At 45.3% G+C, this 57671-nt stretch carries 59 protein-coding genes and 1 rRNA gene (1 of these 60 running past the window's edge); 18 read left to right on the plus strand and 42 right to left on the minus strand.

Annotation, left to right across the window (positions count from 1 at the left end; all coding sequences use genetic code 11):
* A 16S ribosomal RNA gene (locus KHQ79_RS15755) occupies window positions 1–107 on the minus strand; the annotation flags it as partial.
* 293 nt (window positions 108–400) lie between these two features.
* Window positions 401–1285: a nucleotidyltransferase-like protein gene (locus tag KHQ79_RS15760; protein ID WP_019257848.1), complete on the minus strand. Its 885-nt coding sequence runs from the start codon at window positions 1283–1285 to the stop codon at window positions 401–403.
* A 207-nt stretch (window positions 1286–1492) separates the two neighbouring features.
* Between KHQ79_RS15760 and KHQ79_RS15765 the strand changes: the two genes are divergently transcribed.
* Window positions 1493–1846: a YgzB family protein gene (locus KHQ79_RS15765; RefSeq protein ID WP_003239674.1), complete on the plus strand. Its 354-nt coding sequence runs from the start codon at window positions 1493–1495 to the stop codon at window positions 1844–1846.
* Between the two features lie 34 nt (window positions 1847–1880).
* Here KHQ79_RS15765 and perR read toward each other — a convergent pair whose 3' ends face one another.
* Both perR and bcp read right to left on the minus strand, forming a co-directional pair.
* Complete coding sequence (perR, locus tag KHQ79_RS15770) at window positions 1881–2318, minus strand: peroxide-responsive transcriptional repressor PerR (RefSeq protein ID WP_003223285.1); 438 nt, start codon at window positions 2316–2318, stop codon at window positions 1881–1883.
* A 132-nt stretch (window positions 2319–2450) separates the two neighbouring features.
* Window positions 2451–2924, minus strand: coding sequence for a thioredoxin-dependent thiol peroxidase (gene bcp, locus KHQ79_RS15775; protein WP_003239676.1), 474 nt, complete (start codon window positions 2922–2924; stop codon window positions 2451–2453).
* Window positions 2925–3076: 152 nt separating this feature from the next.
* Between bcp and KHQ79_RS15780 the strand changes: the two genes are divergently transcribed.
* Together KHQ79_RS15780 and KHQ79_RS15785 are read left to right on the plus strand one after the other, a co-directional pair.
* The gene (locus KHQ79_RS15780; RefSeq protein ID WP_003239678.1) at window positions 3077–4366 is read left to right on the plus strand and encodes a glutamate-1-semialdehyde 2,1-aminomutase; all 1290 of its coding nucleotides are present in this window, start codon (window positions 3077–3079) and stop codon (window positions 4364–4366) included.
* A 219-nt stretch (window positions 4367–4585) separates the two neighbouring features.
* Window positions 4586–5647, plus strand: coding sequence for an aromatic acid exporter family protein (locus tag KHQ79_RS15785; protein ID WP_003239680.1), 1062 nt, complete (start codon window positions 4586–4588; stop codon window positions 5645–5647).
* A 75-nt stretch (window positions 5648–5722) separates the two neighbouring features.
* On the opposite strand, the gene KHQ79_RS15790 is transcribed toward KHQ79_RS15785, so the two are convergent.
* The 5 genes from KHQ79_RS15790 to fabL all read right to left on the minus strand — a co-directional run bounded on the left by KHQ79_RS15790 (window position 5723) and on the right by fabL (window position 9736).
* A complete protein-coding gene (locus tag KHQ79_RS15790; RefSeq protein ID WP_060398222.1) occupies window positions 5723–7465 on the minus strand; it encodes an ABC transporter ATP-binding protein in 1743 nt (580 codons plus the stop codon).
* Window positions 7466–7551: 86 nt separating this feature from the next.
* Window positions 7552–8082, minus strand: coding sequence for a nucleoside tri-diphosphate phosphatase (gene ntdP / locus KHQ79_RS15795; protein WP_003239685.1), 531 nt, complete (start codon window positions 8080–8082; stop codon window positions 7552–7554).
* Window positions 8083–8225: 143 nt separating this feature from the next.
* A complete protein-coding gene (locus KHQ79_RS15800) occupies window positions 8226–8486 on the minus strand; it encodes a YgaB family protein (RefSeq protein WP_003239687.1) in 261 nt (86 codons plus the stop codon).
* 172 nt (window positions 8487–8658) lie between these two features.
* Entirely contained in the window at window positions 8659–8916 is a 258-nt protein-coding gene (gene sspE, locus KHQ79_RS15805; RefSeq protein WP_003239689.1) for a gamma type acid-soluble spore protein SspE, read from the minus strand.
* Between the two features lie 67 nt (window positions 8917–8983).
* A complete protein-coding gene (fabL, locus tag KHQ79_RS15810; RefSeq protein WP_003239690.1) occupies window positions 8984–9736 on the minus strand; it encodes an enoyl-[acyl-carrier-protein] reductase FabL in 753 nt (250 codons plus the stop codon).
* Between the two features lie 82 nt (window positions 9737–9818).
* On the opposite strand from fabL, the gene KHQ79_RS15815 reads away from it, so the two are divergent.
* Window positions 9819–10043, plus strand: coding sequence for a hypothetical protein (locus KHQ79_RS15815; protein WP_003223257.1), 225 nt, complete (start codon window positions 9819–9821; stop codon window positions 10041–10043).
* A 6-nt stretch (window positions 10044–10049) separates the two neighbouring features.
* On the opposite strand, the gene mutY is transcribed toward KHQ79_RS15815, so the two are convergent.
* On the minus strand, window positions 10050–11159 hold the full coding sequence (gene mutY / locus KHQ79_RS15820) for an A/G-specific adenine glycosylase (RefSeq protein ID WP_060398221.1): 1110 nt from the start codon (window positions 11157–11159) through the stop codon (window positions 10050–10052).
* Between the two features lie 216 nt (window positions 11160–11375).
* Between mutY and KHQ79_RS15825 the strand changes: the two genes are divergently transcribed.
* A complete protein-coding gene (locus KHQ79_RS15825) occupies window positions 11376–12359 on the plus strand; it encodes a metal-dependent hydrolase (RefSeq protein ID WP_225515988.1) in 984 nt (327 codons plus the stop codon).
* Here KHQ79_RS15825 and KHQ79_RS15830 read toward each other — a convergent pair.
* The 6 genes from KHQ79_RS15830 to KHQ79_RS15855 form a co-directional block, all read right to left on the minus strand.
* Window positions 12352–14937, minus strand: coding sequence for a YfhO family protein (locus KHQ79_RS15830; protein WP_225515990.1), 2586 nt, complete (start codon window positions 14935–14937; stop codon window positions 12352–12354). The two genes, KHQ79_RS15825 and KHQ79_RS15830, sit on opposite strands and share 8 nt — an antisense overlap.
* 72 nt (window positions 14938–15009) lie before the next feature.
* Window positions 15010–15999 (minus strand): glycosyltransferase family 2 protein, encoded by a 990-nt coding sequence (locus tag KHQ79_RS15835; protein ID WP_003239699.1) that lies wholly within the window; start codon window positions 15997–15999, stop codon window positions 15010–15012.
* A gap of 232 nt (window positions 16000–16231) precedes the next feature.
* Window positions 16232–17092 carry an alpha/beta fold hydrolase gene (locus KHQ79_RS15840; protein ID WP_060398219.1) on the minus strand — a complete coding sequence of 287 codons (861 nt, stop codon included), beginning with the start codon at window positions 17090–17092 and terminating at the stop codon, window positions 16232–16234.
* Window positions 17079–17411 (minus strand): SdpI family protein, encoded by a 333-nt coding sequence (locus tag KHQ79_RS15845; RefSeq protein WP_060398218.1) that lies wholly within the window; start codon window positions 17409–17411, stop codon window positions 17079–17081. The genes KHQ79_RS15840 and KHQ79_RS15845 overlap by 14 nt, the downstream gene beginning before the upstream one ends.
* An 87-nt stretch (window positions 17412–17498) precedes the next feature.
* Window positions 17499–18014, minus strand: a complete 516-nt coding sequence (locus tag KHQ79_RS15850; RefSeq protein WP_060398217.1) for an SH3 domain-containing protein — start codon at window positions 18012–18014, stop codon at window positions 17499–17501.
* Window positions 18015–18158: 144 nt separating this feature from the next.
* A complete protein-coding gene (locus tag KHQ79_RS15855) occupies window positions 18159–18428 on the minus strand; it encodes a YfhJ family protein (RefSeq protein WP_003239709.1) in 270 nt (89 codons plus the stop codon).
* A gap of 124 nt (window positions 18429–18552) precedes the next feature.
* Here KHQ79_RS15855 and KHQ79_RS15860 point away from each other — a divergent pair, with 124 nt between their 5' ends.
* Window positions 18553–18705: a small, acid-soluble spore protein K gene (locus tag KHQ79_RS15860; RefSeq protein ID WP_003223241.1), complete on the plus strand. Its 153-nt coding sequence runs from the start codon at window positions 18553–18555 to the stop codon at window positions 18703–18705.
* Window positions 18706–18858: 153 nt separating this feature from the next.
* On the opposite strand, the gene KHQ79_RS15865 is transcribed toward KHQ79_RS15860, so the two are convergent.
* The 3 genes from KHQ79_RS15865 to recX all read right to left on the minus strand — a co-directional run bounded on the left by KHQ79_RS15865 (window position 18859) and on the right by recX (window position 21310).
* On the minus strand, window positions 18859–20052 hold the full coding sequence (locus tag KHQ79_RS15865; RefSeq protein ID WP_003239711.1) for an MFS transporter: 1194 nt from the start codon (window positions 20050–20052) through the stop codon (window positions 18859–18861).
* A 137-nt stretch (window positions 20053–20189) separates the two neighbouring features.
* A complete protein-coding gene (locus KHQ79_RS15870; protein WP_019257834.1) occupies window positions 20190–20510 on the minus strand; it encodes a YfhH family protein in 321 nt (106 codons plus the stop codon).
* An 8-nt stretch (window positions 20511–20518) separates the two neighbouring features.
* Window positions 20519–21310, minus strand: coding sequence for a recombination regulator RecX (recX, locus tag KHQ79_RS15875; protein ID WP_060398216.1), 792 nt, complete (start codon window positions 21308–21310; stop codon window positions 20519–20521).
* 88 nt (window positions 21311–21398) lie between these two features.
* Between recX and KHQ79_RS15880 the strand changes: the two genes are divergently transcribed.
* From KHQ79_RS15880 to KHQ79_RS15890, 3 genes are all read left to right on the plus strand, one after another.
* Window positions 21399–22310: a TIGR01777 family oxidoreductase gene (locus KHQ79_RS15880; protein WP_225515992.1), complete on the plus strand. Its 912-nt coding sequence runs from the start codon at window positions 21399–21401 to the stop codon at window positions 22308–22310.
* Window positions 22311–22364: 54 nt separating this feature from the next.
* Window positions 22365–22475 carry a YfhE family protein gene (locus KHQ79_RS15885; protein ID WP_003223230.1) on the plus strand — a complete coding sequence of 37 codons (111 nt, stop codon included), beginning with the start codon at window positions 22365–22367 and terminating at the stop codon, window positions 22473–22475.
* Window positions 22476–22541: 66 nt separating this feature from the next.
* Complete coding sequence (locus KHQ79_RS15890) at window positions 22542–22733, plus strand: YfhD family protein (RefSeq protein ID WP_019257831.1); 192 nt, start codon at window positions 22542–22544, stop codon at window positions 22731–22733.
* A gap of 38 nt (window positions 22734–22771) precedes the next feature.
* Here the strand turns inward: KHQ79_RS15890 and KHQ79_RS15895 are convergent, their stop codons facing one another.
* The 4 genes from KHQ79_RS15895 to KHQ79_RS15910 form a co-directional block, all read right to left on the minus strand.
* Window positions 22772–23356, minus strand: coding sequence for a nitroreductase family protein (locus KHQ79_RS15895; RefSeq protein WP_060398214.1), 585 nt, complete (start codon window positions 23354–23356; stop codon window positions 22772–22774).
* 86 nt (window positions 23357–23442) lie between these two features.
* A complete protein-coding gene (locus KHQ79_RS15900) occupies window positions 23443–24324 on the minus strand; it encodes a PhzF family phenazine biosynthesis isomerase (RefSeq protein ID WP_225515994.1) in 882 nt (293 codons plus the stop codon).
* A 113-nt stretch (window positions 24325–24437) separates the two neighbouring features.
* A complete protein-coding gene (locus KHQ79_RS15905; protein WP_225515996.1) occupies window positions 24438–25469 on the minus strand; it encodes a FecCD family ABC transporter permease in 1032 nt (343 codons plus the stop codon).
* Entirely contained in the window at window positions 25466–26467 is a 1002-nt protein-coding gene (locus KHQ79_RS15910) for a FecCD family ABC transporter permease (RefSeq protein ID WP_225515998.1), read from the minus strand. The genes KHQ79_RS15905 and KHQ79_RS15910 overlap by 4 nt, the downstream gene beginning before the upstream one ends.
* A gap of 132 nt (window positions 26468–26599) precedes the next feature.
* Here KHQ79_RS15910 and KHQ79_RS15915 point away from each other — a divergent pair, with 132 nt between their 5' ends.
* On the plus strand, window positions 26600–27577 hold the full coding sequence (locus KHQ79_RS15915; protein ID WP_060398210.1) for an ABC transporter substrate-binding protein: 978 nt from the start codon (window positions 26600–26602) through the stop codon (window positions 27575–27577).
* 17 nt (window positions 27578–27594) lie between these two features.
* Here KHQ79_RS15915 and mprF read toward each other — a convergent pair whose 3' ends face one another.
* The gene (gene mprF / locus KHQ79_RS15920) at window positions 27595–30165 is read right to left on the minus strand and encodes a bifunctional lysylphosphatidylglycerol flippase/synthetase MprF (protein ID WP_119913581.1); all 2571 of its coding nucleotides are present in this window, start codon (window positions 30163–30165) and stop codon (window positions 27595–27597) included.
* 172 nt (window positions 30166–30337) lie between these two features.
* Here mprF and KHQ79_RS15925 point away from each other — a divergent pair, with 172 nt between their 5' ends.
* Both KHQ79_RS15925 and KHQ79_RS15930 read left to right on the plus strand, forming a co-directional pair.
* On the plus strand, window positions 30338–30820 hold the full coding sequence (locus KHQ79_RS15925) for a MarR family transcriptional regulator (RefSeq protein ID WP_003239733.1): 483 nt from the start codon (window positions 30338–30340) through the stop codon (window positions 30818–30820).
* Between the two features lie 111 nt (window positions 30821–30931).
* Window positions 30932–32488: an MFS transporter gene (locus KHQ79_RS15930; protein WP_225516000.1), complete on the plus strand. Its 1557-nt coding sequence runs from the start codon at window positions 30932–30934 to the stop codon at window positions 32486–32488.
* Here the strand turns inward: KHQ79_RS15930 and bstA are convergent.
* Both bstA and KHQ79_RS15940 read right to left on the minus strand, forming a co-directional pair.
* Window positions 32485–33021 carry a bacillithiol transferase BstA gene (gene bstA, locus KHQ79_RS15935; protein ID WP_225516002.1) on the minus strand — a complete coding sequence of 179 codons (537 nt, stop codon included), beginning with the start codon at window positions 33019–33021 and terminating at the stop codon, window positions 32485–32487. The two genes, KHQ79_RS15930 and bstA, sit on opposite strands and share 4 nt — an antisense overlap.
* 133 nt (window positions 33022–33154) lie before the next feature.
* Window positions 33155–34243, minus strand: coding sequence for an acyltransferase family protein (locus tag KHQ79_RS15940; RefSeq protein ID WP_003239744.1), 1089 nt, complete (start codon window positions 34241–34243; stop codon window positions 33155–33157).
* Window positions 34244–34839: 596 nt separating this feature from the next.
* Here KHQ79_RS15940 and KHQ79_RS15945 point away from each other — a divergent pair.
* The 4 genes from KHQ79_RS15945 (at window position 34840) to KHQ79_RS15960 (ending at window position 37946) form a co-directional block, all read left to right on the plus strand.
* The gene (locus tag KHQ79_RS15945) at window positions 34840–35559 is read left to right on the plus strand and encodes an ABC transporter ATP-binding protein (RefSeq protein ID WP_225516004.1); all 720 of its coding nucleotides are present in this window, start codon (window positions 34840–34842) and stop codon (window positions 35557–35559) included.
* Entirely contained in the window at window positions 35556–36563 is a 1008-nt protein-coding gene (locus KHQ79_RS15950; protein ID WP_225516006.1) for an ABC transporter permease, read from the plus strand. Before KHQ79_RS15945 ends, KHQ79_RS15950 begins: the two co-directional genes overlap by 4 nt.
* A gap of 16 nt (window positions 36564–36579) precedes the next feature.
* Window positions 36580–37218, plus strand: coding sequence for an NAD(P)H-binding protein (locus KHQ79_RS15955; RefSeq protein ID WP_225516008.1), 639 nt, complete (start codon window positions 36580–36582; stop codon window positions 37216–37218).
* Window positions 37219–37292: 74 nt separating this feature from the next.
* Window positions 37293–37946, plus strand: coding sequence for a TetR/AcrR family transcriptional regulator (locus tag KHQ79_RS15960; RefSeq protein ID WP_019257816.1), 654 nt, complete (start codon window positions 37293–37295; stop codon window positions 37944–37946).
* A gap of 198 nt (window positions 37947–38144) precedes the next feature.
* Here KHQ79_RS15960 and estB read toward each other — a convergent pair whose 3' ends face one another.
* The gene (gene estB / locus KHQ79_RS15965) at window positions 38145–38777 is read right to left on the minus strand and encodes an esterase EstB (protein WP_225516010.1); all 633 of its coding nucleotides are present in this window, start codon (window positions 38775–38777) and stop codon (window positions 38145–38147) included.
* A gap of 284 nt (window positions 38778–39061) precedes the next feature.
* Here estB and padR point away from each other — a divergent pair, with 284 nt between their 5' ends.
* Window positions 39062–39610: a transcriptional regulator PadR gene (gene padR / locus KHQ79_RS15970; RefSeq protein ID WP_060398201.1), complete on the plus strand. Its 549-nt coding sequence runs from the start codon at window positions 39062–39064 to the stop codon at window positions 39608–39610.
* 51 nt (window positions 39611–39661) lie between these two features.
* Complete coding sequence (locus tag KHQ79_RS15975; RefSeq protein WP_003239751.1) at window positions 39662–40261, plus strand: GNAT family N-acetyltransferase; 600 nt, start codon at window positions 39662–39664, stop codon at window positions 40259–40261.
* A gap of 36 nt (window positions 40262–40297) precedes the next feature.
* On the opposite strand, the gene lnrN is transcribed toward KHQ79_RS15975, so the two are convergent.
* The 15 genes from lnrN to glvR form a co-directional block, all read right to left on the minus strand.
* The gene (lnrN, locus tag KHQ79_RS15980) at window positions 40298–41455 is read right to left on the minus strand and encodes a linearmycin resistance permease LnrN (protein WP_225516012.1); all 1158 of its coding nucleotides are present in this window, start codon (window positions 41453–41455) and stop codon (window positions 40298–40300) included.
* Between the two features lie 14 nt (window positions 41456–41469).
* A complete protein-coding gene (gene lnrM, locus KHQ79_RS15985; RefSeq protein WP_225516014.1) occupies window positions 41470–42660 on the minus strand; it encodes a linearmycin resistance permease LnrM in 1191 nt (396 codons plus the stop codon).
* 12 nt (window positions 42661–42672) lie between these two features.
* On the minus strand, window positions 42673–43608 hold the full coding sequence (gene lnrL, locus KHQ79_RS15990; protein WP_225516016.1) for a linearmycin resistance ATP-binding protein LnrL: 936 nt from the start codon (window positions 43606–43608) through the stop codon (window positions 42673–42675).
* A 143-nt stretch (window positions 43609–43751) separates the two neighbouring features.
* On the minus strand, window positions 43752–44414 hold the full coding sequence (gene lnrK / locus KHQ79_RS15995) for a two-component system response regulator LnrK (protein WP_003239759.1): 663 nt from the start codon (window positions 44412–44414) through the stop codon (window positions 43752–43754).
* Window positions 44411–45613, minus strand: coding sequence for a sensor histidine kinase (locus KHQ79_RS16000; protein ID WP_032732195.1), 1203 nt, complete (start codon window positions 45611–45613; stop codon window positions 44411–44413). Before KHQ79_RS16000 ends, lnrK begins: the two co-directional genes overlap by 4 nt.
* A gap of 122 nt (window positions 45614–45735) precedes the next feature.
* Window positions 45736–46917 carry a Gfo/Idh/MocA family protein gene (locus tag KHQ79_RS16005; RefSeq protein ID WP_225516271.1) on the minus strand — a complete coding sequence of 394 codons (1182 nt, stop codon included), beginning with the start codon at window positions 46915–46917 and terminating at the stop codon, window positions 45736–45738.
* A gap of 9 nt (window positions 46918–46926) precedes the next feature.
* Entirely contained in the window at window positions 46927–47868 is a 942-nt protein-coding gene (locus tag KHQ79_RS16010) for a sugar phosphate isomerase/epimerase family protein (RefSeq protein WP_060398194.1), read from the minus strand.
* Window positions 47869–47895: 27 nt separating this feature from the next.
* Entirely contained in the window at window positions 47896–49344 is a 1449-nt protein-coding gene (locus tag KHQ79_RS16015) for a sugar porter family MFS transporter (RefSeq protein ID WP_225516018.1), read from the minus strand.
* A 173-nt stretch (window positions 49345–49517) separates the two neighbouring features.
* Window positions 49518–50462: a helix-turn-helix transcriptional regulator gene (locus KHQ79_RS16020; RefSeq protein ID WP_225516020.1), complete on the minus strand. Its 945-nt coding sequence runs from the start codon at window positions 50460–50462 to the stop codon at window positions 49518–49520.
* 93 nt (window positions 50463–50555) lie between these two features.
* A complete protein-coding gene (gene catE, locus KHQ79_RS16025; protein WP_225516022.1) occupies window positions 50556–51413 on the minus strand; it encodes a catechol 2,3-dioxygenase in 858 nt (285 codons plus the stop codon).
* 17 nt (window positions 51414–51430) lie between these two features.
* Window positions 51431–51835: a DoxX family oxidoreductase CatD gene (gene catD, locus KHQ79_RS16030; protein ID WP_003239773.1), complete on the minus strand. Its 405-nt coding sequence runs from the start codon at window positions 51833–51835 to the stop codon at window positions 51431–51433.
* Window positions 51836–51988: 153 nt separating this feature from the next.
* On the minus strand, window positions 51989–53803 hold the full coding sequence (locus tag KHQ79_RS16035) for an ABC transporter ATP-binding protein (protein ID WP_225516024.1): 1815 nt from the start codon (window positions 53801–53803) through the stop codon (window positions 51989–51991).
* Window positions 53797–55518 carry an ABC transporter ATP-binding protein gene (locus KHQ79_RS16040; protein ID WP_225516026.1) on the minus strand — a complete coding sequence of 574 codons (1722 nt, stop codon included), beginning with the start codon at window positions 55516–55518 and terminating at the stop codon, window positions 53797–53799. Before KHQ79_RS16040 ends, KHQ79_RS16035 begins: the two co-directional genes overlap by 7 nt.
* A 105-nt stretch (window positions 55519–55623) precedes the next feature.
* Window positions 55624–57207 (minus strand): PTS maltose transporter subunit IIBC, encoded by a 1584-nt coding sequence (malP, locus tag KHQ79_RS16045; protein WP_225516028.1) that lies wholly within the window; start codon window positions 57205–57207, stop codon window positions 55624–55626.
* A 14-nt stretch (window positions 57208–57221) separates the two neighbouring features.
* On the minus strand, window positions 57222–57671 hold the 3' portion of the coding sequence (gene glvR / locus KHQ79_RS16050) for a MurR/RpiR family transcriptional regulator GlvR (protein WP_003239782.1). 315 nt of this gene lie beyond the right edge of the window; only the last 450 of its 765 coding nucleotides appear in the window; the start codon falls outside the window, past its right edge; it ends in the stop codon at window positions 57222–57224.

Genomic DNA, 57671 nt, shown 5'->3' on the forward strand with positions numbered 1-57671 from the left:
CGTCCGCCGCTAACATCAGGGAGCAAGCTCCCATCTGTCCGCTCGACTTGCATGTATTAGGCACGCCGCCAGCGTTCGTCCTGAGCCAGGATCAAACTCTCCGATAAATGGATCACAGGTTAAGTTCGCCGCATCCTGCGGCGACACCTGTGTGACCTGCATCGTGCAGGCCTTAGTTTGACTGACTACGCACATCGCTGTGCGATTTATTTAAAAATGAATTAACAGGTACGTTTTGTCTTGTTTAGTTTTCAAAGATCATTTTCACTTCTTGTTGAAGCGACTTTATTAATATAACATTTTGACTTTCTTTTGTCAAATGTTTTTTTAATTTATTTCTCCGCCGCTGTGAGCTTGTTTTTTCAGAAGCGCATCAGCGACGTTTAATAATATAACATGGTCAAGAATCAGAGTCAACATCTTTTTTAAAAAAATATCCTCGGTGATAGACAGCCTGTCCTTTCGTTTCTATCTGGCAAACGTTGATAAGTCCCTTTTCCGTCAGGTAATCAAGCATAACGCCAAGGTCTTGGGTATAGTGCTTTAAGTCAGGATGCTGAAGAAGCTCACCAAATTGCCAAATGTCTTTTCCTTTCATTACTTCGAAAAGATGTGCTGAACCGATCTCAGCTTTGGAATGGATGAGAAAATCATTTGCTAAGAATAATAATTCGAGTCTTTTTTCCAAGCTCTCATGACTTTCAATCAGCTCGGAATATAATTTGTACACTTGGGGCTCCATCTGGCGCACTTGGCTCCATACCGTTGTTTCCGGGTGAAATCCCCTATCGATTACTTCAATACGCGCTAAATGATGCAACGCATGAACAACCGCGTTGTAAGCATCTAAAAATTGATTCGCTTCAAAAAAAGCTTTTCCTTCAACATATCTTCTGATTAATTTGCCGTATTCGAGTCCGATCTTCAGTTTGCGTTCGGCAAACGGAAATGTATTCAGCCTGTCAATCAGCTCGGCAATGTATTCATTACGGTCAAACATGACTCTGCCATTTACAATCCAATCTATGATTCTTCTATTTGTCCCGAGCAAAATCCATTCTTGAATCTGAGAATCTGTTACCACATGCAAAGAAGCTGTTTTTTGATCAAATTCATAATGCTTTATAAAAACAGGCTCGTCAGCCTCCTTTACAATTACCAGCAGAGCAGCATCAAAGTTATCTGTTAAGGAAGATGTTTTGTTTCTTCTCTCAATCATAATGACAGCCAATGTATTGGGATGACTTGCTCTTTCTTGGTAAATTGGACGGAGAAGATTATCCATCACTATTCCTCCAATGCAATTGTTCAAATTTTTTTATTCTCTATTTGATTCAATTCTATGGTTAAAACGAAATTCCTTTTTTCTAAACACATTGAACTATTATAAACAATTTCACAGTAAGTCTCCATATGTAAATTCCAGTTCGATCGAAAACATGAAGAAAATCCCATTGGGTTTGTGCTATAGTTAAATCAGAGGGGGATGGACATGGCGAAATACTCCAGCAAAATTAATAAAATCAGAACATTTGCGTTAAGTTTGGTTTTCGTTGGGTTTATCATTATGTACATCGGGATCTTTTTCAAAGAGTCAGTTTTGCTTTCTAGTTTGTTTATGATACTTGGGCTTTTATCCATCGGTCTCAGTACGGTTGTTTACTTTTGGATCGGAATGCTTTCGACCAAAGCGGTTCGCGTTATATGTCCGAGCTGCGAAAAAGAGACAAAGGTTTTAGGAAGAGTAGATATGTGCATGCATTGCAGAGAGCCGCTGACTTTAGATAAGGGATTAGAAGGAAAAGAATTTGATGAGTCTTATAATAAAAAGAAAATGTCCAAATAAAATAAGCTGACCGTTTCGTGCGGTCAGCTTATTTTTAATGGTTCTCTTTTTTCGAACACTCTTGGCAGACGCCGTAAATTTCTAAACGGTGGTGGCTTACTTTAAAACCCGTGACATGGGCAGCCAGCTGCTCCACTTCGTCAAGGCCCGGGTAGTGGAAGTCCACAATTTTACCGCAGTTTTCACAAATCGCGTGATAGTGATCGGATGTGACAAAGTCGAATCTGCTTGAAGCATCGCCGTATGTGAGCTCCTTCACCAAACCGGATTCCCGGAACACACGCAAATTGTTATATACCGTCGCTACGCTCATGTTAGGAAATTTCCCTTCCAGAGCTTTATATATATCGTCCGCTGTTGGATGAGCCATAGAGTTAACGAGATATTCCAGAATCGCATGACGTTGAGGAGTAATGCGAACTCCGGTTTCCTTCAACGTTTCTAAGGCTTCTTTTAGTTCATGTGCAGCCATCCGTCATGCACCTCTCTTCTAAAAAAAATTCTTACATTGTAATGTTTATAATTAGTGTAACTCTTTTTACGATAATTTGTCAATTGATATTAGGGCAAAAGTAAGCATATCATTTGAGGCTGAGAGACGAATTTACTTTTCCGACATATCTTTGAGGGTTTGAAGCGCTTCGGCTACATGGTCTTTCACTCTTACCTTTCTCCATTCTTTAACGAGCCGGCCTTCTTTGTCAATCAGAAAAGTAGAGCGCTCAATTCCCATATATTCTTTTCCGAAGTTCTTCTTTAGCTTCCATACGTCAAACGCTTCCGCCAGTTTGTGTTCGTCATCAACAAGAAGCAGAAAAGGAAGGTTATGCTTCTCTTTAAATTTTCCGTGCTTTTCCTGGCTGTCCGGGCTGACGCCGATAATAACGGCATCCAGTTCAGCGAAGCTTTCGTGGCTGTCCCGAAAATCGCATGCCTCAGTTGTGCATCCCGGTGTCATGTCTTTTGGATAAAAGTAAAGCACGATATACTTTCCTTTATAATCCGATAATGTTACTGTTTCCCCATGATCGCCTTTTAACTCAAGATCAGGTGCTTTTTGTCCGATTTCTATCGTCATTACGTTACCTCCGAGTGTTTTTTTATTAAGCGTATCCAATTCTTGTCCAGATTACAACTATCGTCCCTGCAACTTGAGCCTGAATCCATTGTTCTTGTTTGGAAGCATGCTACAATAGAAAGGACGCATGGAGATATAGGAGGTTTTTATTCTTGCATACAAAATCAATTGAACTTCACAATGAGGCATTAGAGCACATTGTCGGCGGTGTAAACAGCCCGTCTAGATCATATAAAGCGGTCGGCGGCGGTTCTCCCGTCGCAATGGAAAAAGCAAACGGCGCTTATTTTTGGGATGTGGACGGCAACAAATACATCGATTATTTAGCGGCGTATGGTCCGATCATTACCGGACATGCCCACCCGCATATTACAGAAGCGATTAAAAAAGCAGCAGAGAACGGTGTATTGTATGGAACACCGACGAAACATGAGGTTACATTTGCAAAGATGCTCAAAGAAGCCATTCCTGCTATGGACAAAGTAAGATTCGTCAATTCGGGAACAGAAGCTGTTATGACGACCATCCGAGTGGCTCGCGCATATACAGGCCGGACAAAAATCATTAAATTCGCAGGCTGTTATCACGGACATTCAGATCTTGTGCTTGTCGCCGCCGGCTCTGGCCCGTCTACTCTCGGCACACCAGATTCAGCCGGTGTACCAAAAAGCATTGCAAACGAAGTGATCACAGTTCCATTTAATGATATCGAAAGCTATAAAGCGGCCCTTGATAAATGGGGCAGTGAGATCGCGGCGGTTCTCGTTGAACCGATTGTCGGCAACTTCGGAATTGTTGAGCCGAAAGAGGGCTTCTTAGAAAAAGTAAATGAATTGACACACGATGCGGGTGCTCTCGTTATTTACGATGAAGTCATTACAGCTTTCCGCTTTATGTATGGCGGCGCACAGGATCTCTTACAGGTTAAACCTGATTTAACAGCTCTCGGAAAAATTATCGGCGGCGGACTTCCGATCGGCGCCTATGGCGGTAAAAAAGAAATCATGGAGCAGGTAGCTCCGCTTGGACCGGCTTACCAAGCTGGAACAATGGCCGGGAATCCCGCTTCCATCCTATCAGGCATCGCTTGTCTGGAAGTGCTCAAAGAGGAAGGCGTGTATGAAAAGCTTGATCATCTTGGCGCTATGCTGGAGGAAGGCATTTTACAGCACGCAGAAACACACGGCATCACGATTACCGTCAACCGGTTAAAAGGCGCACTCACAGTTTATTTCTCTGATGAGAAAGTCGAAAATTACGAGCAGGCTGAACGCAGTGACGGAGAAACATTCGCTAAGTTTTTCAAGCTTATGCTGGAACGCGGAATAAATTTAGCACCTTCTAAATATGAAGCCTGGTTTATTACAACAGCACATACAGAGCAGGATATTAAAGACACTCTTGTGGCTGTCGAGGATGCTTTTAAACATCTTAAAAACTAGAATCAGACACCCTGAACAGGAGCTTTATGCTCCTGTTTTTTTATTCATTTAAACAGCGTGTAAGATTTTGGTCTTTTTCTTGAAAAATAGCTTGAATATTTGTATCGATCCCTGTATATTACTTAATTGTTTAGCAAATAAACTGACCGGGAATTTTAAGGATTAGCCCATTTGCTATGTCACACAATTTACTATAGAAAGGAATGCACGCACAAACCAATGAAACTTGGTGCCCGCATTTTCAAAACCGGGATTGCGATTACACTCGCCCTTTATTTGGCTTCGTGGATCGGGCTTCCCGCGCCGATTTTTGCTGGAATTGCAGCGATATTTGCGATCCAGCCGTCGATTTACCGCTCTTTTCTCATTATTATTGATCAGGTTCAGGCAAATATTATCGGAGCTGTGATTGCCACAGTGTTCGGCCTTATTTTCGGACCCAGCCCGATTATGATCGGGTTGACAGCAGTTATTGTCATTACAATCATGCTGAAACTTAAAATTGAACATACAATTTCGATTGCACTTGTAACAGTTATTGCGATATTAGAATCTGCCGGTGACGACTTTTTAATGTTCGCCCTGGTCAGAACAAGCACAGTCATCTTAGGGGTGCTTTCTTCCTTTATCGTTAACCTTGTGTTTTTGCCTCCTAAGTATGAAACAAAGCTGATTCATAATACGGTCGAAAACACAGAAGAAATTATGAAGTGGATCAGGCTGTCCATGCGGCAGTCAACAGAGCATTCGATTTTGAAAGAAGATATTGAAAAACTGAAAGAAAAAATGATCAAGCTTGATCAGACTTATCTTCTATATAAAGAAGAAAGAAGTTACTTTAAGAAAACGACCTATGTGAAATCAAGAAAGCTTGTCCTGTTCAGACAGGCCATTATCACTGCAAACCGGGCGCTTGATACACTGAAGAAGCTGCATCGTCTGGAAAACGACATCTATCATATGCCGGAAGAGTTTCAGGAAACACTGACCGAAGAGCTTGATTACCTGCTGTACTGGCATGAACGGATTTTGATGCGGTTTGTCGGCAAAATCAAGCCGCATGATGACGCGGATGAAGAAGGCATTCGATATAAGCAGCTTTTAACAAAGTCATTTTTGAAAAATCAGCAAAACACGGATGATGAGCTTATTGATTACAACATGCTCAATATTATGGCAAGTGCCGTAGAATATCGCGAGCAGCTCGAACATTTAGAAACGCTCATCACAAGTTTTCAAACGTATCATCCGAAAGACTGCGAAATAGAAACAGAAGAGTAACCCGGTTGAACAGCCGGGTTTTTTTATATACAAAAAAATCTTATATCCTTCGTTAAAAGGATATAAGATTGATGTTCAGCTCAAGTTTTGAATGGTAAATAAGTGCTTGTACTGACTGTCATAGTCCATGAGTTCATCATGGGTTCCGACTTCAATGATTGTGCCATTTTCCATGACAACAATCTTATCCGCATGTGTGATGGTCGATAAGCGGTGGGCGACAACAAAAGTTGTTCTGTCCTTCGCCAGTTTGTCCATCGCTTCTTGAATGTAATGCTCACTTTCCAAATCAAGAGCTGATGTCGCTTCATCTAAAATGAGGAGCGGCGGATTTTTCAGAAATACCCGCGCGATTGAGATTCGCTGCTTTTGTCCGCCTGACAGCTTAACGCCTCTTTCTCCCACCCGGGTCTCATACCCTTCAGGAAAACCCATAATAAATTCATGTGCATTGGCAGCTTTGGCCGCTTCGATAATCTCTTCAAGCGTGGCATCAGGTTTGCCGATTGCGATATTTTCCCGAATCGTTTCACTGAATAAAAAGGTATCCTGAAGCACCATGCCTACCTGGTTGCGAAGGCTTCTCGCTTCATAATCGCGAATATCTGTCCCGTCAATCAGCAATCTGCCGGTTGTCACATCATAAAATCTCGGGATCAGGCTGACGAGTGTTGATTTGCCTCCTCCACTCATGCCGACGAGAGCTACAGTTTCTCCTTTATTTACTTTTAAAGAGACATCATGGAGAATGTTTTCTTTTTCCTTCTCATATTGAAACGAAACGTTTTGAAATTCCACTTCTCCGCGTATCTGATCGGCCTTAATGGCATTTGGTTTGTCAGTGAGTTCATATGGCTCGTCAATAAATTCAAACACCCTGTCCATTGATGCGATTGACTGTGTCAATGTTGTAGACGAATTAATCAGCCTTCTAACAGGGTTGTACATTCTATCAATATATCCGACAAACGCGACCATTGTTCCGACTGTCAGCGGTCCATTAATGACAAAATAGCCGGCGCACGCAATCACGATGAGCGGCGCCAAATCTGTAATGGTATTGACGACTGCAAAGGTTTTGGCATTCCAATTCGTGTGACGGATGGCTTTATCTAAGAAATGGCTGTTTTTCTCATTAAAATTAGCCTGTTCATGATCTTCTATCGCAAAGCTTCTGATAACCGGCATGCCTTGAATGCGCTCGTGCAAATGCCCCTGCACTTGAGCAAGCGCCTGCGAGCGCTCCCTTGTCAGCCTTCTTAAACGGCCGTAAAAATACTTCACTGATATGCCGTATAATGGAAATAAAACGATAGAGATCAGTGTTAATTTAATGTCAAGTGTCAGCATGATAGAAATCACAATCAAAATCGTCAGCATATCGAGCCATATATTCATTAGGCCTGTGATGACAAAATCCTTTGTTTGTTCCACATCATTGATCACTCGGGAAATGACTTCCCCTGTTCTCGTATTCGCATAAAAACGAAGGCTCAGCTTCTGTATATGGTCAAACAACTTAGCTCTTATATCATAGAGCACCTTGCTGGCTGTCCACTGGGCAAAATATTGCCGATAATATTCTACAGGCGGGCGCAAAATTAAAAATAAGGCGAACATGATCGCCATAATGGTGAACAATGACGTTGTTTTGTCATTGGCCGTGCCGCCTCCTTGAATAATGTCGTCTACTACGTACTTCAGAAGCAATGGGAGAGCAAGCGGAATGGAGAATTTTACGATCCCAATTAATACTGTGACGAAAATTTGCTTCTTATAAGGTTTGACGAATTGCATGTAGCGTTTCATAACCCCCACGTTGATTCCCCCTCTCTCTTTATCATGATGTGTGTGAGCCCATGTGAAAAACCTGTTGTACCCCGCAACAGGTTTTTACGTAACCATTATTTTGTATAGCGCAAATACCGTTCATACCACATATCGACAAACTCGGGCGCAAACGGTCCCTGCCGCTGGTGAATCCAATGGAGCAGCGTGTTTAAGTAGTCTCTTAAAATACTGTCGATTTCTTTTGGATAATTCATGGATTTCCGATGATCATCATATTCGTCTTCATCGAGAATATTGTAGGTCATGTCAGGAAAAACCTTAACATCTAAGTCATAATCAATATATTTAATTGCTTCGCCATCATAGGCAAACGGTGAACTGATGTTGCAATAGTAATGAACCCCGTCTTCCCTCAGCATCCCGATGACATTAAACCATTGTCTTGCGTGAAAATAACAGATTGCGGGCTCTCTGGTTATCCATGTCCGGCCGTCTGATTCGGTTACCATCGTCCGGTCATTGGCTCCGATGACACACATTTCTGTACTTTTTAAGATTGTTGTCTCATTCCAAATTCTGTGAATCAGCCCGTTGTGCTTATAGCTGTGAATTTGAATGGTTTCTCCTTCCTTGGGATAGCCCATATTTCTCCCCTACTTTCTATAAAGCCCTACAGTTAGTATGTCCAAATTTGCTTACCGACAACGTCTTTTACCTATTATAACGTTACAAATTGAAAAATGAAAATAAAAGAGCCATTCCGGCCGGGGAATGGCACATTCCTGCTCTACACAAAGGAAGACGGCTTTTCTGAGCTGCGATAAGAACGAATCACCTGCTCTGTCTGCTTTTGAAACATATCCTGTATATCGGCAAGATGTTTCCGTTTTACCGCAATTTCATTCTGAATTCCGAGCAGCCTTGCATCCCTTTCCAAATGCCGGAGTTCTGCTTCAATTTGTTTGCAGCGGTCGAGCTCTGATTGGAGATCGAGAAGCTTGTCCATCGTTTTCATCTGTTCACTTACCAGCTTTTCAAATTCCGTCATCGGTTCCTCCTTCAGCCTGGTGAAAGTATAAACGTTTCCTCCTTTAATCATTTCGATCTCAATAAAGCAAACCCTTTGACTCATTCTGTAGACCTTTCACAAGTTTTGTCGTTTTTCAAACAGAAAAAAGCACTTCCACCCGAAGATGAAGTGCTTTTTTCTGTTTCAGTGATTAGCTGTTTTGTTGTTTGTTTTGCTCAGCAGATTGGTTTTGCTGTCTTACCTGCTGTGCGTCAGTTTCACTAGCGAATTCAGTGCCGAATTGACCTTGTTGGCCAGCAGCTGATTGCTGGTTTTGTTTTTTGACTTGCTGAGCGTTTGTTTCGCTAGCAAATTCAGTGCCAAATTGACCTTGACCAGCAGCTGATTGTTGGTTTTGTTTTCTAACTTGTTGAGCGTTAGTTTTGCTTGAATTATTTGAGTTAGCCATTGTTATCACCTCCACGGTCATTAGAATGTGCAGGTGATCGTATGGCTATTCCTCTTTTTTAAAATTTTTAAACGAGCAGTGAGCGTCCGCCGTCAACGATAATTGTCTGTCCGCGGATCATGTCAGCCTTGGAAGACACTAGAAATTCAACAGTATCAACCATGTCTTTAATTTCGACCATGCGTCCCGCCGGCGTGTTTTGACGCGCATCCTCAAGCAGATCCTCTCTGTTCGGGAAGTGTTTGAGCGCATCAGTGTCAATCGCTCCGCCTGAAACGGCATTGACGATAATTTGTTTTGGTGAGAGCTCAACCGCAAGATAACGGGTTAAAGCTTCTAATGCGGCTTTTGATACGCCAACTGTCGTGTAGTTTTCAAGGTAGCGGATAGAACCTAATGAACTGATGCTGACGATATGCCCGCCTCCGTTCTTTTCCATTAGCTTGGCAGCTTCCTGAGCGCAGAAAAGCAATGCTTTCGCATTAATGTTCATCGTCCAGTCCCAGTGTGTTTCTTCTAATTCCATGACAGGTCTCAGAACGCCTGAAGCGGCATTATTGACAAAAACATCAAGTCTGCCGAACGTTTCTTCAATTTGCTGAAACATTTCTTTGATTTTTGCAGGCTGTCCTACGTTTGCTTTAACGACAAGCACTTTGACGCCAAGCTTTTCGATTTCTTCCGCTGTTTCCAAAGCGGCTTTTTTGCTGCGTGCATAGTTAATAACGATGTTATAGCCATTCTCAGCAAGTCTAAGCGCTGCCGCTTTTCCGACACCGCGGCTGCTTCCTGTTACGAGTGCGCATTTATTTTGTTCCATTTTTTCCTCATCTCCTTGTAGCGTATAGTTCTTTTATTTCCACAAACAATAATGGCAAGAACTTAAAAGGGGGTCTTCTGTTATGTATGTCGGACGTGATATGAGCGAATTAAACATGGTTTCCAAAGAAGATTGGAAAAACAGTGAACTCGCCTATTTTCATCATGCCTTTCAGCAAATTATGCCTTATTTGAACGAAGAAGGCCAATCAAAATACCGGGAATTAACGCAAGAAATTGAAGCGCGCGGCGGAATGAAGCGCAATGAAGCAGACTACAGCCACGGCACGCGCGTCTCCTACGATTAAGAATGTTTACGGAGCGGCCGAGTATACGGCTGCTTCCACTGCCATCTTCCAGATTTTTTGATGTGACACCGGGAACGCAAATTGTTCGAGCTCTTCTTTCGTTACTTTTTTCAGCTCTGAGGTATCCGACACTTGTTTTACTTTACCGAAAAACACAGAAATATTCCATACCAGGTGGGTGAAAACGTGCTCGACTACACCTTGCAGATCACTGATATCAGCTTGTATCCCGCATTCGTTTTCTAAAAATGCAGTAAGCTGTTCACGCTCGGTTTTAATCCCTTTTTGTGTTTCAAGATTAGGGAATTCCCATAGGTTGGCGAGCAAACCTTTTGACGGCCGTTTGTGTATATACACTTGTCCGTCTTCATCAGTCAGTACGATCGCGGCCATTGTTTTGATCCCGGGCTTTTTCTTTTTGCTTTTTACCGGAAGCTCCCGTTCAGTGCCCTCTTCAAATGCTGAGCAATGCTGCTGAACCGGGCATAGCAGGCATGAAGGCGATTTCGGCGTACAGATCAAGGCTCCAAGTTCCATCAGGCCTTGATTGAATTCAGATGGTTTTTCTTTTGAAATAAATGCACGGACTGCATCTTCAAAGATCGTTCTTGTTTTTGGTTTGGCAATATCATCCCAAATGGAAAGAATTCTCGACATGACACGCATCACATTTCCGTCAACCGCGGGAATGGGTTTATTGTAGGCGATGCTGAGCACCGCTCCCTTTGTATAAGGGCCGACACCTTTTAAGCCGCCAAATTCTTTCTCGTCTGGAGGAATAATGCCTCCGTATTCCTGTTTCACTTCTTTTACCGCGCTTTGCAGGTTTCTGACTCGCGAATAATAGCCGAGCCCTTCCCATGCTTTCAGCACTTTTTCTTCATCAGCATCAGCGAGCGCTTCTACTGTCGGGAATTGTTCCACAAACCGCAGAAAGTAAGGAATCACTGTCTCTACTCTCGTTTGCTGCAGCATCACTTCAGATACCCACACTTTATATGGATCTTGGTCCTCTCTCCACGGCAGAATGCGCTGCTCTCGTTCGAACCATGAGATTAAATCATCGCGAAATTGCTGTATGTCTTTTTGTTTTAATTTGTCTTCAAGTACGTTCATATGTGTTTCTCCCCAGTCTTTCGCGCCCCGCTTTTCTTTAGACTGTTTTTTGTTGTACACTAAGGGCACAGTACGATAATATGTTACATTAAATAGAAGTAAAGAAAAAGCGGAAACATATGAGAAAGATTGAATCGGTTTAAAAATCGGGTATATGAAAATGGGGAATATCTTACAAAAGTGAATGTGCAGGACAATTCTGCAAGGAGGTCACCTATGGATACGGGCACACATGTCGTGATGGGCATCGCACTAGGCGGTATTGCGACTCTTGACCCTGTTGTCGGAGCAGATCCGGCAATGGCTCACGCTGTTATGATCGCAACGCTTGCGGGCTCTCAGGCTCCGGATATTGATACTGTGTTAAAGCTTAAAAATAATGCTGTTTATATAAGAAATCACAGAGGATTTACCCATTCAATTCCCGCCGTTTTGTTTTGGTCTGTCATCATTCCGGCGATTCTGTATTTATTTTATCCGCAGGCCGATTTTCTGCACCTGTGGCTGTGGACGCTGCTGGCAGTCGTTCTGCATGTCTTTGTTGATATTTTCAACGCATACGGAACACAAGCGATACGTCCGTTTTCGAAAAAATGGGTTGCGCTCGGGCTGATTAATACGTTTGATCCGTTTATTTTTATCAGCCATCTGGCGGCTATCGCGATTTGGTACGCGGGCGGCAGTCCCGGCATCACGTTTCTCAGCTTATATATCATATTGGCTGGCTATTATATGGTGCGCCTGATCATGCAGCTGAGAATTAAACGAAAGCTTCATGAGATGATTCATGATGAGATCGAAAGCATTATTATTTCACCGACGATGAAATTCAGGCAATGGCGGATCGCCGTGACGACAGCCCATGCTTTCTATGTAGGAAGAAGCATGGAAGGGCATGTAGTGATTCTGGATACGTTTAATCGGGTGCCTGTTCCTGAAACCGAAGTGATGCAAGCGGCAAAGCGGGATGATAACATCGCAGCGTTTCTTTCATTTTCTCCGGTTTACCGGTGGGAAGTGGATACGTTCAAAGACCATTATGAGGTGAGATTTATTGACCTGCGTTATCGGAGCAAAGGCCATTATCCGTTTGTGGCCATCGTTCATATTGGCCATGATCTCACGATTCGCTCATCCTATACAGGATGGATATTCAGCGAAGAAAAGCTTCAGAAAAAATTAAAGCTCGGCTCTATTTAGAGCCGGGCTTTTTTCGTCTTATATATAAGACAGCAAGCAGCAGACCGACGAGAGATATGAGCGCCGATATTTTAAAGTATGGCGGATAGTAGGCCAGCTCAATGTGATTGTCACCCTTTTGCGCCTTAAAGCCTATGAAAGCATAATCCGCTTTTTCGATCGTCTTTGTTTTCCCGTTGATCTTCAGTTCCCAGCCTTTTTCATAGGGGATCGGAAGCATGATGTACTGATTTTTCGGAAGACGATACGTAAACGTCAGCTTATTTTTATCCCATTTCAGATTGTCTGCTTTGTCTGTTTTATTTTGCAGCGCTGCGCTTTTCAGCGTTTGGTAATTTTCTTCATAGAGCGCTATGTTTCTCAGCTCATACGTTCCTTTCGGAAGTTTGATTGAGATATGGCCTGATTTAGGCACTCTGATCGTTATATCATTTACTCCGGTTTTATAAATCGATTGGTTCGATTTCCTCGTTGTGACATAATCATTTACCTTTAACGTAAATCCTTTGTCTTTTGCTTTGCTTTTCAAATAAAAGCTGACATAGTAGTCTCCCGGAGCGGATGAAGCCTCTTTCGGAGTGATGATCAGTTCTCCTCCGTTTTCTCCAGTCACAGTAAGCAGTCCGTTTTGATACTGGGCATGTTTTGCGGAGATGTCGGACTTGGGAATCAGATTGGCCAGTTTTGGTGCCTGCTCCGTTTTCTCCGATGGATCCGCTACTACAATTCCTTTCAGCATTGCCTGTTCTTTCGCAAGAGCAGGCAATTTGTCCAGCTCACTTTCGCTGTATATGGCATCGGCTGTTTTGATGAAAGGAAGCATGTATTGATTTTCATAAACGACATAATGCTCCGATTCCAAATGCTTTTTGAAGCCGTACGGGACATTGGCTTCGTTTGTTTTTTCCGTCATATAATATTTGCCGTAAAGCAGACTGTACAAATTCGCCCTGTCTCCCAATGACGCATAACGGCTGACGCTTTCCCTTCCCATATCGATGCTCAAGTCATTCCAATAGAAGGTCAGCAGATGTTTGTTTAAAATGCTGGAATAGGCGCTGAAGCCATTAAACCCATAAATAATTGGCGTATTATTGCGGACCCCGTTCATCCAGTCGATTCTCATAAGCGGATCATCGTCTTCCTTCTGTAAACGTCTGATGATCTCAGATGATTCTTGCCCTTTGTATTCCTCACCCGTGAGATATGCTTTTGTCACACTGTCCAGGCCGCCGCCTTCTGAGAGTGTGTATTTTTGATAGGTGTTGGCGACAAACAACGAAGATAGAATGATCACACCGTACACAGCCACCGTTGCCCGTTTTTTTGCAAAAGCTACTGCAAACAAGGCAGCGATGGTCAGGAATAAAAGCAATAGAATGCTTTCATTCGCAGGCTTCCATATATCCAGTTCATACCTTTGGATATGATACAAGTAAAGAAGAAGGACAACCGCGGCAGCCGGGAGCAGTTCTTTCCGTTTCAGTTCAGACAGCTGTGACAGGCCTGCCGCAGCTGCTCCAGCAATCGTGAAGGCCAGAACATATTCAAATCGGTTTTGAGGGGCGGAAAAGCCGTTAAATACGCTTGCCGCATACGGACTGAAATGAAAAAGAATAAACAGCAGGCTCAATCCGGCAAAGAGTCGAAACACACGGTTTTTGTAAAAAGAAACAATAAACAAAAACAGCAGAAAGGCTGCCGGCAAAATAATGATCCGGCTCGAAAATAAGATATTATCGTCGAAATTGAGCCACTCTATTTTCTGGCTGTACGGAGGGCGCAGGTTGTTTAAAAAACCGTATACTACCGGCACAAACGCCGCCGCACTGATGCCGAAAGAAATGATCCCTGAAACCAAAAACATTCTGCATTGAATCCATCTTTTCTCTTCGTGCTCGTCCAGCCTTATCAGCCATCTGAACAGCACGTAGATTCCGATGAATATGAGGTTTATGTATGCAAAGTAAAAATTGTTGATTAATGTGAGCGAGCACGCAATGATAAACCATGCCGGACGCCTCTCTCTAATGATTTTTTCTGCTCCGAGCACAAGCAGCGGAAGCCAAATCATTGTATCGGTAAAAAATTCCCAATACGCTTCGTGGCGGAAATAAATGATCGAGACACCGTATAAAACAGCCCCCGTGAACGACGCCGCTCTATGTTTGAGAATATAGTGAAAAACAGAAGCGGCCGTAAAGATGATCACGCTCAGTTTGAAAATACTGATAAAAACAGCTGACTCCGCCCAAAAAAGCGTATTCGCTTCTCCAATCAGCTGAACGGCTTGAAGAAGCCAGACGGCGGCGGATACCGCAAGAAAAAGAAAGGAAACAGAAAAATAATAGCCAAGCTGACTGAATGTGCCGCCGCCGAGTCCGAATGAATAATTGTAGAAAAAATTCCCGTGGGTATATTGTTCAAATAGTAATTTTTTAAATACGATCATTTGCGCAAGCCCGTCTCCCGGACCTGTCATATATCTGCCGTCCGTCCATTCTTTCACAAAAAAAGCATGTGCCAGAACGGATGCCAGCAGACTGGCCGCATAGATCATGACATATTTTCTTTTCATATAATTTCTCCAGTCTTGCTTTTGAAATGGTAGACACGCAAAAAAAAGCACTGCCAATGGCGCTTGGTGATTTCAGTGCATTTTTGTCAGACGCCGCACGCTTTTCAATTCGTTCGTTTCAGGCAGGTCTTTGTTCGGGATATTCGCTTCTTTAATCAAATAATGCGGGCGTTTTTTTGTTTCATAATAGATTCGGCCGATATATTCGCCTATAATTCCGAGGCTTAACAGCTGCACTCCGCCGAGAAATAACACTGCTGAGATGATAGTGAAATATCCGGGCACAGAAATGCCGTTAGTCAGAATTTTAACGAATGTGGCAATGATATAAATGATGGAAAGCAGCAAAATGAAAATGCCGGTATAAAAGCATATTCTCAGCGGCTTATGATTAAATGAAACGACACCGTCCATTCCGTAGTTAAACAAACTGCTGAATGACCATTTGGATGTGCCGTTTTTTCGTTCGACATTTTCATAAAACACAATTTTCTGATCGAAGCCAATCCAGCAAAACAGACCTTTTGAGAAGCGATTGCCTTCGCTCAGCTTCAAAAGGGCGTTCACGGCTTGGCGGCTTAACAGCCGAAAGTCTCCGACACCATCACGCAAATCAACCTCCACCGCTTTATTGATGAACTTGTAATACAGAGATGACAAGAGTGAGCGGACAGGGCTGTCCCCTTTTCTGTTCCTTTGGGCAATGACTTGATCATAGCCTTCTTCATAGCCTTTGATAAAATCCTTCAGCAAATAGGTCGGATGCTGCAGATCGGCGTCCATTACAATAACCGCCTCGCCTTGAACATGCTCAAAGCCCGCCAGAATCGCGGCTTCTTTTCCGAAGTTTCGAGAAAAAGAAATGTATTTTACCCGGCTGCATACGGCTGCCAAGTCTTTGATCTGCTGAAGCGTGTCATCAACACTTCCGTCGTTTATGAAGAAAATTTCATAATCATAATGAATGCTCTTGAATTCCTTTTTCAAAGATTCATGAATGAGTTTGACATTATATCCTTCATTGTAAGACGGGATAATAATCGAGATTAATCCTTGCTTCATTAAGGCACCTTCTTTTTATTATTCTTTTTAAGTATTGCCTTAGGGGAGTTTCACACAAATCTTCAGTAAGGCTATTCCTTTTTTTAAAGTCGTTTAAACCTGTTTTTTGTTACATTTTTATGGTGACATTCATGATTTTTAATGTTATTTTGTCATGTTTAAAACAGAGTATGAAAAAAAACGCACAGAAAAAGTCTGCCATTATGACAGACGAATGGAGAGAAAATCTGACTTATTGTTTTTTAAGATATTCCAAAATAAGCTGATTGACGATGGCAGGTTTTTCGTGGTTAATCCAATGGGAAGCTTCATCAACAAAAATGAGATGTCCATTCGGGCAATGCCTTTCCGTTTCTTTCGCAAGCTTTTTGCTTAAAAAGCGGTCCTCCATTCCCCAGATCATCCGGTAGGGTACTGTTTCGCAAGTGGTTTTCTCTGAAAGGCTTCCTTTTCTGAGGGCTCTGTACCAGTTCAGCATAGCTGTCAGGGCGCCCGGCTGTTTCCACGCTTCTTTGTACCTGCTGACATCCTCAGACGAAAAAAGCTCAGGACGGGTTGATAATCCAATCGCTTTGTCTAATGTTTCATAATCATTTTCCTTTAGTGATGCCTCCGGTATGTCGGGAAGCTGGAAAAATGCGATATACGAGCTTTTCAGCCATTGCGGCGGATAAACCGGCGTTACGGTTTTCATGATGTGCGGGTGCGGAATGTTGATGGCAATCAGCTTTTCAAGATATTCCCGGCGTGTGGATGCCAAATGCCATGCGACAGCTCCTCCCCAGTCATGCCCGATGACCATTGCTTTTTCATCTGTGAATTGCGTAATAAGCCCGATGATATCATCTCTTAATGTATCAATCCGATAGGCATCAATACCGTCCGGTTTATCACTGAGATTGTAGCCTCGCTGATCAGGAGCAATGACACGATACCCCGCATCGGCGAGCGGTTTAATTTGATTTTTCCAGCCGAACCAAAACTCAGGAAATCCGTGGAGCAGGACAATTAACGGGCCGTCCTCCGGCCCTGCGGCTGCAACGTGGAGCGTGATTCCGTTTGTTTTGACAAACTGGCAATTAACTCCGTCCACTCATATCTCCCCCTTGACTGTGCGTCATGTTTTTCAGCCTTTTCTCCGTTAGCATAAACGTGATGACACAGGCGGCAAGCAGCAGGATCAGCTGAAGAATGATCAAGTTTGATCTCAGCAGAAAGCCCAACGCCGCAATCACCAAGCCCGACATGATCATCAATGATGCACTGTAACGGTTCGCTTCATTCCATAATCTTTGATCTGACATTGAGCGTCTCGTTCTGTATCCGTACACACTGTTGATGGATTTGGGAGGAAACAGTTTGATCAGTATACCCGCAATGACCATGAGCCCTCCACTGATTAAACCAGCCATATCATCATCCCCTTTCTCATTGTTACGTGCAGAAAGAAGAAATGTTTCATATCCAGGCAAAAAGACAAGCCTCGGCCTGCCTTTTTATCATAATTGTAAGTCCTTTGTGTGAATATAGCCTTTGACTCCGCCGTAATCAACGAATGCCCAGGTAAAGTCAAATCCGCCGTTTTCACTGAACCCCCACCCGAGTATTGTCACCTCTGTTCCGGAAGAGAGCTGTTTGGCTTTTCCGTTTTCGGGTGTCGGTGCATAGAAGGCTGTCTGTTTCGCTGTTTTCGCTTGGCTTGCGGTTTTCATTAAGAAGTGTGTTGAAATATATGCTTTTTTTCCTTTGAATTGTATTTGAGCCCAATCGGCATTTGCGAATCCATTGACTGTGACTTTTTGTTCTGATGATATAGTGCCGAGAATGTCACCTTTATGATTTGGCTCAGTCCGGACATTCAGTTTTCCTGCTTTTATGATGTAAGAATCGGATGATGGCATGCTGACAGATATGTTGTGAAGGGGCGCAGCTTTTGCTGCGGGGGCAGAATAAGTTGCTGTCAAACCCAGTCCTGCGGCAGTTGTTAAAGCGAGCAATACTTGTTTCTTTTTCATATAAAGCTCCTCCTCGCATTTGACAAGATATAAGTGGTATTCCCTGATTGACCAATGGTTGAAACACGTTTTGTTTATTTTTTCTGCCTGTTAAGGTAATTTTAAGGAAATGAAAAAACCTGCCGGATGCTAACGGCAGGTTTTTTAATGCAAAAGGCCTCTGCTTTGGTTTAAGTAATCATTTACGTCGTCACGGGAGCTTTGGAAAAGGTGGAGCTGACCGCCATAGTTTTCGATCCATTGTGTGACGATTTTTTCGGTCATCTTTTCACCCTGATAGGCATGTCCCGCTTTTGCATAGGTTGCTTCGAAATCGCTCCATAGCAATTCCACCCATGTTTTTGCCTGTATATAGCTGATCATATCGTTCTTTTCCAGAAGCAGATTTGTCAGTTTCTCAATGTACGTATTCATGTGTGCAGTCTCCTTTCTTCAGGAAAAAAATGACGCTTTAAAACGTGCTGTTCTCCATATACTAACCTTACGTCTTCATCTGGAAAGACGCAACTTTTTGATCTCGAACCTAGGGGGAAATGACATGGTCCGAAATAAAGAAAAAGGATTTCCTTACGAAAACGAAAACAAATTTCAGGGTGAACCGAGAGCAAAGGACGACTATGCTTCAAAGCGTGCTGACGGATCAATCAATCAGCATCCTCAAGAAAGAATGAGAGCCTCCGGCAAACGGTAAAGAAGAACAGCTGCATGCGCTGTGCTCCGATGCTCGGCCTTCCTAGACTTCAAGGGTTTTCAATCACGCTGAAAAGATGACAAAACCCTAAAGCGAGAACCGCTTTAGGGTTTTGTCGACAATTTGAACAGCTGCATACGCTGCAGCTGTTTTTTACCCTTTATTAACTTGATACTCATAGATGCTCTTCTTTTCTGATACATGTGCGAAGGTAGAAAGCACGAGTCCGCATGCGGTCATAAGCGCTCCGCCTGCAAACAGCCAGGAATAAGAACCTGTTCCGCTTAAAATCATTCCGCCGATCCACGCACCTAGCGCATTAGCAAGGTTAAACGCTGACACACTGACAGCCGCGGCAATGGTTGTGCCGCTCTCAGATGAGGAAATAACCTTCGTTTGCAGCAGAGGCGGCGTGCCGAATGCGCATGCTCCGAATAAGAACGTTGCAACAATAGCTGCGGCCGGGTAAATGGCGATGTAAGGAAATACGGCCAGAACACCGATCAAACCGATCATCACGCCGATCATCGTCCGAGTCAGCAAAGGAAGCGGCACTTTTCCCGCAAAGAAATTCCCTGCAACGCCTCCCAAGCCATACGCAAAGAGAGCGCCTGTAATGCCGACCGTGCTGAATCCCGCTGAATGTCTCAAAATCGGTTCGATAAAGGTGTAGGCGATAAAGACGCCGGAATAGCCTAAAATCGTAATCGCGAAGGAATACAGCACTTGTTTGTGTTTAAATACTCCCCACTCATTCATAAGCATTGGGATCACTTTTGGTTTTCTGTTCGGCACGGCAGCCATGAGGCCTAAGAATCCGATGACACCAAGTGCGGTAATGATAGAAAATACCGCTCTCCAATTCAGGACATCTCCTAGATAAGAGCCGAATGGAACACCAAGCATCAGAGCCACTGTCAGCCCTCCGTTCATTGATGCAGCAGCTGCGGCACGCTTTTCCGGCGGAACCATTTCACTCGCGAATACCATGGCAATCGCGAAGAAAGCGCCGTGAATGGACGCAGATAAGATTCTTGAGACGGCCAATACCGCAAAATTCGGCGCCAGCGCGCTCATCAGGTTGGAAAGGATAAAAACCGCCATCAATCCAAGCAGCACAGGCTTTCTCGGAAGCTTGACGGAAATGATGGTGACGATCGGGCCAGTCAAACAGACGCTTGCCGCATAGGCCGTGACAAGAAGCCCTGCAGATGAAACCTGTATATGAAAGTCATTGGCAATCGACGTCAAAATACCCATCACCGCGTATTCTGTGTATCCGATTGAAAATGTACAAATCATAAGAACAAATATAATGAATTTTACAGAGGGGTTTTTGATACTCAACGTCATCGCCTCCTTTGATTTTAAAAAACAACGAGTTTCATCTTAAAAGATTTTTGGAGTGAATTCAATGATTTTTTCTTTAAGATTTCGTGTAAATGTGCTGCATATAAAAAAGAGGCTGATATTCAGCCTCCCTGTTACGCTTGTTTCTTTTCTTGCAATACTGATATTGGCAGCGCTTCCTCTTGATGAGGTGACGAGGTTCTGTACCCCCAAGCGAAAACGCCATTTAAATAGCTGATGGTAAACTCGTCTTCAGAGTCTTCCACACGATACGTTTCTCCCGGTGAGAAAGCTTCCGGGTTCAGCAAATATGCTTTTGCCATCGTAATTTTCCGTTCGAGCACTGCCAGTTCGTTTATGATTCCATGCTGTTCGGCTTTTCTTGCTTTTTCAGAAAGTGATGCAATTTCGGTATTGAGTTCGTGCGGTGTCATTTGACTGTATCGTTTCTCCATTTTTTCAGCTACTCCTCTTCCTGCAGAAATTGCTCGATTAAATCGAGTGAGAATCCTTTACGGAATAAAAATTGTTTGACCTTCATGGCGCTTTCATATGAGCCGTCATAGCGGTATTTTCTAAACGCTTTTTCCGCATGAAGGCGCAGCGCTTCTTTCTCTGTGTCTTCATCATTTTCATATTCAATCTGCTCCAGCGCAGCGCTGATGACATCAAATGAGAAACCCTTGCGCTGAAGCTGCATCTGGGCGCGCTGTTTGAGTTCTTTTGTCGAAAGTTTTTTATCTTTTTTGAGAAGCTTTTCAACATGCTTGACCGCTTCTCTGGTCTGATCCTCAAAGGAAAAGGAACTTAGCGCCTCCTTAATTGTATCGTCGTCGATCCCCTTCGCTCTAAGCTCTCTGAACAAAACGTCAGGGCCTTTTCCATTCGTTTTTTTGTGGGTGCTGACATAGGCTGCGGCAAATTCCTGATCATTTAAGTACTTATAGTCGTTGAGCTTATGGATGACTTCCGCAATGACGGGCGCCGAGGTTTCTTTTTTCTTTAAGTGGTCCTCAACCTCTTTCGTTGACCTCATTCGGTAGGATAAAAATTCAAGCGCACGGTTGAAGCCTTTCTTCACTTCATCGCCGTATTGAATCTCAATGATGTCAAGGTCATCAAGCTCTTTTCCCTTTTTAAGCTCAAATTTCACGAGCACGTCCGCGTCCACGCTGAAGGCGTATTTTTCATCCAGAAAAATATTGAACCGTTCCGTATTCTTTTTTTGCGTTGATATTTTTGTAATAAATGGCATCTTAATCTCCCTTCTCAGGCCTGAAACGCGTTTTCTTTCATTAAAATGAGGTAAAGTATATTTATTAGAACGACGAGGAGAGATAATCATGAATATCGCAATGACGGGCGGAACCGGTTTTCTCGGCCAGCATCTGACAGGCATTCTTACCCGCCAGGGACACCATGTTTATATTTTATCAAGAAACGCAAGGGAAACTGAACAAAAAAATATCACATATGTCCAATGGCTGACAGAAGGAGCCGCGCCTGAGCAGGAACTTCCTCATATAGATGTCTGGGTAAATCTTGCGGGAAAATCGATTTTTGGCCGCTGGACAGAAAAAACGAAGCAGCGAATTCTCTCCAGCCGTATCAATGCGACGCGTGAAGTGCAGCGGCTTATTCAAAAACAGAAGGAAAAACCGAAAGCGCTGATCCAGGCCAGTGCGGTGGGCATTTACGGCACAAGTCTTGAAAAAACCTTTACAGAGGATTCCGCGACGTCAGATGAGGATTTTCTCAGCCATACTGCACATATGTGGGAAAAGGAAGGACAGAAAATTGAGGCGATGGGCATCCGGACGGTTTATGCGAGATTTGGCGTAATGCTTGGAGAAAAAGGCGCTCTTCCGCTTATGGTTCTTCCCTATAAGCTTCTGGCCGGCGGCACGATCGGAACAGGCAGACAGTGGCTGTCATGGATTCATGTCGAGGACGCAGCCCAGTTGATCTGTTATGCGATGGAAAACGCCGGCATCTCAGGTCCAATGAATGTCACCGCGCCCAATCCTGTGGAAATGGAGCAATTCGGAAAAACGATTGCAAGGGTGAAGCATCGCCCGCACTGGCTCCCTGTTCCGGAATTCTTTTTATCAAAAGCATTGGGTGAAATGAGTCTTCTGATTGTGAAAGGGCAGCGCGCTCTGCCTAAAAAAGCGATGACCTCTGGATTTCGTTTTACATATTCGGATCTTGAATTCGCACTCTCACAGCTGATAACGGACCGAAAGGCTGTATAAAAACGGAAGGAAGCGTCAACCTTAAGAATAACATGGTTGAAGGAGGTCCTTTTTATGGAAAAGAAGAGGGAGAAGCATCAGCAAGGAGCCAACCTGAAGAAAATGCAGGAAGTGCTTTATTCAGGCGAATTTAAAAAAGCGGAAAAAGCTGCTAAGCGGAAGTAGGAATACATAGCCCCTTAAAGCCAGATACTATGTTTGTTTGATATCACTTTTTAGGGGGAATTTGATATGGGCAGAAATCATATCCACAAAAACCGTGATAAAAACAAACAAAAACTTCCTCAAGTTCCCGATGCATTAAAAAGGGAAACAGACGGCGTTTACGAAGAATATTCAAGCGAGCTTGCTGACGCGGATGACCGCGAAGCGCAAGAGCGTGCGAAAGCAGCCGACAACAGAGCGAAAAAGAAAAAACGTTAATGAAAAACCCCTTGTCTCCGTTTGAGACAGGGGTTTTTTTACATGTCGGTGAAACGTTCACGAATCGGCGTGCGTTCTTTTACTTCCGGCGCTTCGTCAGGATAGCCCGTTTGTATGATGGCGGCTAATCGTTCATTATCCTGTAAACCAAAGGCCTGATGCACTTCTTTGTCGTAAAGGATTTTTCCGCTTTTCCAAACCATGCCGATTCCTTTTTCCCAGGCAAGAAGCTGAAGATTTTGGATCAATGAGCTGGTTGCCGCAAAATCATCGTCTCGCGCTCTTTCGTTTTCATCTTCTTGAAACACGACGAGCAGAAATCCCGGGACGCGTCCGAGTGTGTTTTTGAAATTTTGAAGCTTTTCCTCTGTCAGATCCGGCTTGGATTTCTTAGAGAACGCCGCAAATGTGTTGATCAGGTTTGCTTTTCCTGTTTCACTGGAAACGTAAATAAATCTCCATGGCTCTGTCACTCTGTGATTTGGCGCATATTTTGCTGTTTCAAGCATGTCAAGAATGACTGCTGAAGGCACTGGCTCTTGTTTAAATTTTCGAATCGATCTTCTGCTGCGTATAATGTCCCGCAGTGCTGAATGTTGATCTATCTGTTCGGATTGAGGCATACCGTCTCACCTTCCTAAGCAATTGAAAATGATTATCATTCATAATAATAACGGAAAGTGCATCTTTTTGTAAACCATCATCCGTATTAGATTTTAAGGATACGGGTTTCTGAGTACACGGCAGTTCCTATCATATTCACTTTTACATGGCCGCCGTCTTCGTTCATTTCGATTTCCACTTTTCCGTCTTTCCCGATTTCTTGCCCTTGTTCAATGATAAATTCACGCTGCTCGGCATTGCCGTACTGTTTCATATAAGCCCCCATCACACCGGATGCTGTGCCGGTCACAGGGTCTTCTATCGTTCCCGAATACGGGGATGAAAAGTGGCGTCCGTGCAGGTCGCTGCCGGGATGAACGGTTTCAAAGGTAAACGGGTGAACTGAAGCCTTTGGCAGATCGACTAACACGTCCGGAAACTGTTTGTTATCAGGCACCATTTTTTTGGAGGCCTCTAATGATCTAAGCGGAACGATGGCTGTCCATATGCCAGTGCTGCCAAAAACAATCGGAAGGTCTTCATGAAAGTCTTCTTCGGTGATTCCCAATGCGCCTGCAAGTTTTTCCCGATCGCCTGTAAATGGTTTGAATTGTGGAGAAGCTTGTTCAAGCGTAATATGTATGCGGCCGCCTTTTTCAGAAATTTTCACAGGCAGGATACCTGCTTTCGTTTGGATGCTGTACGTTTTACCGCTCTCCAGCATTCCTTTTTCACATAATGCGTAAAGAGAAGCAACTGTTGCATGACCGCACAAATTCATTTCGTGTCCGGGGGTAAAGTAACGGAGTTCAAGATCAGCCGACTCGCTTTTCCGGATAAATGAGGTTTCTGAATATCCGGCGCGCTCAGCTATGATCTGCATCTCTTCTTCAGTGTAATCGTCGCCCTGCAATACGACTCCCGCGGGGTTTCCTTTGCCGGGACTGCTTGTAAATGCTTCATATTTTAATACCTCTGCTTCTTTCACTTGTCTGCCGCCCTTTCTTTATCAATGTCTCTGTCAGTATAGCAAAAATGATTGTGAATTTTCCGTCATTATCAAAAAACCCATTTTCTTTTTTGAGAAAATGGGAGTAAAGATTAAGAGTTTCTCGTTTTATAGAGCAAATAAATAAAATAAGGGGCGCCGATAGCTGCTGTAAAGACGCCTGCTGGCACTTCCACCGGAGCAAATAAGGTTCTGCCGACGATGTCAGCTGTTAAGACGAGCAAAGCTCCAATGAGTGCCGACGCCGGGAGCAGCGCGCCATAAGATGAGCCGACGAGCCGCCTTGCAATGTGGGGCGCCATCAGTCCGACAAAACCGATTGTGCCGGCAACCGAAACCGCACAGCCCGTAAGAGCCGTACTCAAAAGAAGCAAGAAAAAACGATTTCGCTGCACGGCGCTTCCCGCACCCGCCGCAATATCTTCGCCCAGCACCTGTATATTCATATTTTTTAGCGCGATAAAACAAATAAATAAGAGAATGACAGATAAGATAACAGCTATTTTCACATGCTGCCAGTTTGACCCATAAACAGACCCAGTGATATACACATTGGCTTGTGATGCTCGGTAAATCGGGCCTTTGATCATCAGCAGGGTAGTCATCGCCTGCGCCGACATTGAAAATCCGATTCCGATAAGCACCAGCCGAAATGTGGAGGCACCATTTTTGTATGCCAGTAAATAGACGATGAGTCCAACAGCTGAGGCCCCGATAAATGCAGCCGCCGGAAGCCATGACAGACTGATCGTAAGTGAACTGCTGCGGTCTGAGAAGAACATCATTAAAAGCACGACAGCTACCGCCGCTCCTCCCGTTATTCCGATAATATCCGGTGATGCGAGAGGGTTTCTGACGAGCCCCTGCAATATCGCGCCTGCCGCTGCCAGGCAGACGCCGGCGCATAAAGCGGTCAAAATTCTTGGCATGCGGAACGACATGATCATCAGCTCATCCAGCTTGGAACCTGCACCAAAAAATGTTTTTGCTACATCCCAGGGAGGAATAAACCTTTGTCCGAGACCAGCGCTAATGATCAGTACTGTTGCTGTTAATCCAAGTAAAACCAAAAAGACGATCCATGCTTTCTTTTCAGCCGCGGTTACGCCAAAACGAAGTTTCATAGTTTTGCCCCCCTTCTTGCGATGTAGACAAACACAGGCATACCGATGATGGCTGTCATGACTCCGACAGGAACTTCCTGAGGCATAATGATATATCGCGCCCCGATATCCGCGGCAACGAGTAAAATCGCACCCAAAACAGCGGAAAACGGCAGAACCCAGCGATAATCATTGCCGACGATAAATCGGGCGAAATGCGGAATAATGATGCCGATAAATGAAATCGGCCCGGCAATGGCGACAGCAGATCCGGCGAGCAAGACAACACAAAGCGCCATCACAAATTTCAGCAGGCCCGTTTTTTGGCCGAGTCCTTTTGCCACATCTTCTCCCATGACGAGGAGATTAATTTTTTGGCCAAGAAAAAAGCAGATCACAAGCGCTGCAGCTGCATACGGGAGCATCGTGATCAGCAGATCCAGACTCCTGCCCTGCACAGAGCCGGTCAGCCAAAATAGCACCTGAGCAAGCTCGAGTTCATTGACAGAAAGCAAGCCTTGTGTCAGAGAAGAAAACATGGCCGCCATGGCAGCACCCGCCAGCGTCAGTTTGATTGGCGTCAGCCCTTCTCTTCCAAGCGATCCTGCAGCATAGACGATCGCAGCGGTAAATGTTGCCCCAAGAAACGAGCTCCATACTAGCGCCTGAGGTGACTGAATATGCAGAAAAAACGATCCGGCAACAATAAAAAAGCCTGCACCGGCGTTAATCCCGAAAATCCCCGGTGACGCAAGCGGATTTTTTGTGAGCGCCTGCATGAGAGCGCCCGCGGCTGCAAGCGAGGCGCCGACGACTGTCGCAACCAAAGCACGCGGAAGCCTGACATCTTTGATGATGACATGCTCATTTGTTCCGTTGAAGGAAGTAAACGCCTGATAGACCTGTCTCCATGACGTACCTGTATAGCCGTAAACGACGCTTGCGCAGACAGCCGCCAGTAAAATGAAAATCAGACATACTAACACAATCCATTTTGAAGATGCCGTTTTGCAGATCATGATCTAATTCTCCTAGGTTTATTTACTATGTAATGTTTGTTTTTGAGAATAATCCTCAATTAGGGATTGACACTCTTAACACTGCTTATTATGATCTAAATGATAATGAATTTCAATATTGGGAGGAAAAAGATGAAAAAGCATATCAGCATGCTATTCGTATTTTTAATGGCCGTTATGGTACTTTCTGCCTGTAATAGTTCAGAAAGTTCAAGTAACAGCGAGGGGTCAAGCAGCAAAACAAGAACGGTCAAACATGCAATGGGGACATCAGACAACATTCCCGCCAATCCAAAACGGATTGTTGTTTTAACTAATGAAGGAACAGAGGCGCTCTTAGCGCTTGGCATTAAGCCGGTCGGAGCCGTAAAGTCATGGAAGGGCGATCCGTGGTATGACTATCTGAAAGATGACATGAAAGGTGTTAAAAACGTCGGTCTTGAAACGGAACCGAATGTGGAAGCCATCGCAGAATTAAAGCCTGATTTGATTATTGGAAACAAAGTGCGCCAGGAAAAAATTTATGATCAGTTAAATGCGATTGCGCCGACAGTTTTCGCTGAATCTTTGGCTGGGAACTGGAAGGATAACCTGACTCTATACGCCAACGCGGTGAATAAGGCGGACAAAGGCAAGGAAGTTATTGCCGATTTTGATAAACGCGTTTCTGATTTGAAAGACAAGCTTGGCGACCAGACAAACAAAACCGTTTCTGTCGTACGCTTTTTATCCGGCGAGTCAAGAATCTATTATACCGATTCATTCCCTGGGATTATTTTAGACCAGCTTGGCTTCAAACGCCCTGAAAAACAAGTGGAGCTGTTTAAAAAACAAAAGGACCAATTTACATTCTCAACAGACAGTAAAGAATCTATTCCTGATATGGATGCTGATGTGCTGTTTTATTTCACTTATAAAGCCGATAATGCAAAAGAAAATGAAAAATGGGCCAATCAGTGGACAAGCAGTTCACTATGGAAAAACCTGAAGGCCGTGAAGTCAGGTAACGCCCATGAAGTCGATGACGTCGTGTGGACAACCGCAGGCGGAATTAAAGCCGCAAACTACCTGCTTGATGATATTGAAACCTATTTCTTAAAGGCGAAATAAAAAAAGACTCCGTCTGGTTAGACGGAGTCTTTTTTGCTTTTTCCGATCAGCCGCGTGACGAGGAACATGGTGACAGAAAGAGATCTGTTTTTCCGGTACGCCAAGTATTTGCCGCGCCACTCCGGTTTGTATTTTTCTTTAAAGGCCCTGAGGCCGCTGAAGCTGTACATGTATCTGACATTATTAAAAATGATAGCGGCAAATCTTTCTGACCAGAAGGATGTAAAGGCGGTGCCGACATTGGCCAAGGGCGCCATTCCCATGTTAAACGACGTGCAGCCTTCCTCCTTCGCCCATAAAAACATCCGGATGAACAATGCATCCATAATGCCGTTCGGGGCGTCATCGCGGTAGCGCATCAGATCAACTGATATCTCTCCTTCCTGATACATCGGCATGACATTTGCGAACGCAACGATCTCCCCTTCTGCATTTTTCATGTAGGCGATCGGCGCTTTCTGTAAATAGGAAGGATCAAAAAATCCGAGCGAGAATCCCTTCTCCTTTTTCGAGCCGAGCCATTCATCTGAAATTTGTTTCAGTTCCTCCAAGAACGCATCAGAAAATGGGGGATGATCCACATGAAAGGTATATTCCTCCCGCTCAAACCGGTTATTGATTGCCCGAAGGCCGGCTTTTTTCTTCCCTGTGAGGGTAAATGTGTTTAAGTCCACATAGGCTTCCTCGCCCAGCTTAAAGAAGTTATAGCCAAAATCGTGATACAGCGCCATGTCCTCTCGTTCAATTTGATAGAACAAAACACTGAACCCCTTCTGGTGTGCTTCGTTCAGAAATTCTTCCAGCACGAGCGGGAACGATTCTCTTTGGCCTGACGGATCGCCGAGTACGACCAGCCTTCTGGCGATTTTTCCAAACATCAGCAGTGCATTCCCGTCACTTGAAAAATAAAACCGCTTATCTCCAAGATAGCCGAGATGGCTCAGCGCGTTGCCTCCGTTTTCATTTAAAAACGAAGCAAGGCGTTCGGGATCAGCTTTTTCCCCGATGTGTTTTGTCTTCTTATGATATACCATTGTAAATATGAAGAAGAACAGCGGCACAATGATAATTGCCATGATCGTCGCATGCGTGATATGAGAATCGCTGTGGACGAAATATTCGTGGCGCAGCACCTTCTTCATCCGGTCCCAAATGAAACCTGCGATGATGTTGTAGTTAAAGAGCGCCACAGTGAAAAGCGCTGCAGCGAAAATCATTTGTCCGAGCGTATAGGATGCCTGTTCTCGGACAAATTGTTTTTTCAAAAGCACAAGCAATACAATAATCATCGGCAGTACGAATATCGCACTGATGTTGAGTCCTTTTAAGAAGCTGAACACAAAGCCGCCGACAAGCGCTGTAATCGCCATTGTATAGGAGCGTTTTGTCCGTTTATAAAGCTCGATCGGCAAAATCAGCAGAATGAGCGCTGAGCTTAAGGACAGGCCGTTGAACAGCAAAAGGGCCGGGCGCGGAATGTGCGGAATGACGGTAAGCCTGTCAATCGGCAAGGATACTGAAGCCAGGACAATCAAACCTGCAACGAATATAATAAGGGAAAGTGAGCCTTGTAAAATTCTCACTAATATCGCCCGCTGGACAACAAGCAGAACGTTTGTCGTCTCAATTGCCGGTGCGATGCGCGGGTTCGTTTCGAGCCGTTTCATTGTATTTTCAGTCAGGTCGCCGGCAGCAAAGAACAGTCCCAGGCCGAATGGGATAAATGAATAGACGATCCTGTACAAAACAATAGATGTAACAATGGCCTCCTGATGATAGCCAAGCTGCTCCATCCCGAGCAAAAACAAAAGGTCGAACGAGCCAAAGCCGCCCGGCACGAGACTGATCATCCCTCCGATCGCCGCAATGACGAATACCCCGAACACATACCTGATATCAGCATGAATGCCCATAGCGAACAAAGACAAATAGATGACGATTCCAGCCATAACCCATTCGGCAACGGAAGCGCCAATATAAGCAAAAATCGGATTTTTCACTTGTTCCGCATTCTCTTCGTCTCCGCCTTTGCGGCCTTTGATTTTAGACACCGCCAAGGATAGCGGCAAAATCAGTGCGAAACCGATAACGACTGCCCACAGCCAAGGCTTTTCATGAAGCACTTCATCCACTGGCAGCACTCGTGCGGCGACGAAAATGCTGAAAACAGATAATCCGAGCAGCATAGATGATGTAAGCCAGGCGATTCCTTTTACTAGCGCCTTATGGTCTTTCGTATGCTCTTTATAAAACATCATTCTTAACCCGACTCCGGCTAAACCGCCGAATCCGAGTACGTTATTGAATGAATTGGCGATCCAGGAAACCCTGAATACCTTTCCGTTTGTGATCGATAGACGCAGTGAGTATTTCAGGACGTAATCATACAGCGACATGGCAGCAACAGCCAGCAGGCCTATCAATACAAGGATGAATAAGTCCGTTCGTTCCAGCCCATTGATGACCATGAGCGTGCGTTTGAATGACAGATTTGTCAGTTCTTTTTTCGATTGATAAATAACAAATAGTAAAACAGCAATAGGAAAAACAATTTTTAAAATTGATAAAGCATTCTTTTTAATCAGCAATGGTCTCTCCAATCATATTCTAGTTCGATCTTCTTCCCCCAATAATCTCCAACTCATTATACACTACCTCTATTTTTCGGACAAAGTCCCTGATGCAGTTTCTGCTCACTTTCTTTCAGCAGTGAAAATCGAGTAATATGATAAGAGGAGCGAATGATGAGGAAGTGATGAAATGGAATATAATTTACATGATACAACGGTGTTAAACGAAAACATTCTTTCATCTGAGGAACGGGAAATATGGGTGCTCTATATGAAAGTCTTAACCTCAGCCGGTCTCGGTGATGTGTCCGAGTGGATGAAGCTTGATATGAGCATGCCGCAAATGAAAGTGATGATGCTATTAAACAACCATGGAACACTAAAGGTCAGCGACATTGCTGAAAAAATGGGGGCTTCCCTGTCCAATACAACAGGGCTGCTTGACCGTCTTGAGAAATCAGGGTTTGTCAAACGATCACATTCTGAAGAGGACCGCCGTTCAGTGGTTGTTCAGTTGACGGAGAATGCAAAAAATATTTTTCGGGGTCTATATGAAAAGGGCCATCTGAAATTAAAGCGTTCATTGGAGCTGCTGTCTCCTGAAGAAAAGCAGGCGGTTTCCGAAGGGCTTTCTATCCTTTCCAAAGCATTGGAGAATGCAAAAAAAGAATAAGTCTTTAAGTCTGTCATCCGCAAACTGCGGAAGCAGGCTTTTTTTATTTGACATTTAGTTCACTTAAAATGAATAATATATTCAAAGTGAATTAAAGAGGGGTTGATGAATATGTCTGAAGCATTGTCAGAGCAGAAAAGCCAAAAGTGGGCGATCAGCCTGTTTACGATTGGTGTGTTTATGGCTGCGCTGGATAACGGAATTATTTCGGCTGCTTTAACAACGATAAACGAGTCATTTGCCGTTTCTCCTTCCTGGGGATCATGGGGCATTACCCTCTATACGCTCGGTCTTAGCGTCAGTGTGCCGATCGTCGGAAAGCTTTCAGACCGCTATGGCAGAAAGAAACTCTTTCTCATTGAGGTTTGCCTGTTCGGACTTGGTTCTTTGCTTGTTGCTTTGAGCCAAAGCTTCCCGCTCTTTCTGATCTCTCGGCTGATTCAGGCGCTTGGGGGCGGCGGGATTTTCATTATCGGCAGCTCGCACATTCTTGCTACCCTTCCAAAGGAAAAGCAGGGGAAGGCGCTTGGGCTGCTTGGCGCGATGAACGGGATGGCTGCTGTGCTCGGGCCGAATATTGGAAGCTTTCTGCTTGATTGGACCGGGTCTTGGCATTGGCTGTTTTTGATTAATTTGCCGATTGCAGTGCTATTGGTTGTTTTCGGTGCATGTTTTATTGCGGAAACAAAAGCGCCTGAGGCTAAACGCCTCGATACGGCCGGAATTTTCCTTCTGTCTCTGTCGATTTTAGCTGTGATGTACGGCATGACGAATCTTGACGGGGCAAATCTTTTAAACAGCTTGGGAGATCCAGAAGTGTATGGATGTATTGTTTTTGGCATTCTCTGTTTTACAGCGCTTATCTCGTTTGAAAAGAGGGTTGAAATGCGCGGGGGCGATCCGATTTTGGCGTATTCTCTGCTGAGAAACCACATGTTTCAGCGCACGCTTATCATCGGTTTATTATCCGGCGGACTCTTGGCGGCGGTCATTTTTATCCCGTCATATGTTGAGCAGTATTTGGGCGTTCCTGCTGCAAAAGCAGGCTATTGGATGACACCGCTTGCGTTAGCTTCCGGAATCGGCGCTTGGCTTGGCGGAGCGCTCACCGACAAAAAAGGGCCGGTGAAAACCGTTATTCTTTCGGGCATCATTTCATGTGCGGGATTTGCTTTATTTCCGCTCTGGGTGACGGAAAAATGGGAGTTTGTAATCGCTAGTGTAGCGGCTGGCATCGGTTTTGGCTTCCTGTTAGGCGCTCCGCTGAACGTCCTTGTATCAGAGGCGGCTAAAACGAATAAGGGCACGGCACTCGGCACGCTTTCATTGGTAAGGCAAATCGGACTGACATTGGCGCCTACTCTTTATGCAGGTTTTATCACAGCCGGGTTTGACCAAATAGATGATGAAATCAGCAGCCGCTTATCGGACAGCGGACATTCAGGAACGGCGATGCAGATGATTCCGGAGATCGACAGTTCTGATGTTTCTTCTTTACAAGAACAAATCGAACGGATTCCCGTGCCTGAAGTCAAAACCGCGATAAGCGACGCCATTAATGCGAGTGTCGCCAGCGGCTATGATCATTTATATGCCGCCGCTGCTGTGATTTCACTGCTGGTGATTGCTGCTATCAGTCTTCCGGCTTTCCGCCGGCAAAAGCGTTAAGACCACCCCATCCGTTTGGAAAGCTCCGTAATATGAGCGATATGATGATGTGAGTGCCAGACATACAGCCCGAGCGCGTTTTCTAGGGTCATGATCTCCTTTGTATCGGGATGGTAAAAGCCGCGCTGAAATTGCTGATCCGTCAGGGTGCGGAGAAGAGCCGTCCATCTCCCGTGAAGCTCCTGCAAAAGTGCGAGTGAACCGCTTGGATCTGCTGTTTTCGAGTCCCTTAGCTCCGACCACGCTTTTTCATCATATGGACGGATGGCCGGTGTCTCTTCCGTCAAGCTCAATTTAAACCGAATATAGCTGTTCATATGACTGTCAGCCAGATGATGAACAACTTGCCGAACGGTCCATCCCCCGTCTCGGTACGGTGTGTCAAGCTGGCTTTCCGTCATGCCTTCAACGGCTTTCTTCAGTTTGGCCGGCACTTTTTCAAGCGCTTGAATCCATTCATCTTTTTGCTCCTTCGATACCGATTCCCTCGGCTGGTATTCTCCTATTGGATAGCTTAGATTGGCTGTTGTCATGTATGTTCTCCCTTCTGTTCAATCTTCTCCTTTATTTTACAAGAAAAAGATTGTGCATGCTGTATGATTTAAAACAGTTCTACAGTAAAAAACATACAACAAGCGGCAGGAACCTCTCTCCTGCCGCTTGTTTTCACCCTGCGTGATCACGCACTTCTAATGTGGCTTTCTTCTGTTTTGGCTGATAGATCTTCCCCACAAATAAATAACCGTATTTGAATTTATTCAGTGCCCATGAGGTCAGAATCGGGCCGGCTGTGCACACGGCAAACAACAGGAGAACAGCCGGTACGGCGGGAATTCCAGGCATATTTAAAAGCAAAACGTAGCCTATGATCATAAAATAAGCATGAAGCAGATAAATCGAAAAGGAATAGTTGCTGATAAACATAATGATTTTCGGCACATGCTTCATTTTAGAAAACAAGTGAAAGCACAGGAAAATCATGCTTGTCGAATACAGCATGATATCAGGCCGTTTCGAGCTGATCATGCCGATTTCACCGACATAAGAAACAGTGACAACCAGCGCAGCAGAAGCTAGCGCGGCGCCGTATATCACTATGCGGTATTGGTTCAGCAAGGCTAAAAAGCGCTTATACTCCTTTCCGCAATAGTAGGCAAGACAAAAGTAGAAAAGCCAGCCTGCGAACGGAACCCAGAAGAACGGAAACCCACCGCCCTCTTCTGAAGCGGGAGCCGGGCTGACTGCTGAAAAATAGCTTAAATAGGCGGCTGTCACCACAAATGAGATGGACAGCACCCATTTCGGCGATGCTTTTTTCAAATACTCATGAAACATCATATGCAGAATGTAAAATTGAAAGATGACGAGAATAAAGTATCCGATAAAGTTTCCTAACAATACGTTCGCCAAATACTTTTGCACGATCGCGAGAAAGGTGATCTCTCCCCCCATCGCACTGGTCATCAGCAGTGCATCGATGGCCGCGATAAATAAAAAAGGAACGAAAATCACTTTTCCCCGCTTCTTTAAAAAACCGTTTGGCACCCCATCAGGATAAGAACGGGCCAGCAAAAATTCAGAGATGAAAATGAAGGCAGGCGTGCTGAACATCAGGAGTGTGCGGAAAGAATCTACGGTGTGAGAAATATCTGCGAGAGCTTCTGCCTGAAGCATCAGGACCATTGAAATGATATGGAGCAAGACGACACTTAAGCACGAAATGCAGCGGATCATAAAAATTTCTTTAATTTGCATAACTGCGCTCCTTTTATTTCAAATTTTTAGAAATCGATGGTTGTACCTTAACACACACGATTCATTTTAAAAAAGAGACTGATGTCTTATCTTTCTCTATGCATGAAAGACTAGCAGCCATTCATATCCATGATTTTTTAGTAGACATTCTCCAGCCATTTGTCCCGAACATTCAGGGTGCGATGTTTAACACGTGAAAACAAAGTCCTATTCACATGTTTGATCCCGCAAAAATTGCAAAATGCCTTTCTTGATCATAATCCAATCAGCATCACGTTTCATATACCAGGCGGGCGCATCAGCCGTATAAAACACGTGAGCCGATTTTGCTTTTTATAACCCTTTAGGAAGCAGCCCTCGGTTTCTCGTTCATGTTTCATATCAGACCTCCTGATCTCACCGCCATACCTCAGAGTCCACCAGTGTATATGACTGACTGGCTTTCGAAATTTGGTGAACTTCACCCCTTTTAAGCTTTTTCAAATACGATATTCTTCATTTTGATGTGAGTGATTACTCACTTTACAACCTTCCCTGTTCGTGGTAATTTATTAATGAGTGATTACTCACTTAAATAAATAAGGAGGCAGATCAATATGGACGTAATAGAAATGCGAGATGTCAGCAAACGATTCAGCAGCAAAACTGTTTTAGAGCCGTTTACCTTTTCTGTGAATCAGGGAGAAATCTTTGGATTGCTGGGCCCCTCCGGATCAGGAAAAACAACACTGATTAAAATGATGATCGGGATACTGAAGCCATCCACCGGCACAGTTGCTGTGTGCGGAACACCGATGCCAAATTTGAACATGTTTCATCGGATCGGTTATATGGGCCAGTCTGACGCGCTTTATGAAGACTTGACCGCAAAGGAAAATCTTTCATTTTTTTCCGGGCTGTTTGGAATGAAAGGAAAACGAAAGCGTGAACGGATGGATCAAGTTCTTCACTTGGTTGACTTGACTGAACATGCCGAGAAGAAAGTAAGTGCTTTTTCCGGAGGGATGAAAAGAAGGCTGTCCCTTGCGATAACACTCGTTCACGAGCCGGACGTTTTTGCTCTTGATGAGCCCACTGTCGGAATTGATCCCGTTTTGCGCCGGTCGATCTGGGGTGAACTCGGCCGTCTGAAAGAAAACGGAGCCGCCATTCTTGTGACGACACATGTTATGGATGAGGCTGAAAAATGCGACCGCCTTGGACTGATCAGGGATGGCCGAATGATTGACAGCGGTTCGCCTAAAGAACTGGTGAATAAATACAAAGCAGCATCTATTGAAGATGTCTTTCTTCTTTCTGGAGGGAGTGCAACATGAGAGTGACTGTACTTGCCGTAAAAATCATTCTGCAATTTTACCGGGATAAACGAACGTTGCTTTTGATGCTGCTGGCTCCGCTTTTGGTCTTGACTTTGGTTCACCTCATCCTTGATCATAAGGAGGACTCATTTCATGTCGGAGGGTATCATCTGCCGGACGAAATGACGCAGCAACTGGAGAAAAAAGATATCAAAGTGACAGAATTTTCGAATACCCATGCAAAACAGCATATAGATGATGAACAGCTAGACGCATTTATTTCATTCACAAATCAGCATATGAAAGTGACACTTGATGGCAGCCAGTCTAAGAACAAACAATTGCTTCAGATCATTACAACTGGAGGCAGTCAGCAAAAACAGCCAGCAGAGGTCTCTTATGCCTACGGCAAAGAGGATTTGAGCACGTTTGATTATACCGGTCCGACACTAATCGGCTTATTTATTTTCTTCTTTGTTTTTTTAATCGCAGGGATTTCTTTTTTAAGAGAACGGACGAACGGCACGCTTGACCGGATCCTCTCAACACCTCTGCACCGCTGGGAAATTGTCGCCGGATACGGATTAGGCTTTGGCTTGTTTACAACCCTCCAATCTGTGTTGATCACTTGGTATGCTGTTCAAATTCTTGGATTGTATCAGGGCGGATCGTTCTGGCTTGTGTTAATCGTAACGGTAATGCTTTCTTTGACGGCTTTAACGCTTGGCACATTTTTATCAGCGTTTGCCAATAACGAGCTTCAGCTGATTCAATTTGTCCCGCTCGTCATTGTGCCGCAGGTGTTTTTCTCAGGTCTTTTTCCGATGGATAGTCTGGCCGGCTGGCTTCAGTCACTGCAGCAGATCATGCCTCTGTACTACGGAGCAGACGCCTTGAAGCTGATTATGATGAAAGGCCAAGGCATGTCAGAGATCGCAAATGATCTTCTTATCTTGGCGGGCTTCACCATTTTATTCGCATTCTTAAACATTCTCATTCTGAAAAAATATCGAAGACTGTAAAAGAGGTGTTTTATGATTGACAAATCATAGTAAAAAAATCGCCATTATCGGAGGGACGGGTAAAGCAGGCCGTTTTATAGCCGGCCAGGCTCTTGCAAAAGGCTATCAAGTCCGTATGCTCGTCAGGCAGCCGGAGCGGCACCCCCACATTGACGAGAGAATTGATGTCATTCGCGGAGATGCCCAGCACCCGCAAAGCATCCGCACGCTGCTGGAAGGATGCAGCGCCGTCGCCAATACGTTCGGACAGCCTGAAAGAGCCGTCCCGTTATACAGTACAGTGACAGAACTCATCGTTACTGTCATGAAAGAATACAACATAGACAGATATATCGGAGTGACTGGCGCTTCGTTAGATATTGAAGGTGACCGAAAATCATTGGTTTATAGAATAGGCGCGCTTCTCTTTCGCCTCCTCTATCCGCAAATGATTGCCGATAAAAAGAAAGAGCTTCATATATTATCACGCAGCGGATTGGATTGGACGCTTGTCCGACTTCCTTTTGTAACAGATGCTCAGACTCAGGGCGCTGTAAAAGTTGATTTCTTCAATTCGCCGGGAATGAGAATCACCAATTTAGATATTGCAGCATTTTTAGTTCAGCAGATTGAGGATCATTCCTTTTCACAAAAAACACCCTTTATCTCAAATTAACCGCGGGATTGGTTGTGTTCCCTGTCCGCCTTTTCTATAATAAAGGGAACAGGCTTTCAGAAGGAGTACGAACAATGGATGCGAAATCTCTTGAAGAATTATTGCATATAGAAGGCGAACAAATAAAAATGAGCGAAAAACAGCGGCACATTCTGAGTGCGGCTATTGAAATGTTTGCTGAAAAAGGATTTGCCTCGACATCCACAAGCGAAATAGCCAAAAAAGCCGGCGTTGCTGAAGGGACGATTTTCAGGCATTATAAGACGAAAAAGGATTTGCTGCTGTCAATTGTGATGCCAACGGTGACAAAGGTTGTTGCCCCTGCTTTCGCCAAAAATTTCAGCAAAGAAGTGTTTGAGCAGGATTATCCGTCATATGAGGTCTTCATTCGGGAAATGCTGAACAACCGCTTTGAATTTGTTAAAAAGCACTTCCCCGTTTTGAAGATCTTTATTCAGGAAGCCTTCTACCAGGAAGAATTCAGAAATGTGTATAAGCAGGTCTTCAATGAACATGTGTACGATAAGTTCAAGCACATTATCGAGCATTTCCAAAGCACCGGCGAACTGCGGGACCTTCCGGCGGATACCATCATCCGCACGACGATCTCTTCTATCATCGGACTTATCATTACCCGGTTTTTGCTGATGGGAGAGGAAATGGATGAAGAGCTTGAAAAAGAGCGGACGATTCAATTTATTTTGTACGGGGTCACACAAAAAAGATGAGCACTGGCTCATCTTTTTTTGAGAATTGCGATATACAATTAGGATAGTATTAGAAGGTATTTACCTCATATAAGAGCCTGCAAAAAATCAACTCAGTTTTCGTTCTATCTTCCTCCTCATTTCAATCGATCAGAAAACAAAAAAAACCTGCTGTATTAACTAACAGCAGGTTTCAAATCACCCGTAGATTTTCAAGCATTAGTTTGTATTTAGTCCCCCGCCATTCAATCCTTCTTTGATATAGCCGTTAACTTGGCTATTAGAAAGCAAGCCAATATGGCCGATGCCATAAAGCTGAATATTTCTTGCTCCTTGTAACCGAGACAAGCTATTGATTACAATTACATCATTTAGACTGTAGATAGATGTATAGAGGATTTTCTGATTTGGATCTGTGCCCGGCAGTGCTGTTGACGAAACTAAACCATTAGCCCCTCCAAGCGTTACGACATTTTGAATCTTATTGCCCCCGCCTAAATATTTAATATAGTACAGCGTGTTTGCGCCTCCCATACTATGAGCCACAATATCTACTTTTTTGGCTCCCGTTTCTTTTAGAACGCGGTCAACATATGAAGCGAGCTGCGGGCCGTTATTTAGATTGTTCCCTGTTTTATCATAAAAATCAATTGCATACAGTTTGTTGCTTTGCCAGCCTTGAGAAATTAAGTAGTTTTTAATAGCGAAAAAGTTGTATGAGGCACCACTTATTCCATGAACAAGAACAACAGGATTATGTACTGATTCAGCTTTTGCGCTTGACGGCGGAGCGGCTTGAACAGATAGAATCAGCGATAAACAGATAGCGAATGTAATCAATACTTTTTTCACATTCATTCCCCCTTAAAATATTTATACCACCAATTTCCTATTATACATAAAACATCAATATAGTTAATATTTTTTCAGAAAATTACATATATCATTTTTTATGATCGATGGAAATGAATCCGATATCTTCTCAAATCATTACACACCTTATATCTTCATTTCACGAGTAGACCGGGTTGTGTTCCCTTCCTCCCTTTTCTATAATAAGGAGAATAGGCAGTTAGGATCACAGATGAGCACTTGCTCATCTTTTGTGCGAAACAGCCATAGACACGGAGGATAGCATGAGAGTATTAAAATACGCCATATTAGGGCTTTTGCGAAAAGGCGAATTGAGCGGATATGATATTACGAGTTATTTTAAAGAGGAGCTTGGCCAATTTTGGAGCGCCAAGCACAGTCAGATTTATCCTGAGCTCAAAAAGCTGACAGATGAAGGATTTATCACGTTCCGGACAACAATTCAAGGCACAAAGCTGGAGAAAAAAATGTACACCCTGACAGACAGCGGAAAGCAGGAGCTGCACGACTGGCTGATCCGCCACCAGCCGATACCAGAGACGGTGAAGGATGAATTTATGCTGAAGGCTTATTTCATTTCTTGTCTATCACGGCAGGAGGCTTCCGACTTGTTCACAGACCAGCTGCTGAAACGCAAGGCCAAGCTGTCTGATCTGCAGGGAAGCTATGAAAAGCTTATGGCTTCAGCAGAGCCGATGTCGTTTTCTTCACCGGACTTCGGCCACTATCTCGTGCTGACGAAAGCGCTGGAGCGGGAGAAAAATTATGTTTCTTGGCTGGAGTCAATTTTGGCCATGATAGATAAGAATTGACCGGGAGCGGCCTTCTGGCTGCTCCGATACTTAATGCGGGGGGACGGACAATTGAAGGTGACATTGCGTGAATTAACAGGGGAACTGATCCGCGTGGTGCCGATGGATAAAAGCCATATTCAAGGTTTATATGAAGCTGCAAATGATGAAAACATCTGGGCGCATTTACCGAAAACCATCAGAACGCTGCATGATATGGAGGCTTTTGTTGAGGAAGCGCTGCAAGCGAAAGATTCGGGTGCAGAATGTCCATTCGTGATTATTCAACGCGAGACTGGCAAAATCGTCGGCACGACACGATTTCTGTATATGTCATCTGCTGCAAGAAGCCTTGAGATCGGCTGGACGTGGTTTCACCCTTCAGTGTGGGGCACATCGGTCAACACTGAATGCAAATATTTGCTGTTACAGTATTGCTTTGAACAGCTGAACACGATTCGGGTGCAGTTCAAAACAGATGAGCGGAATATCAGATCGCAAAAGGCCATTGAACGGCTGGGAGCAGTTAAAGAAGGCATATTGCGAAACCAAATGATCAGAAAAGACGGAACATTCCGCAACTCGGTATTTTACAGCATCATCGACAGTGAGTGGCCGTCCGTGAAACAGCATTTGGAACAGAGACTGCAACTTACAGAAAAAACAAAATGATTGCGAAAAACATCTGCCCCGGGGGCAGATGTTTTTTTAGGCGCGGAGCGCTTTCAGCCCCACTATGAAGGTAATTGCTGCAAAAGCAAGCAAGATACCGCAGATCCCGAAAATATCTGTGACGTGCGCACCGTTAGCGATAATCTCAGTCAGCCCGCTCATCGCCCACTTTTGCGGAAGAAATTCAGCGATAGACTGCATAAATGTCGGTTCAATGTCTATCGGCCAATACATTCCGCTTACCATACACGTTGCGATGACGAATAAGTTGCCGAACGCAAGCTGCTGTTCCGGCGTTCTGACATTGGCCGCGATCACCAATCCGATGCCGACAACGGTCAGCAGAAAAAGCGACACTAACACAATAACCGCAGCCGGATTCCCCCAGTTGATGCCAAACAGCCAATGGGATGCGAGAAGCAAGATGCCAAATTGAATCCAGCCTATGACAAAGAAGGACAGCACATACCCAGCACCGATTTCCGCTCGGCTGACAGAGGCTGTAAGCAACCTGGACCAGACGCCGTTTTTTCTTGCTTCAAGAATGGTTCCCGCCGCCCCCATCATGGTCAGCATGACAAACAGGATGGAAAAGCCTGCTGCTCTGGAAGCTATGTCACTTGCGTCTGCACCCTCTTTTTGATTGCTGAGCGTCTTTCGCTTTACGGCTGGCGCTGCATCTTCGTGATCTTTGGCGATAACCGTTTTATAAGCCGCCTTCCAGTTCTCTCCCGCTGCCTGAGCTGCCGTTTTCGCCGCGGCAACTTGAATATTGAGCTTTGCCAATGTGCTTTCCGCGTACTGTTTGGCCATCGGCGCTTCCGACAGCTCCGGGCCGTGGCGGAAGATCAGCTCAGGATGTTTTCCTTTTTCCAGCTGTGCCTGAAATGAGCGGGATATGATAATGATCCCGGCAATTTTCTTTTGTTTCAGCTTTTCTGACGCTTTGCTTTCAGACATGTTTTCGAATGTATACATATCATCGTGTGACTTCAGCTGCCGAATGTAATGCTGCGAGAGAATCGTGTCGTCCTGATCAACGATCGCAAGCAGCAGCTTGTCGTCATTGCCGCCGAGCATCCCCCCAAATACAAAGGTCAGCAAAAGCGGGGCAGCAAACATCATCAAATAGTTCTGCCGTTTCTTGAAAATGAGAGAAAGCTCAATGCCGCAAATGGCTATGATTTTTTTCACCTTGGTGTACCTCCTTATCTTGTATGAAGCCGTCTGATACCAAGCACGAGCGAACAAAGGCCGATCGCCGCAAAAAGAAGCACAGGCTTTTGAAGGTCAGCCCAGCCTCCCCCTTCCATTATAGAAAGAAAGCCGTCAAGCGCCCATCGATTCGGTACCGCTTTGGATACAGACTGTAAGAAGTCAGGAAATTGGTACAACGGCAGCATGGACCCGCCGAGAACCGCAAGCAATTGAATGCCGAAGCCGCCTATCGCATCGGCCGATTTCATATCGCTGATGCACGACGCAAGCAGCATGGAAATGCCGGATACAGCTGCAGCGTATGAAAGCCCGAGTACACTCACAAACAGCAGATTATCACCCCAGTCCACACCGAATACATTGATCGTGACGATCAGAAAAATAAAAAATTGTATGATGGCAAACAGATAGGTTCCAAGCCATTTTCCGAAGAGAATGGCGTATTTTTGCACAGGCGTCATCAGCATTCTGGCAAGCGTCTCCGTATCCTTTTCCTGTAAGAATGATTTCGCCCCGACTGTCATATGAAACAGCATAAACATGCAAAGCATTGCCGCCGAATAGTATTGAAAACTCGTAACGGCCTTGCTGCCGACTGATTTTTCCGCAATAGTCAGTTTGTCACCCGTTTCTTTTTCAAGCGTCTTTACCAGCTTTTCTGCAATCTGTGAAGGATCAAGTTTTCCTTGCTTTACAGCTGACGTTTTGCTGACGAAGTCCATTGAGGCTGACGCGGCTTCCCGAACCGCTTTATATTGCTCTATAAAAGAGCCGGCGGCTGTTTCGATGATGGAACTTTTTAATGTTTGATCAGGGTCAGCATAGACAAAAGCTGACGTTTTGCCGGCTTCCCAATGACTCGGGATAACGATACCGACATCGATTTTCTTTTCATCAAGCAGTTTCTTCATCTCTTCTTCACTGCTGGCTTGTGTGACCTTTATCGACTTCATTTTTTTGAGCACATCTGTTTTGAACATGTTCGCTGCATCTGACTGGCCTGATTGGACATAGCCGACTTTGATGTCGTCAATCTGGCTGCCTCCGTCAACAACCGATCCGAGCGCCGCCCCTAAAATACAGGTCAGGATCAGCGGCATTAAGATAAGCATCATAAACCCTTTTCTGTCCGTGATTCTGATTTTGACATCTTTCCATGCGATCGATATGCTTTTTTTCATAGCCGTCCCTCCTTAATCCCGCAAAGTGCGGCCGGTCAGATTCAGAAACAGGCGCTCCAGATTCGGTTCCTGCACCTGAAGAGACAGCAGGTTTGTATGATGGGCAGCGGCTTCCGCAAGCAAACTGGTGACGACTTTCTCATGATGAGCCGCAGCAATGTCAATTTTGAGCTCTGACTCATGTACTGTCACATCATTCACATGGGCCAGGGAACGGATCGCACAAAGAAACGCTTCATCAATTCCGCTGACCATGAGCTGAATGATGGTATCGCCTCCAAGGCGGCTGCACAAATCGGTTTTTGTGCCGATCGCAATCATTTCTCCCTGATCAATAATGCCGATCCGGTCGCATAAATACTCGACCTCTTCCATGTAATGACTCGTGTAGATCACCGTCATGCCCGTTTCATTGAGCTGTTTCACCGTTTCTAAAATATGATTTCTCGATTGAGGGTCGATTCCGACAGTCGGTTCATCCATGATCAGCAGCTCAGGCTTGTGCATTAAGGCGGCACCGATGTTGATTCTCCGTTTCATCCCGCCGGAGAACGTTTCAATTTTATCTTTGGCCCGCTCAGTCAGACCGACATATTCAAGGACCTCTGTCGATCTTTTTTTGGCCTCGCCATGCGTAAGTCCGTACATTTTCCCCCAAAACATAAGATTCTCGTGGGCCGTCAGCGTCGGATATAAAGCAATTTCCTGCGGGACAACGCCGATTTTTTGTTTCGCTTTAGCTGTTTCTTTTCCGATGACATAGCCGCCCACTGTGATGTTCCCGCTGTCATGCGGCACGAGGCCGGAAATCATCGAGATGGTTGTGGACTTCCCCGCACCGTTTGGCCCGAGCAGCCCGAACGACTCCCCCTTTTGGAGGGAAAAAGAAATGCCTTTCACGATTGTTTTTTTCCCATAGGCCTTTTTGATGTTTTCTGCTTGCAGCACGTCGTTTCACTCCTTTTTTAATCCCATTGCCATTGTAGAAAAAAGAAGGGCGTGCGGCATGTAGCGCCGGATAGAACATAAGGCATGAAAAAAAGACCTGTAAAAGGCCTTTTCAGAGAAATGTATATGCTGAACGTCATATGTCAAAAGACAGATACACCATATCTGACTGAATAGATGGCGGCTTGGGTTCTGTCTCTGACAGACAGCTTGCTGATAATGTTCGAAACGTGATTTTTCACTGTGCCTTCTGTAATGTACAGCTTCTCGGCAATTTCTTTGTTATTCAGCCCGTACCCCAGCTCAGCGAGAACTTCCATTTCACGATCGGTCAGGTCGTGCAGCTCCTTAGGTTTTTCTTTCTCGTTTATTCCTTTCAGCTGTCTTTCACGCTTCCATTCATTCAGCATTTGGGCAGTCAGTTCCGGAGGAAGCACCATACCCCCAGATTGAACAGTCATCACCGCTTTTACAATCGTATCGGCTGACATGTCCTTTAGCAGGTACCCGCTCGCTCCTTCTTCAAGCGCTTCAGCAATCAACTCTGAATCCTTGAAGGTCGTCAGCATCAAAACCTTTACGCCGGGCAGCGAGCTTGTAATCAATTTTGTCCCTTCAACTCCGTTGGAAACCGGCATTCGGATGTCCATTAACACAATATCGGGCTCAAGTTCTTTCGCCTTTTCGAAGGCTTCCTGCCCGTTTCGCGCTGTTGCGATCACATCAAGCTCTTCTCTGAGCTGAAGCAGCGATGCCAGCCCTTCTCTGACGATATCCTGATCGTCGGTAATGATGATCTTAATCATGATAAACTCTCCTTTTGCTGCGCGGGCCCGAAGCTCCATTTTTTATTAGCCAGTGAAAATTTGGCGATCACAGTAAATCCTTGATCCCGTTCGCTCTCAAAGCGGATCATTCCGCCATGCTCCGCTGCCCGCTTTTTCATGTTCAAGAGACCAAAGCCGAGTGCCGCGTCGGGATTTCCTTTTCCGTCATCCTTAATGACAAGGCTGATGCTGTCCGGTGCGCAGGCAAGCTGGATCGAACAGGCCGTGGCACCGCCGTGCCGTTTAGCATTGGTCAGTGCTTCCTGCACCGTTCTGACCAGAGTCGGATGAAGAGACAGCGGGATCATCGCCGGATCACCGCTGACCGCAAAATCGGTTGTGATTCCCGCATTTTTGTAAAAGTCTTCTGTCAGCTGTTTCAACGTTTCGATTAACGAAGGTTCGTTTTCCGTTTGCAGGGTGCGCACTGATAAGCGGACATCATCAAGCGCTTCGCGGGCAAGCGTTTCACATACCCCGACCGTCTCCTCCGCTTTTTGGCTGTCTCTTTTTTGCCATTCACGCAAAAGCTGCAGCTGTACGAGGAGCGCCGTCATTTTGTGCCCGACTGTATCATGGATGTCCCTTGCCATTCTGTTCCGCTCATGAATGGCAGTCAGCTCTTCAACCTGCTTCGCATATAAATGCAGCTCCTGGTGCGCAGCAGACAGCGCCAAGTGTGACTCCGTCAGTTCCTGAAACTGCTGTTTTGCCGTTTCCTGCGTATCCAACAGCTTGCGGATTAATTTACCGACAACTCCGCAAAAGACAACGAATGTCATGCTGATACAATGATCCATCACATATTCATCGCCGAACATACGATATGTACGAATGAGCACAATCAGCCACATGATAAAACAAAAACAAAGGACAGACCATACTGTTTTCCGGTCAAACCCTTTCAAAAAAAAGGTAACAGCAACCGGGCTGAGCAATGTGATATATAAACCTGTACCCGGAAATATAAAACCGAATGAAAAGCCAACTGCAATATCAATCAGACAAAAAATAACGGCATATTTCTCTACTCTTAATAAGAGATGATTTGCTAAGAACACACCCGCACCGCCAGCGATGAACAAATACTCAAACCAGCGGTCATCTTTTACAAGAAAAAAGTAAACCGAACAACTTACCATTAAGGTGAAAATCCTAGTAAATATAAGTGCCTTCACGCTCATCACTCCCGTTACCCAATTCCTTTCTTATCATACCTGCCTCAGGTCATTTTTGACAGGAGTTTCTGGAAAATAAAAACCGCATATGGCTTTATGTCATATGCGGCGGTTCCACTTATTTATTTGAATTCAACCCAGACTGATCCTTGGTCTGCTGAACGCACGCAATTCTCAATCCAGCGGATGCCCTCGATTCCTGCATCAATGTCAGGATACACCAAGTTGTTCAAGGTTTCTTCATCTTCGCGGTTTTTCGCATCAATCGCAACGGCAAACTTAAGATAAATATTGGCCCACGCGTCTGACAGCCCTTCGCTGTGTAAGGCGCCCAGACGTTCATCAGCACTGCACGCACCGTCTAAATACGGCATGCCGCGAACGAGTGTCTGAATCGGCTCTCCCTGCACTTCATACGTCAGTTCGTTTGGCTTGCTGTCCCACCATTCGATGCTTGCTTTTGAGCCGACAATCCGGATTCTATGGCCATCCATACATCCGGCATTGATTGATGATGTCCACATCGTTCCGACCGCTCCGTTTTCATAATGCATGAGCACATGTGCGTTGTCCTCCAGCGGCGCTCGGCTGCCGACGAAGCTCTGGCGGTCACACAGCAGCTCTTTGATTTTCATCTGCGGCATAATGAGCTGCGACATATAATACGTGTGGGTAGATAAATCGCCCAGCACAAAGCTTGGCCCGGCGATCGCAGGGTCGACACGCCATTTCTGTGCAGCGCTTATGTTTTCGCCCTCATCTGCTGCACAAAAACCGTGTGTATACTGCAAGTCAACCACACGAATATCGCCGATCTTGCCCTGCTCAATCATCGCACGCATTTGAAGGAGCATTTGATTGCCGGAAAAACCGTATGTCACGCCGACAATTTTCCCTTTTTTCTCTGCGAGCGCTTTGATTTCATAGCCCTCTTCTGAAGTGAAGAACAGCGGTTTTTCACAGATGACATGCAGATCTGCTTCAAGCGCCGCCTTACAGATCTCATAATGAGTGCCGTTCGGAGTGGCAATCGATACAACCTCTATGCCGTCCTCTCTTTTCGCTTCCTCCGCAAACATTGTTTGATAGTCGGGATAACAGCGTTCCGCATCCACTCCGAGGTTCACCCCGAAGTCTTTTCCTCTTCCGGCATCGATATCAAAGGCGCCTGCGGTTAATTGAAAGGCAGTATTGTCTCTCAGCGCTCCAATACGATGTTTATATCCAACCTGGCTGAGCCGCCCGCCGCCTACCATTGCCCAGCGCAGCGGTTTTGAAATGATTCTTTCTCCATTTAGCATCAGAAAAACCTCCTATTGGCTGATGGTTTGTTTTAAAGCTTCTATCGATGTGCGGATGCCCGCTTCCGGTGACATCGTTAAGTCCTCCATTTCTAAGGAAACCTCACCGTCATACCCCATCATTTTTACGACTGAAAAAAATTCCTTCCACCACTGTAAATCCTGTCCGCAGCCGACAGCTACATAATTCCATGCCCGGTTTGCAGGATCTGTCACTTCTTTTGTTTCTAACAGCCCGTTAACTGCAGCTAAATGTCTTTCAATTCTGACATCTTTTCCGTGAACATGGTGAATGGCTTCTCCGAGCTCCCTTGCCGCGATGATCGGGTCTGCGCCCATCCATAATAAATGGCTCGGGTCAAGATTCAAACCGACCATCGGGCCGACTGCATTTCTGAGCCGAAAGAGAGTCTCAGGATTATAGACTAATTGAGAGCTGAAATTTTCAAGCGCGATTTTTTCAACACCGCAGGCTTCCGCTTTTTGGACAAGCTCCTTCCAATAAGGAATCGCAACATCTTCCCATTGATAGTTGAGGATATCTTTTAAAACGGGAGGCCAGCTCACTGTGTATGTGATCCAGTTCGGCACTTTGTCGTCCGGGCCGCCGGCTGGCAGGCCGCTCATCATGATCACTTTTTTGACGCCTAATAATCCAGCCAACTCCATCGTTTTGGCCGTTACTTCTCTGTGCAATTTGCCCAGTTCGCCTGGATCCAAAGGATTCCCCGAGCAGTTTAAAGCGCAAAGTGTCATATTCCGCTTTTCCAGCGCTGCTGAAAACTCTTCTCTTTTGTGGCTGCTTTGCAGCAGTTCATCAAGATTCAAGTGAGGCGCAGGCGACCAGCCTCCGGTTGTCATTTCAAGCGTATCAATGCCAAGCTCCGCGGCAAAATCGAGCATTTCTTCAAAAGGCAAATGTCCTAAGCTGTCTGTTACATAAGATAGTTTCATTGATAGATTCCTCCTGGTATCTGCAGATTACGATAAGTGAGTTGTTTGATTTTGGATTTCCTGATCAGCGCGGCGGCCATACTGGCGAAAGGAATGCTCAAGCTGTTCAAGTGACCGCCCTTTTGTCTCAGGCACATATTTTTTCACAAATAGAATCGCTAGGATATTCATAGCGACAAAGATAAAAAATGTCGCCGACATCCCAATATGATTGAGCAAAATGGGAAAGGTGAATCCAATGAGAAAGTTAGCTGTCCACAAGCAGAAGGTGCTGATCCCCATGCCAAGCCCCCGCACATGCATAGGAAAGATTTCCGAGAGCATCAGCCACGTCACCGTAGAAATGGCAGCCTGCTGAAACGCAAGAAACAAAACGGTCAAACTCAGCACAACATACGGCAGGGCGGGTGTTCCTTCAAGGACAATGGATAAAATCCCGATCAGCAGAAGGGCTGTCATCGTGCCAATCTGTCCGATGATCAGCATGGGCCGGCGGCGGACTTTGCCGAGAAGCCATATCCCAAAAATGACCGCGATAACTGAAATAACACCGTTTGCAATATTGCCGATTAATGCAGCTTCTGTTTGAAAACCGGCTTCTCTCAGAATTTCTGTCCCATAGTACATGATCGAATTGACACCGGTAATTTGCTGTACGATGGCGATTCCGATCCCAATGAATAGAATGCGTCTGATCCACGGCTCTTGAAAACCATGAAAGCCGGCCTTTTTTGCTGTGTCCTCAATCGCATGTTTGATTTCTTTTATTTCCTGCTGTGCCCGGCTGTCTTCACGGATTTGCCGAAGCACCCGCAGAGCGTCACCCATTCTGCCTTTAGCCGCCAGCCAACGCGGGCTTTCAGGCACGATGAGCATTCCGAACCATAACACAACAGCCGGAAGTGTCGCGATGACCAGCATATACCGCCATACATTTGCGCTCTCCCCCATTGTGCTGCCGATAATGGCGTTAAAGGTGTATGCCAGCAGCTGGCCAATTACGATCATCAGTTCATTTTGTGTCACGATTCGTCCCCTGCGTTCTGCCGGCGAAATTTCCGCTAAAAAGGTTGGAACCGTTACAGAAGCGCAGCCAACCGCCAGTCCGAGCAGAAAACGAAAGGCAATCATCACGGACGCGTTTGGTGAAAAGGTACAGCCAAGTGTGGCTGCGATGAAGAGTAAGGCTAAATAAAGGATCGTTTTTCGGCGGCCGTGCCGATCGGACAGACGTCCTCCAAACATCGCCCCGAAGGCTGCCCCGAGAAGCAGGGAACTCGCAACCAGTCCTTCTGTAACAGGTGTAAGATTGAGTTGACCTGCAGTTGCCATAAAAGGAAGTGCCCCATTAATGACACCCGTATCATAACCGAACAACAGGCCGCCGAATGTAGATACCAATGTAATCGTTCGTAAAAGCCCTTTATGAGCTAAGCTTTCTTTTTCTTTTACAGCCTCTTTCTTTTTTGTACTCACGGCTTTCTTCCCCTTCTTTCAAGAATGGCAGAGCACCCGACACCAAGCATAAGCCAATGCATCCCTCCTTCAGAACATTCATTGTTGTAACCGCTTTCTAAAGAGATTATAAGACAACGAGATTTCTCGCGTCTTTATCTTATGAAGACATTGTTTTGTCATTTCAGGACATCTTATTCGTGCGGCTTGGCCTGTTCGATTTTTTGAAAAGATTTATTGATTTGAAATGCGGTCATTTTTGAGTCTTTATAAAGGGAGCGGAAAAGCCCTGGAGAGCTGCCGATTTTAGCGGAAAAGACGCGAGTGAAATAATGTACTGAGAAACCGATTTCTTCCGCTACTTCTTTAATCGATAGATTCGTTGATTTCAGCAGCTCGGCAGCTTTGTTTATTTTTTCATTTTGGACAAATTCTGAGTAGCTGACGCCCAGTTCTGCTGCAAATAAACGTGATAAGTGCCTCCCTGAGATATGAAAGTGGCTGGCAACATCCGTCAGCTTTAACGGCTGTGACAGATTGTCTTTTATGTGCAGTTTCACCTCTGTCAGCAAAGCAGAAGATGTGTGAATGGGCTGCTTTTGTTTCGGACGATGGGCGGACGGGAGAAAGGTTTGGATTAATGACAGGATCAATGCATGCGACAAATGAGATAGGATCTCTTTGTCAAAAGCATCGACAGGGTGCGCTGCTTGCAGCATTAACGTTTTCCAAAGCAGGCCCGGCGGTTCGCCATCTTTCAATTGCATTGTGATAAAGGGGCTTTGTTTCACTTCTTCCATCACTTTGATCCATTCGGCGCTTGACTGATCCTCGCTCAGCTCGAAAGCGACGTAAAAAAGGAACAGCCCTGTTTCACTTTTGATTTGGTGCAAATGCTCCGGCTTTGACAAAAAAATCGTCTGTTCACGAAGCGGATATGTACGATCGCCTTCAAGGTAATATCCTTCACCTCTTACGACGTAACAAATTTCATAAAAGGAATGCTTATGAAGCAGTGTGTTATAGTGGTTCGTCATCGCTCCCCAATAGTGGACGTAAAATGAAACATCCTTTTGCTCTAAGCGATGCACATATTGATTTAATGCTATTTTGCCCGTCACAAGGTGATTGAGTTCCATGTAAACGCCTCCTAACAAGTTGGTTCTCCCATCATAACAAGGCGGACAAAAATAAAAAATCCCCCTGCCGTTTTTTCGGCAAAGGGATTACAGTCAAATCACAAATCTAATATGGGCGCCGGAAACAGGATCTTTCACCCGGAAGCTGTTTTCCTTTTCTTCGATCGAATATCCGGCACGTTTGACTCGGTCTGCCACTCGATCCAGTTCCTCTTGATGAGGCAGGACAACCGTGTAATAGTCTAGTCCGCTGGCATTTGTCGGTTTAGGCGGCGCGTTTCTTCCCGCCCAAATATTTAAGCCGATATGATGATGGTAGCCTCCGGCTGAAACGAAGAGAGCAGACATGCCCGCATAGTTTCCGACAATATCAAAGCCCAGCACATCCGTATAAAACGCTTTTGCTTCGTTTAAATCACTGACATGCAGATGAATGTGTCCGATAATTGTATCGTTCGGAAGCGCTGCTTTCCGCTCATCTCCGGCCACTTCAAGAAGACCCTCAATGTCAACAGCGGTTGTCGTCATGACGTAGTTTCCTTCACGATCACGCTGCCACGTGCTGCGGGGGCGGTCAGCGTACATTTCAATTCCGTTTCCATCAGGATCAGACAGGTAGAGTGCTTCACTGACAGCATGATCCCCATGTCCGATGGCAATGCCGTGTTCAATCAGGCGGGCGAGCGCGATACCAAGTTCCTTCCTGTTCGGAAGAAGAATTGCAAAGTGATAGAGGCCCGTCACAGACCGTTCAGGCAAGACGACGGCGCTCTGATTTTCTTCGAGAACAAGCAGGACGCGTTTTCCGTCAGCCGATAGTTCGGCTTGGCGATCCGTCTTTTTTAAGACTTGAAAGCCGATGACGTTACAGTAGAACTGAAGGGAGCGCTCCAGACTGCGGATTGTGAGTTTGACATAGCCAATGTTTGTATCCTCATGAATGCTGGTCATGCTGTATGCCTCTTTTCTTATGCTGATACGTTTTCGCTCTTTTTTGCTTTAAACACAAGTGGGTCTAACGCAAGGAAACGGCTTCCGGAAAGAGCCAGGTGGATTGATGTCAAAAGCAGAAGGTAATCAAATTCTGCATTGCCCATGAATGGCGCTTTCAGCTTGACTGTAATGATGGCTCCGATCAGCGTGAGGGCAAACAGAACACCGACAATGCGTGTAGCCAATCCGAAGAAGACAAGCACTCCGCCAACGAGTTCAATCGCTGCAATGACATACGCCATAAAGCTTGGAAGGCCTATGCTGCCGAAAAATTGGATGGTGCCTTCCATTCCCTGAAACTTAGATAAACCGTGAACAAAAAAGATAATACCTGTAATAACTCTTAAAAGTAATGTGCCAATTTCAAATGATTTATTCATTTTATCCTCCTTGATAAATGTTATCACTTACTTAATGTAAGCTAGTATATATACATAACTTGTTTACGTCAAGTAATTTTGTTACATTTTACGAAAATGAAATAAAAGTACTATAAAACTGTAACAAAAAAGGCCTTTGTGCGGGACAAAGGTCTATTTCTCAAATTGGCTTTTATATAAGTCACTGTAAAATCCTTTTTGCCGGATCAGTTCTTCATGGCTGCCTTTTTCAATCATTTCGCCGTCTTTTAGCACCACAATCTGGTCCGCTCTTTGAATGGTGTTCAGCCTGTGGGCGATGATGACGCTTGTTCTTCCCTCCATTAAACGGGCGAGCGCTTCTTGAATGTTGACTTCTGTTACGGTATCAATGTTGCTTGTCGCTTCATCCAAGATGAGAAGAACCGGATCGGCAAGCACCGCACGCGCTATGGAAATCAATTGTTTCTGTCCTTGGCTGATGCCCGATCCGTTTTGCGTGAGCACTGTGTCATACCCTTTTGGCAGCCTTTCAATAAAGCTGTGGGCGTTCGCTGTTTTTGCCGCGGCTTCGACTTCCTGATCAGATGCATCGAGCCTGCCGTAGCGAATATTTTCTCTGATCGTTCCTTGAAACAAAAACGAATCCTGCAGGACAAACCCCATGTTTTTCCGCAGGCTTGCTCTAGTGAGGGTTTTAATATCTGTACCGTCGATTAAAATCCTTCCCTCACCAGGCTCGTAAAAACGGGCGAGCAGGTTGGTGACAGTTGTTTTCCCCGCTCCCGTCGGTCCGACAAATGCGATGGACTGTCCGGCAGGCACTGTAAACTGTAAATGCTTCAGTGTCTGCTGCCCTTCATCGTAACCGAAGGACACATCCCGGAATTCAATACTGCCTGTTTGGATAGGCTGATGCACGGCGTTCTTTTCATCCTCGCGCTCTTCTTTTTCATCAAGCACCTCAAACACCCGTTCAGCGCCGGCAATGGCGGACAGCATCGTATTAAACTGATTGGCCAGATCGTTTAAAGGGCGTGTGAATTGCCTTGAATACTCGGCAAAGACGACGATCGAGCCGATCGAGATCCAGCCTTTCAGCGCGAACAAACCGCCGATTGCGGCAATCATTGTAAAGCTTAAGTTATTCAAAGAGTTCATGACTTTCGGGATAAACCCGGAAATCGTCTGTGCCCAGAAGCCCGAGGTCTTGAGCGTAGCGTTTTTTTCGAGAAATTCGGCAGTGATCTGCTTCTCACGCGAATAGGCTTTGATGACCTTTGCGCCGGAAACAGATTCCTCAATATATCCATTCAGCTCACCAAGGTTTTTCTGCTGTTCTTTAAACAGCTTTCCCGTCCGGTTGGTGATCCATTTCAGGCTTACTGCCATCACCGGAATGATGGTCAGGGTAATCACTGTAAGGAGCGGGCTCATGTACAGCATTACTGCAACCGTTCCGACAAAGGTGATGACGCTTGACAGAATTTGAATGACCGACGTGTTTAAAGTAGAGCTGACATTTTCGATGTCATTTGTCACCCGGCTCATCAGCTCACCGTGCCGCTGTTTATCAAAAAACGGAATCGGCAGCTCATGCAGATGGGTGAACAACTCGCTTCTCATTCTGAAAACAGTGCCTTGCGAAATCGTAATCATCCAATAGTTTTGAAACCAGAGTGACAGGGACTGAATAATATAAATGACGAGCAGAAGAAGCAAAACGGGGATCAGTCCGCTTACCGTTCGCCCGACGATGAAATGGTCGATGGCCTTTCCGATTACAAAGGGGCCAAGGAGCCCGAATATCGCGCTGATGACAACCATCAGCATGACAAGGATAAGCAGTCCTTTTCGTTCAGCCAAGTAAGACCAGATTCGTCTCAGTGTGCCTTTTGTATCCTTTGCTTTCGCCCGCTTTTTTGCGCCTTCTTTTTTGTCGATGGGCAGTTTGGGATATTGGAAAGGCTTGCGGATGTCTTTTAGCATGACTCGCTCCCCTCCCTTCCGAATTGCGACTCGTAAATGCGTTTGTATAACTGAGATTCAGAAAGCAGCTCACTGTGCGTGCCTTTTTCAATCAGTTCGCCATCCTCAAGCAGCAAAATCTTATCAGCTCTCATCGCCGTGGTCATTTTTTGCGTAATGATCAAGGTTGTGCACTCATATGCGCTGATTGCCTCAAGCAGCTTCGCCTCCGTCTGCAGGTCTAGCGCGCTTGTGCTGTCATCTAAAAGAAGGATGGCCGGCTTTCGGATCAGCGCCCGCGCAATGGAAATCCGCTGCTTCTGGCCGCCGGACAGGTTGACGCCTCTTTGTCCCAAAACAGTGTCATACCCATTCGGGAGCTTCATAATCGTTTCATGAATTTGCGCATGTTTGGCCGCTACAATTATTTCATCAAGTGAAGCATTTTCTTTGCCCCAAGCGATATTTTCTTTGATTGTGCCGGAAAACAGGAGCACCTCCTGCGGTACATATCCAATTTGCTTACGAAGCCCCTCTGCCGGAAAATCGTGAATTGGCTTTTCATCTATGTAAATGCTGCCTGAATCCGGCCGATAAAGCCGCGGAATGAGCTGAAAGAGCGTGGACTTGCCCGATCCCGTCGCACCGAGAATCGCGATCGTTTCCCTCGGCTTTGCGGAAAATGAGACATTCCGCAGCGCTTCTCTGTCCATTTCAGGATAACGGAAGGATACATGCTGAAACTCAATCCGTCCTGACAAACGACCTGGTATGATGCCTTCTTCCCGCTCATCACCTTCCGTTTCAAGCACCTCGCCGATTCTATCCCCTGAAGCCTTCGCCCGGGTGAAAATCATAATCAAAAACGGAAACATCGAAAGCGCGCCCGTAATTCGTGTTGCGTAGTTAATAATCGCGACAACATCACCGACTTGAGTGCTTCCGTTCGTGATACTGTGTGCACCTGCCCACAAAATCAAAAGGATGCAGAGGTTCATCAGCAGCATCAGCACAGGCATCGTGAATTCCACAAGCTGAAAGGCTGAAACTGTTTTTTCCATCAGCCTCGTGTTGGCTTTGATAAATCTTTTGACCTCGTGGCTGCCGCGAAGCAGCGCTTTGATCAGCTTAATCGCTGTTAAGTTTTCCTGCATGACGGTATTCACCTGATCCAGCCGTTTCTGCACTGAACGGAACAGCGCCCCGCCTTTCTTTAATACCCATAGCAAAAACAAGATCAGGATCGGAATGGTCACAAGCAGAAAAAAGCCGAGCTTCACGTTAACGGTGAGTGACAGCACAATACCGCCTACAATCATTAACGGAGCCCGCAGCATAAACCGCAAACTCATAAAAATCATGTTTTGAACCTGTGTGACATCGTTTGTCAGCCTTGTGATATAAGAAGAGGACGAGAACTGTCCAAAAGTAGAATAGGAGAAGGACTGGATTTTTTGAAAAAGCCCTTTTCTCGTATCGTAGGAAAAGCTTTGGCTGACATGGGCGGCATAAAAGGAATTCAGCATTCCCGCTGCAAATGATAACACGGTCAGTCCGATCATGACCGCCCCCCATGTCCACACATGCCGGAGATCTTGCTTTAAAATCCCATCGTCGATGATTTTTGCGATCAGTAAAGGCTGCATCAGTTCAACCGCAAGCTCCGTCAACATGAGAATCAGCGCAATTCCCACCAGCAGTGAGTATGGTTTTAAAAACGATAAAGCCTTTTGCATGTAAAAGCCTCCAAACCCCTTTTTACTCGATTGTCTCTTTCTTTACTTTACTATGACGGTCTTTTTGACGGCAAACGAAAACCCTCCCGAAAAGGAGGGCTGGCATTATTGATTCAATATTTTTTCCACACGCTCCCGCATCTGCGGAACGCTCAATCCGATAATCACCTGAAACGCCTTCCCGTTTCTGACGACGCCGTGTGAGCCAAGCGCTCGGAACACGCTGTCGGGCTCAACCTTTGTTTCATCCTTGACGCTGACTCTGAGGCGGGTGGCGCAGTTTGTCACTTCAGTGATGTTGTCTTTTCCGCCCAGCGCTTCAATGTACAGAAAAGCGGTGTCATCTGCCGTTTCAACAGCGGAGGCCGTTTCATCCTTGTTTTTTCTTTCTCTGTATTCCTTTTTCGAATACAGCTTTGTTTCCTGCTGATCATCCTTTTCCCGTCCCGGTGTGGCGATATTGAATTTGAGAATTAAAAATCGGAAGACGAAAAAATAAATAGCTGTAAAAGAAAGCCCGATCAAAATTTGATACACATACGTCATTCCGTGGCTGCCAAAGAGCGGAATCCAGTTCAAGGTCACCGCTTCGATCAGCCCGCCACCCATGTTTCCGACGACACCGGCCATATACATGGCTGTCGACATCGTTGCAGCCAGTACGGCGTGAACCGCAAATAAGAAAGGAGAAATGAATAAGAAAGTGAACTCAATCGGCTCTGTAATACCGGCGACAATCGCCGTCAGCGTGACAGGAATCAGCAGCCCTGCGACAAGTTTTTTCTTTTCCTTTTTGGCTGTGACATAAAACGCCAGGGCGATGCCCGGAATGCCGAAGATTTTCGAGTTGCCGTGGAGCGCGAATCCGCCTTGCGGGAAGAGCTCCTTCAGCGGTTTGGCGCTTTGCGAATATTCGCCGAGATGCTGTGCCCAATACGTGACGATCCCGCCTTCCGCTACTGCAGGCCCATAAATAAACGGCGTGTAAATAAAGTGATGAAGGCCGGTCGGAATCAAAATCCGTTCCAAAAATGTGTAAATCCAAACGCCCACCGCCCCGGAAGCAACCAGGAAGCTTTGAAGCGAGCCGATTCCCGTCTGAACGATCGGCCAAATGTAAGACACGGCCAAGGCGATCGGGATCATAATGAAGAAGGAAATCATCACGATATACGTTGAGCCTTGAAAGATGCCGAGAAAATCGGGCAGTTTTTTATCAAAATAACGATTATGCAAAAAGACGACAATCGAAGAAATAAAGATGGCTCCGATAATGTTGGTATCGAGCGTTTTGATGCCTGCGATCATCGTTAACCCGCTCGTTCCGCCGACCTCTTGGTTCATGTCGACGCCAAATGCCCCTCCCCATACCGTCAAGATCGAGCTGACAAAGTAATTGAACGTCAAGTAAACCGTAAGCGCTTCCAAACAAGCGCGCGCCTGAGCTTTCTTCGCCAAAGCAACCGGGATGCCGATGGCGAATAAGAGCGGCATTTGATTAAATACTGTCCAGCCGCCCTGCTCAATGATATACCAGCACTGATACCAAAACCCATCAGGATCGGCAAGCGGGCCCATGATGGTTTTATTTTTAAAAAGCGTACTGACACCGACGATAATGCCAGCGAACGCGAATAATAGAACAGGTACAAACATCGCGCTTCCAAAGCGCTGGATTTTTTGCATCATACCAGAACCCCCTGCTACTCAATGTCATTTTTTTCTGCCTCTTTGTAATCAACATATGCGCGGAACAATGCTTCGCCAACGAGAAAGAACGGTGCAAAAGCGACAATTTCCGTTTTATCGCTTAATGTCACAGGTTTGCTTGTCGCATAAAGATTATGCGGAGTCAGCTGGGCGAGGACATTGTTTTTTAAATTCGTAATGGAAATAAAGGGAATACCCTTTGCAGAAAGCATTCTTGCCTGAGGAATCAGCTCCGGTGTTTCTCCGGAAAGAGAAATGATGATAAACAGATCGTTTACTTTAAAATCATCGCGCATCAGATTAAATTCATTTCTGTCTTCAATCAAAATGAGATACCGATGGCGCGGAATAAACATTCTTTGCAGATCACGGGCGCATATCTTTTGCGCATTTCCTGATCCGTACACGAAAATGCGGTCGGCTTCATCAATCAGCTGGCACAT

The organism is Bacillus sp. TSO22 (assembly GCF_020223595.1).
Taxonomy (GTDB): Bacteria; Bacillota; Bacilli; order Bacillales; family Bacillaceae; genus Bacillus; species Bacillus inaquosorum.

Coding starts and splice junctions, on each gene's coding strand:
- KHQ79_RS15760 (WP_019257848.1), bottom strand. CDS start 1,285: ATGGATAATCTTCTCCGTCCAATTTACCAAGAAAGAGCAAGTCATCCC.
- KHQ79_RS15765 (WP_003239674.1), top strand. CDS start 1,493: ATGGCGAAATACTCCAGCAAAATTAATAAAATCAGAACATTTGCGTTA.
- perR (WP_003223285.1), bottom strand. CDS start 2,318: ATGGCTGCACATGAACTAAAAGAAGCCTTAGAAACGTTGAAGGAAACC.
- bcp (WP_003239676.1), bottom strand. CDS start 2,924: ATGACGATAGAAATCGGACAAAAAGCACCTGATCTTGAGTTAAAAGGC.
- KHQ79_RS15785 (WP_003239680.1), top strand. CDS start 4,586: ATGAAACTTGGTGCCCGCATTTTCAAAACCGGGATTGCGATTACACTC.
- ntdP (WP_003239685.1), bottom strand. CDS start 8,082: ATGGGCTATCCCAAGGAAGGAGAAACCATTCAAATTCACAGCTATAAG.
- KHQ79_RS15800 (WP_003239687.1), bottom strand. CDS start 8,486: ATGACGGAATTTGAAAAGCTGGTAAGTGAACAGATGAAAACGATGGAC.
- sspE (WP_003239689.1), bottom strand. CDS start 8,916: ATGGCTAACTCAAATAATTCAAGCAAAACTAACGCTCAACAAGTTAGA.
- fabL (WP_003239690.1), bottom strand. CDS start 9,736: ATGGAACAAAATAAATGCGCACTCGTAACAGGAAGCAGCCGCGGTGTC.
- KHQ79_RS15815 (WP_003223257.1), top strand. CDS start 9,819: ATGTATGTCGGACGTGATATGAGCGAATTAAACATGGTTTCCAAAGAA.
- mutY (WP_060398221.1), bottom strand. CDS start 11,159: ATGAACGTACTTGAAGACAAATTAAAACAAAAAGACATACAGCAATTT.
- KHQ79_RS15825 (WP_225515988.1), top strand. CDS start 11,376: ATGGATACGGGCACACATGTCGTGATGGGCATCGCACTAGGCGGTATT.
- KHQ79_RS15830 (WP_225515990.1), bottom strand. CDS start 14,937: ATGAAAAGAAAATATGTCATGATCTATGCGGCCAGTCTGCTGGCATCC.
- KHQ79_RS15835 (WP_003239699.1), bottom strand. CDS start 15,999: ATGAAGCAAGGATTAATCTCGATTATTATCCCGTCTTACAATGAAGGA.
- KHQ79_RS15845 (WP_060398218.1), bottom strand. CDS start 17,411: ATGGCTGGTTTAATCAGTGGAGGGCTCATGGTCATTGCGGGTATACTG.
- KHQ79_RS15850 (WP_060398217.1), bottom strand. CDS start 18,014: ATGAAAAAGAAACAAGTATTGCTCGCTTTAACAACTGCCGCAGGACTG.
- KHQ79_RS15855 (WP_003239709.1), bottom strand. CDS start 18,428: ATGAATACGTACATTGAGAAACTGACAAATCTGCTTCTGGAAAAGAAC.
- KHQ79_RS15860 (WP_003223241.1), top strand. CDS start 18,553: ATGGTCCGAAATAAAGAAAAAGGATTTCCTTACGAAAACGAAAACAAA.
- KHQ79_RS15870 (WP_019257834.1), bottom strand. CDS start 20,510: ATGGAGAAACGATACAGTCAAATGACACCGCACGAACTCAATACCGAA.
- recX (WP_060398216.1), bottom strand. CDS start 21,310: ATGCCATTTATTACAAAAATATCAACGCAAAAAAAGAATACGGAACGG.
- KHQ79_RS15880 (WP_225515992.1), top strand. CDS start 21,399: ATGAATATCGCAATGACGGGCGGAACCGGTTTTCTCGGCCAGCATCTG.
- KHQ79_RS15885 (WP_003223230.1), top strand. CDS start 22,365: ATGGAAAAGAAGAGGGAGAAGCATCAGCAAGGAGCCAACCTGAAGAAA.
- KHQ79_RS15890 (WP_019257831.1), top strand. CDS start 22,542: ATGGGCAGAAATCATATCCACAAAAACCGTGATAAAAACAAACAAAAA.
- KHQ79_RS15895 (WP_060398214.1), bottom strand. CDS start 23,356: ATGCCTCAATCCGAACAGATAGATCAACATTCAGCACTGCGGGACATT.
- KHQ79_RS15905 (WP_225515996.1), bottom strand. CDS start 25,469: ATGAAACTTCGTTTTGGCGTAACCGCGGCTGAAAAGAAAGCATGGATC.
- KHQ79_RS15910 (WP_225515998.1), bottom strand. CDS start 26,467: ATGATCTGCAAAACGGCATCTTCAAAATGGATTGTGTTAGTATGTCTG.
- KHQ79_RS15915 (WP_060398210.1), top strand. CDS start 26,600: ATGAAAAAGCATATCAGCATGCTATTCGTATTTTTAATGGCCGTTATG.
- KHQ79_RS15925 (WP_003239733.1), top strand. CDS start 30,338: ATGGAATATAATTTACATGATACAACGGTGTTAAACGAAAACATTCTT.
- KHQ79_RS15930 (WP_225516000.1), top strand. CDS start 30,932: ATGTCTGAAGCATTGTCAGAGCAGAAAAGCCAAAAGTGGGCGATCAGC.
- bstA (WP_225516002.1), bottom strand. CDS start 33,021: ATGACAACAGCCAATCTAAGCTATCCAATAGGAGAATACCAGCCGAGG.
- KHQ79_RS15940 (WP_003239744.1), bottom strand. CDS start 34,243: ATGCAAATTAAAGAAATTTTTATGATCCGCTGCATTTCGTGCTTAAGT.
- KHQ79_RS15945 (WP_225516004.1), top strand. CDS start 34,840: ATGGACGTAATAGAAATGCGAGATGTCAGCAAACGATTCAGCAGCAAA.
- KHQ79_RS15950 (WP_225516006.1), top strand. CDS start 35,556: ATGAGAGTGACTGTACTTGCCGTAAAAATCATTCTGCAATTTTACCGG.
- KHQ79_RS15960 (WP_019257816.1), top strand. CDS start 37,293: ATGGATGCGAAATCTCTTGAAGAATTATTGCATATAGAAGGCGAACAA.
- padR (WP_060398201.1), top strand. CDS start 39,062: ATGAGAGTATTAAAATACGCCATATTAGGGCTTTTGCGAAAAGGCGAA.
- lnrM (WP_225516014.1), bottom strand. CDS start 42,660: ATGAAAAAAAGCATATCGATCGCATGGAAAGATGTCAAAATCAGAATC.
- lnrK (WP_003239759.1), bottom strand. CDS start 44,414: ATGATTAAGATCATCATTACCGACGATCAGGATATCGTCAGAGAAGGG.
- KHQ79_RS16010 (WP_060398194.1), bottom strand. CDS start 47,868: ATGAAACTATCTTATGTAACAGACAGCTTAGGACATTTGCCTTTTGAA.
- KHQ79_RS16020 (WP_225516020.1), bottom strand. CDS start 50,462: ATGGAACTCAATCACCTTGTGACGGGCAAAATAGCATTAAATCAATAT.
- catE (WP_225516022.1), bottom strand. CDS start 51,413: ATGACCAGCATTCATGAGGATACAAACATTGGCTATGTCAAACTCACA.
- catD (WP_003239773.1), bottom strand. CDS start 51,835: ATGAATAAATCATTTGAAATTGGCACATTACTTTTAAGAGTTATTACA.
- KHQ79_RS16035 (WP_225516024.1), bottom strand. CDS start 53,803: ATGCTAAAAGACATCCGCAAGCCTTTCCAATATCCCAAACTGCCCATC.
- KHQ79_RS16040 (WP_225516026.1), bottom strand. CDS start 55,518: ATGCAAAAGGCTTTATCGTTTTTAAAACCATACTCACTGCTGGTGGGA.
- malP (WP_225516028.1), bottom strand. CDS start 57,207: ATGATGCAAAAAATCCAGCGCTTTGGAAGCGCGATGTTTGTACCTGTT.